General features: G+C 68.3%; 49 protein-coding genes, 1 pseudogene and 1 riboswitch (1 of these 51 running past the window's edge). Of the genes and pseudogenes, 21 read left to right on the plus strand and 29 right to left on the minus strand.

Annotated features, from left to right (window positions below):
• Nucleotides 1–231 precede the first annotated feature (231 nt).
• The 5 genes from QMG61_RS12870 to QMG61_RS12890 form a co-directional block, all read right to left on the minus strand.
• Nucleotides 232–357: a hypothetical protein gene (locus QMG61_RS12870; RefSeq protein WP_283494729.1), complete on the minus strand. Its 126-nt coding sequence runs from the start codon at nt 355–357 to the stop codon at nt 232–234.
• A 147-nt stretch (nt 358–504) separates the two neighbouring features.
• The gene (locus tag QMG61_RS12875) at nt 505–1566 is read right to left on the minus strand and encodes a DUF8320 family protein (RefSeq protein WP_283494730.1); all 1062 of its coding nucleotides are present in this window, start codon (nt 1564–1566) and stop codon (nt 505–507) included.
• A complete protein-coding gene (locus QMG61_RS12880; protein WP_283494731.1) occupies nt 1563–2912 on the minus strand; it encodes a sensor histidine kinase in 1350 nt (449 codons plus the stop codon). The genes QMG61_RS12875 and QMG61_RS12880 overlap by 4 nt, the downstream gene beginning before the upstream one ends.
• Nucleotides 2899–3555, minus strand: a complete 657-nt coding sequence (locus QMG61_RS12885) for a response regulator transcription factor (RefSeq protein ID WP_502847040.1) — start codon at nt 3553–3555, stop codon at nt 2899–2901. Before QMG61_RS12885 ends, QMG61_RS12880 begins: the two co-directional genes overlap by 14 nt.
• 115 nt (nt 3556–3670) lie before the next feature.
• Nucleotides 3671–4984, minus strand: coding sequence for a class I SAM-dependent RNA methyltransferase (locus QMG61_RS12890; RefSeq protein WP_283494732.1), 1314 nt, complete (start codon nt 4982–4984; stop codon nt 3671–3673).
• 45 nt (nt 4985–5029) lie between these two features.
• Here QMG61_RS12890 and QMG61_RS12895 point away from each other — a divergent pair, with 45 nt between their 5' ends.
• Nucleotides 5030–5686, plus strand: coding sequence for a Maf family protein (locus tag QMG61_RS12895; RefSeq protein ID WP_283494733.1), 657 nt, complete (start codon nt 5030–5032; stop codon nt 5684–5686).
• Nucleotides 5687–5795: 109 nt separating this feature from the next.
• Nucleotides 5796–7571: an acetyl/propionyl/methylcrotonyl-CoA carboxylase subunit alpha gene (locus tag QMG61_RS12900; protein WP_283494734.1), complete on the plus strand. Its 1776-nt coding sequence runs from the start codon at nt 5796–5798 to the stop codon at nt 7569–7571.
• Between the two features lie 73 nt (nt 7572–7644).
• Here QMG61_RS12900 and QMG61_RS12905 read toward each other — a convergent pair whose 3' ends face one another.
• Complete coding sequence (locus QMG61_RS12905; RefSeq protein ID WP_283494735.1) at nt 7645–9081, minus strand: NAD(P)H-quinone dehydrogenase; 1437 nt, start codon at nt 9079–9081, stop codon at nt 7645–7647.
• A 160-nt stretch (nt 9082–9241) separates the two neighbouring features.
• Between QMG61_RS12905 and QMG61_RS12910 the strand changes: the two genes are divergently transcribed.
• Both QMG61_RS12910 and QMG61_RS12915 read left to right on the plus strand, forming a co-directional pair.
• Nucleotides 9242–10075, plus strand: coding sequence for a purine-nucleoside phosphorylase (locus QMG61_RS12910; protein WP_283494736.1), 834 nt, complete (start codon nt 9242–9244; stop codon nt 10073–10075).
• 71 nt (nt 10076–10146) lie between these two features.
• Complete coding sequence (locus QMG61_RS12915) at nt 10147–11865, plus strand: phospho-sugar mutase (RefSeq protein ID WP_283494772.1); 1719 nt, start codon at nt 10147–10149, stop codon at nt 11863–11865.
• A 52-nt stretch (nt 11866–11917) separates the two neighbouring features.
• Here the strand turns inward: QMG61_RS12915 and QMG61_RS12920 are convergent, their stop codons facing one another.
• From QMG61_RS12920 to QMG61_RS12965, 10 genes are all read right to left on the minus strand, one after another.
• The gene (locus tag QMG61_RS12920; protein ID WP_283494737.1) at nt 11918–12190 is read right to left on the minus strand and encodes a PTS sugar transporter subunit IIB; all 273 of its coding nucleotides are present in this window, start codon (nt 12188–12190) and stop codon (nt 11918–11920) included.
• Complete coding sequence (locus tag QMG61_RS12925) at nt 12190–12651, minus strand: PTS sugar transporter subunit IIA (RefSeq protein ID WP_283494738.1); 462 nt, start codon at nt 12649–12651, stop codon at nt 12190–12192. The genes QMG61_RS12920 and QMG61_RS12925 overlap by 1 nt, the downstream gene beginning before the upstream one ends.
• A gap of 37 nt (nt 12652–12688) precedes the next feature.
• Complete coding sequence (locus QMG61_RS12930) at nt 12689–13804, minus strand: adenosine deaminase (RefSeq protein WP_283494773.1); 1116 nt, start codon at nt 13802–13804, stop codon at nt 12689–12691.
• A 133-nt stretch (nt 13805–13937) separates the two neighbouring features.
• On the minus strand, nt 13938–15251 hold the full coding sequence (locus QMG61_RS12935) for a thymidine phosphorylase (RefSeq protein WP_283494739.1): 1314 nt from the start codon (nt 15249–15251) through the stop codon (nt 13938–13940).
• Nucleotides 15252–15253: 2 nt separating this feature from the next.
• A complete protein-coding gene (locus tag QMG61_RS12940) occupies nt 15254–15691 on the minus strand; it encodes a cytidine deaminase (protein ID WP_283494740.1) in 438 nt (145 codons plus the stop codon).
• A complete protein-coding gene (locus tag QMG61_RS12945) occupies nt 15688–16983 on the minus strand; it encodes an ABC transporter permease (RefSeq protein WP_283494741.1) in 1296 nt (431 codons plus the stop codon). Before QMG61_RS12945 ends, QMG61_RS12940 begins: the two co-directional genes overlap by 4 nt.
• On the minus strand, nt 16980–18245 hold the full coding sequence (locus QMG61_RS12950; protein ID WP_283494742.1) for an ABC transporter permease: 1266 nt from the start codon (nt 18243–18245) through the stop codon (nt 16980–16982). The genes QMG61_RS12945 and QMG61_RS12950 overlap by 4 nt, the downstream gene beginning before the upstream one ends.
• Complete coding sequence (locus QMG61_RS12955) at nt 18242–19762, minus strand: ABC transporter ATP-binding protein (RefSeq protein ID WP_283494743.1); 1521 nt, start codon at nt 19760–19762, stop codon at nt 18242–18244. Before QMG61_RS12955 ends, QMG61_RS12950 begins: the two co-directional genes overlap by 4 nt.
• Before the next feature lie 227 nt (nt 19763–19989).
• A complete protein-coding gene (locus tag QMG61_RS12960; protein ID WP_283494744.1) occupies nt 19990–21039 on the minus strand; it encodes a BMP family lipoprotein in 1050 nt (349 codons plus the stop codon).
• A 231-nt stretch (nt 21040–21270) separates the two neighbouring features.
• Nucleotides 21271–22392: a mannose-1-phosphate guanylyltransferase gene (locus QMG61_RS12965; RefSeq protein WP_283494745.1), complete on the minus strand. Its 1122-nt coding sequence runs from the start codon at nt 22390–22392 to the stop codon at nt 21271–21273.
• Nucleotides 22393–22470: 78 nt separating this feature from the next.
• On the opposite strand from QMG61_RS12965, the gene QMG61_RS12970 reads away from it, so the two are divergent.
• From QMG61_RS12970 to QMG61_RS13015, 10 genes are all read left to right on the plus strand, one after another.
• Nucleotides 22471–23625, plus strand: coding sequence for a glycosyltransferase family 4 protein (locus QMG61_RS12970; RefSeq protein ID WP_283494746.1), 1155 nt, complete (start codon nt 22471–22473; stop codon nt 23623–23625).
• Between the two features lie 113 nt (nt 23626–23738).
• Nucleotides 23739–24155 (plus strand): succinate dehydrogenase, cytochrome b556 subunit, encoded by a 417-nt coding sequence (gene sdhC, locus QMG61_RS12975; RefSeq protein ID WP_283494747.1) that lies wholly within the window; start codon nt 23739–23741, stop codon nt 24153–24155.
• Nucleotides 24156–24166: 11 nt separating this feature from the next.
• Nucleotides 24167–24619, plus strand: coding sequence for a succinate dehydrogenase hydrophobic membrane anchor subunit (locus tag QMG61_RS12980; protein WP_283494748.1), 453 nt, complete (start codon nt 24167–24169; stop codon nt 24617–24619).
• Between the two features lie 18 nt (nt 24620–24637).
• Complete coding sequence (sdhA, locus tag QMG61_RS12985) at nt 24638–26452, plus strand: succinate dehydrogenase flavoprotein subunit (protein ID WP_283494749.1); 1815 nt, start codon at nt 24638–24640, stop codon at nt 26450–26452.
• Between the two features lies 1 nt (nt 26453).
• Nucleotides 26454–27200, plus strand: a complete 747-nt coding sequence (locus QMG61_RS12990) for a succinate dehydrogenase iron-sulfur subunit (protein WP_283494750.1) — start codon at nt 26454–26456, stop codon at nt 27198–27200.
• A 325-nt stretch (nt 27201–27525) separates the two neighbouring features.
• Complete coding sequence (locus QMG61_RS12995) at nt 27526–28641, plus strand: YhjD/YihY/BrkB family envelope integrity protein (RefSeq protein ID WP_283494751.1); 1116 nt, start codon at nt 27526–27528, stop codon at nt 28639–28641.
• Between the two features lie 9 nt (nt 28642–28650).
• Nucleotides 28651–29511, plus strand: a complete 861-nt coding sequence (locus QMG61_RS13000; protein WP_283494752.1) for an exodeoxyribonuclease III — start codon at nt 28651–28653, stop codon at nt 29509–29511.
• A gap of 56 nt (nt 29512–29567) precedes the next feature.
• On the plus strand, nt 29568–30572 hold the full coding sequence (trpS, locus tag QMG61_RS13005) for a tryptophan--tRNA ligase (RefSeq protein WP_283494753.1): 1005 nt from the start codon (nt 29568–29570) through the stop codon (nt 30570–30572).
• A 2-nt stretch (nt 30573–30574) separates the two neighbouring features.
• Entirely contained in the window at nt 30575–31144 is a 570-nt protein-coding gene (locus QMG61_RS13010) for a GNAT family N-acetyltransferase (protein ID WP_283494754.1), read from the plus strand.
• A gap of 3 nt (nt 31145–31147) precedes the next feature.
• Entirely contained in the window at nt 31148–31888 is a 741-nt protein-coding gene (locus QMG61_RS13015; RefSeq protein WP_283494755.1) for an HAD family hydrolase, read from the plus strand.
• 195 nt (nt 31889–32083) lie between these two features.
• Here QMG61_RS13015 and QMG61_RS13020 read toward each other — a convergent pair whose 3' ends face one another.
• The 4 genes from QMG61_RS13020 to QMG61_RS13035 form a co-directional block, all read right to left on the minus strand.
• Nucleotides 32084–32974, minus strand: coding sequence for a DUF559 domain-containing protein (locus QMG61_RS13020; RefSeq protein ID WP_283494756.1), 891 nt, complete (start codon nt 32972–32974; stop codon nt 32084–32086).
• 307 nt (nt 32975–33281) lie between these two features.
• Nucleotides 33282–34796 (minus strand): glycerol kinase GlpK, encoded by a 1515-nt coding sequence (gene glpK / locus QMG61_RS13025; RefSeq protein ID WP_283494462.1) that lies wholly within the window; start codon nt 34794–34796, stop codon nt 33282–33284.
• Nucleotides 34797–34898: 102 nt separating this feature from the next.
• Nucleotides 34899–35663, minus strand: coding sequence for an MIP/aquaporin family protein (locus tag QMG61_RS13030; RefSeq protein ID WP_502847039.1), 765 nt, complete (start codon nt 35661–35663; stop codon nt 34899–34901).
• A 347-nt stretch (nt 35664–36010) separates the two neighbouring features.
• Complete coding sequence (locus QMG61_RS13035; RefSeq protein WP_283494757.1) at nt 36011–37726, minus strand: glycerol-3-phosphate dehydrogenase/oxidase; 1716 nt, start codon at nt 37724–37726, stop codon at nt 36011–36013.
• A gap of 153 nt (nt 37727–37879) precedes the next feature.
• On the opposite strand from QMG61_RS13035, the gene QMG61_RS13040 reads away from it, so the two are divergent.
• Complete coding sequence (locus tag QMG61_RS13040) at nt 37880–38851, plus strand: sugar-binding transcriptional regulator (protein ID WP_134510335.1); 972 nt, start codon at nt 37880–37882, stop codon at nt 38849–38851.
• A 150-nt stretch (nt 38852–39001) separates the two neighbouring features.
• Here QMG61_RS13040 and QMG61_RS13045 read toward each other — a convergent pair whose 3' ends face one another.
• The 5 genes and pseudogenes from QMG61_RS13045 to dhaK all read right to left on the minus strand — a co-directional run bounded on the left by QMG61_RS13045 (nt 39002) and on the right by dhaK (nt 44699).
• Entirely contained in the window at nt 39002–40171 is a 1170-nt protein-coding gene (locus tag QMG61_RS13045) for a glycerol dehydrogenase (RefSeq protein WP_134510334.1), read from the minus strand.
• Nucleotides 40172–40603: 432 nt separating this feature from the next.
• A complete protein-coding gene (ptsP, locus tag QMG61_RS13050) occupies nt 40604–42241 on the minus strand; it encodes a phosphoenolpyruvate--protein phosphotransferase (RefSeq protein ID WP_283494775.1) in 1638 nt (545 codons plus the stop codon).
• A 117-nt stretch (nt 42242–42358) separates the two neighbouring features.
• Nucleotides 42359–43048: pseudogene (gene dhaM, locus QMG61_RS17535) on the minus strand (dihydroxyacetone kinase phosphoryl donor subunit DhaM); the annotation flags it as partial.
• 3 nt (nt 43049–43051) lie between these two features.
• Entirely contained in the window at nt 43052–43696 is a 645-nt protein-coding gene (dhaL, locus tag QMG61_RS13060) for a dihydroxyacetone kinase subunit DhaL (protein WP_134510332.1), read from the minus strand.
• Between the two features lie 4 nt (nt 43697–43700).
• Nucleotides 43701–44699 carry a dihydroxyacetone kinase subunit DhaK gene (gene dhaK / locus QMG61_RS13065; RefSeq protein ID WP_283494776.1) on the minus strand — a complete coding sequence of 333 codons (999 nt, stop codon included), beginning with the start codon at nt 44697–44699 and terminating at the stop codon, nt 43701–43703.
• 214 nt (nt 44700–44913) lie between these two features.
• Between dhaK and QMG61_RS13070 the strand changes: the two genes are divergently transcribed.
• The 5 genes from QMG61_RS13070 (at nt 44914) to ribH (ending at nt 49414) form a co-directional block, all read left to right on the plus strand.
• Nucleotides 44914–45687, plus strand: coding sequence for an IclR family transcriptional regulator (locus QMG61_RS13070; RefSeq protein WP_134510331.1), 774 nt, complete (start codon nt 44914–44916; stop codon nt 45685–45687).
• A gap of 91 nt (nt 45688–45778) precedes the next feature.
• Nucleotides 45779–45909: riboswitch (FMN riboswitch) on the plus strand.
• Nucleotides 45910–46019: 110 nt separating this feature from the next.
• Nucleotides 46020–47036 (plus strand): bifunctional diaminohydroxyphosphoribosylaminopyrimidine deaminase/5-amino-6-(5-phosphoribosylamino)uracil reductase RibD, encoded by a 1017-nt coding sequence (gene ribD, locus QMG61_RS13075; protein ID WP_283494758.1) that lies wholly within the window; start codon nt 46020–46022, stop codon nt 47034–47036.
• A 7-nt stretch (nt 47037–47043) separates the two neighbouring features.
• Nucleotides 47044–47676, plus strand: a complete 633-nt coding sequence (locus QMG61_RS13080) for a riboflavin synthase (protein ID WP_283494759.1) — start codon at nt 47044–47046, stop codon at nt 47674–47676.
• A complete protein-coding gene (gene ribA / locus QMG61_RS13085) occupies nt 47673–48935 on the plus strand; it encodes a GTP cyclohydrolase II (protein ID WP_283494760.1) in 1263 nt (420 codons plus the stop codon). The genes QMG61_RS13080 and ribA overlap by 4 nt, the downstream gene beginning before the upstream one ends.
• Entirely contained in the window at nt 48932–49414 is a 483-nt protein-coding gene (gene ribH, locus QMG61_RS13090; protein ID WP_283494761.1) for a 6,7-dimethyl-8-ribityllumazine synthase, read from the plus strand. Before ribA ends, ribH begins: the two co-directional genes overlap by 4 nt.
• Nucleotides 49415–49570: 156 nt before the next feature.
• On the opposite strand, the gene QMG61_RS13095 is transcribed toward ribH, so the two are convergent.
• The 3 genes from QMG61_RS13095 to QMG61_RS13105 are packed head-to-tail and all read right to left on the minus strand — an operon-like array spanning nt 49571 to nt 52220.
• Nucleotides 49571–50395 carry an ABC transporter permease gene (locus QMG61_RS13095; RefSeq protein WP_283494762.1) on the minus strand — a complete coding sequence of 275 codons (825 nt, stop codon included), beginning with the start codon at nt 50393–50395 and terminating at the stop codon, nt 49571–49573.
• Nucleotides 50392–51297 carry an ABC transporter permease gene (locus QMG61_RS13100; protein WP_283494763.1) on the minus strand — a complete coding sequence of 302 codons (906 nt, stop codon included), beginning with the start codon at nt 51295–51297 and terminating at the stop codon, nt 50392–50394. Before QMG61_RS13100 ends, QMG61_RS13095 begins: the two co-directional genes overlap by 4 nt.
• The gene (locus QMG61_RS13105; protein ID WP_283494764.1) at nt 51294–52220 is read right to left on the minus strand and encodes an ABC transporter ATP-binding protein; all 927 of its coding nucleotides are present in this window, start codon (nt 52218–52220) and stop codon (nt 51294–51296) included. Before QMG61_RS13105 ends, QMG61_RS13100 begins: the two co-directional genes overlap by 4 nt.
• 57 nt (nt 52221–52277) lie before the next feature.
• Here QMG61_RS13105 and QMG61_RS13110 point away from each other — a divergent pair, with 57 nt between their 5' ends.
• The gene (locus QMG61_RS13110) at nt 52278–54572 is read left to right on the plus strand and encodes an ABC transporter ATP-binding protein (protein WP_283494765.1); all 2295 of its coding nucleotides are present in this window, start codon (nt 52278–52280) and stop codon (nt 54570–54572) included.
• 89 nt (nt 54573–54661) lie between these two features.
• Here the strand turns inward: QMG61_RS13110 and QMG61_RS13115 are convergent, their stop codons facing one another.
• Nucleotides 54662–57671: the 3' portion of an alpha-mannosidase gene (locus tag QMG61_RS13115; protein ID WP_283494766.1), read on the minus strand. Its footprint extends 80 nt past the window's final position; 3010 of the gene's 3090 nt are visible here — the last part of the coding sequence; its start codon lies off the right edge, out of view; the stop codon is at nt 54662–54664.

The raw sequence follows: 57671 nt of genomic DNA on the forward strand, positions 1-57671 counted from the left end.
AATCCGGATGATCCGCGGCAAACCCCAGGTCGCCGCCCCCGCCTGGGCCGGCACCACCACCACCTGGATCCCCGGCGCCACCCACCGCGCCCAACACCCCACCCTCACCCCGGTCTCGACAGGCTCGACCACCGGGCCAGACTGAGCGTCCGCGAGGGTCTCGACGGGCTCGACCACCGGGCCAGGCTGACCGTCCGCGAGGGTCTCGACAGGCTCGACCACCGGGCCAGACTAAGCGTCCGCGAGGGTCTCGACGGGCTCGACCACCGGGCCAGGCTGACCGTCCACGAGGGTCTCGACAGGCTCGACCACCGGGCCGGGCTGACCGTCCGCGAGGGTCTCGACACGCTCGACCACCGGGCCAGGCTGAGCGTCCGCGGGGTCTCGACGGGCTCGACCACCGGGCCGGGCTGAGCGTCCGCGAGGGTCTCGACGGGCTCGACCACCGGGCCAGGCTGAGCGTCCGCGAGGGTCTCGACGGGCTCGACCACCGGCGGTCCCGGCCTAGACGGGCTCAACCACCGTACGGGTCGCGGTCGAATCGGCGGGCGCCGGGATACGAGGGATCTCGAGCCAGAGCTCGACCTCCGGCTCCGGTGATTCCTGGCCGAGCGCGGTCAGCCTGGCGTCGGCGCTGCTCAGGCCGACCACGGTGACCGCAGTGGCCGAGCCGTCCCCGGCAGTGCGTGCGATGATCGAATCGGCGCTGGTGCCCCCGATCGCGGCAGCAAGCAGGTCGAGGACCGCCTCCAGCTCGGGGCCTCGGAGGTCATCGACACCGCCCTCGTCCAGAAGGGTCACGATCGCGCCGCGCCGCCGGGCCGCCATGATCTGCTCGCGGACGGCTTCGTTGAGCAGCTTCCGGCCGCGAATTTCGTCCCGCACCGCCGCCTCGAGATAGCGGCATTCCTGACGCTCGTCCGCATTGAGCACACCATTCCTGGCGATGATCCGGCGCAGCATGGGCGCCGCCAGACGGATCGTCTGTGCGAGCCTCACCTGGCGCTCGTAAAGGTGAGCCTCCTGGGCCGCCTGCCAGTCGGTGGCCTCACGTTCGGCCAGTGCATACTGCCGGGCGTCGCGGCCGGCCTTCGCGAGGGCGCGGGCGAGGATGACCGCCACGGCGACCCACACGGCACTGCCGATCACGCCCATCGAACCGAGGGCGGCCGGGCCGGCCCAGAAAATGGTGTGCACGATCAGGGCAGCGGCCCCGATCCAGGCGAGTGCAGGGCGGCGACGCGTGGCCGTGATCGTCATCAGCGTGCCGACGGCGGCGACGTACCAGGTGGCGTAGCCGTTGTCGGCCGCGCCGTCGAGCTGGCTGCCGACGAGCAGCGGGATCGCCACACAGACCGCGACATTGAAGAAGGCCAGCCAGACCGGCATCCGCATCGGACTGGTGGGCCACAGGCTCAGTACCGTCGCGAGGATATAAGCCGCGATCGCCAGGATGGCCGGGCCGGGCGTTCTCGGCTGATTGAGCGAGTACACGCCGAGCACCACGTGGTACGCGGAGAAGAGGGCGGCGAGGGAGAGCACGAGACCGCGCGGCACGGTGATCATGTGCGTGCCTCCGCGGTGTTGTCCGGCAACACGTCAGCCGGCCACTCGATGGTGATGGTGGTCCCCCGGCCGACCTTGGCACAGATCTGCACCGACCCGCCGACACTGGCGATCCGTTCCAGGATCGAAATGCGCAATCCCAGACGCTCGCTCGGCACCAGGTCCGGGTCGAAGCCGACGCCGGCATCCGAGACCTCGATCGTGCAGCCGCCCTGCGAGTTCGCGCGCATGGTGAGAGTGCGGTTCGGATTGGTGCTGCTGCCGTCGCCGGCATGCTGGACGCTGTTGACCATGGCCTGCACACTCGCCGCGAAGAGGGCATCGCTCGCGTGAGCCGGGAGGCTGAGCCCGACGATCTCGCACTCGACGATCGTGAACGGCGCGGCGAGCTTCGCGGCGGCGTCGCGGATCTGCGCGGCCAGGGAGCTGAACGGCTCCATGCTGTCGTCCCCGGCCGGGACCATGGCTGCCTCGTTGAGCCGGGTGAGGGCGTCAGCGGCCATCCCGGAGGCCAGTTGAGCCGCCTTGGGGCTGCCGGCCGCCGCGGTGGCCAGGAACGTGGCCAGGACACTGTCGTGCACGATCGAGTCGACCTGCACCCGCTCGACCTCGGTGGCGTGCTGCCTGACAGCCGTCGCGTACTGGTGCAACGCATTCGTCTGGGCGGAATCGACCGCTGCCGCCGTCTGACGCAGCATGAAAATGATGATCACAATGGTCTGCCCGAGGATGATCGCGTAGACGGCGTCGAGGGAGGCCAGGAGCACGTCGGCGCCGCCGCCGGACGGCTGCGTGCGCACGACACCGTAGACGATCGGCGCGAGGAACGTGTAGATCACGGCCCAGACCAGCGGGAATGACACTGCCGCGCTGGCCGTGGCCACGGTGCACACGTACCAGAGCCACGGCTTGCCGTCGAGATCCGCGGCGGGGTCGAGCATCAGGGACGGCCACCCGACGAGTGCGAGCAGGTAGATCACGGCGACAGCGCCGCTGGTCACGCGCACGCCCCGTTTGGTGATCGCGGCGACAACCACGGCGCCGACGCCGAGCGCCAGGGCCAGCGGCGTGAGAAAGGTCATGATCGGTAGCCGCAGGTGCCCCTGGTCGAGCATGATCGGGAGCGCCTGGAGCGAGAAGATCACGCCGACACTGGCGACCGAGCGTGAGACGACCGTTTCGATCCGGGTGCGACTGATCGGGTTGCGGGGTTGTTTGGGCCCGGCGATGAGGTCGACGTCGAGTCCGTCCGGGAACCCCAGGGTGGTCGTCTCCGTGGCCCGGCCTGCGCGTTTCGCCCCGCCAGCCCGGAGTGGGAGTGCGGCCGCTGCCCTAGCCTCGGCCATCCCCGCCGTCCGGGTCAAGTCCGGGAAGGATGCCATCCTCGACCGCACGACGCAGCAGATCAACCTTCGTCGGGGCTGGCCGGCCCACCTCGACGTACTTCACCCGGATCCGGTCGAGGTACTCCCGTGCTGTGGAATGCGCGATGCCGAGCTGCATCGCGACCATCTTCAGCGGCAGCCCCGAGGCGTAGAGGTGGAGCACGTCACGCTCGCGACGGCCCAGCTGGGCCTTGGCGAAGTCGCGGTCCGCGTCGATCGCGGTCGCCCATTCGAGGTTGTTGAGCACGTCGCCGCGGGCGACGGATGCGACGGCCGCCATCACGGTCGTCGTCGGCGAGGACTTGGGGATCACCCCGGCAGCGCCGGCGGCCAGCGCCTCCCTGACCATGGCGACCCGGTCCGCGATGCTGTGCACGAGCACCGAGGCGCCGGTGCTCCGGGCGTTGCGGACATTGTCGGTGACGAGCGAGCCGTCACCGAGCGACAGGTCGAGCACGATCACGTCGACGGCCCGGCCGGCGATGCCGTCGATGAGGCCCTGCACCGTGGCCGCGGCGAAGAGGACGTCGTAGCCGGCGTTCTCGCAGGCCGTCTTGATCCCCAGCCGAACCGATTCGTGGTCATCGGCGATGCCGACCCGCACCGGATGATCGAGGGCCGTTCCGGTACCCGGCTCCTGGCCTGCCGGCGATTCCAGCGGTGCAATCGGTTCTGTCACGGGGTCTACGTCCTCACTTAGTCGCACAGGTCAACGATAGCTATCTGGTGAGCAGCGCGACGGCTTCGACATGGTGGGTATTCGGGAACAGGTCGAACGCCCGCAGCCGACGGAGCTCATAGCCGTGCCCGGCGAGCAGGGCGATGTCGCGGGCGAGCGCCACCGGGTCGCAGGCCACATAGACGATCTGGCGAGGACCGAGGGCACCGAGCTGGTCGATGACCTCCTTGCCGGCCCCGGCCCTGGGCGGGTCAAGCACGACCGTGGCTGCCTGCTGCCTCGCCCGGTCTGCCGCGGACGAGTCCCACACCAGGCCGGCCAGGAACCGGTCGACCCTGGCGGTCTGCACGCTCGCGCCAACCCATTCGGCAAGGTTCTCGGCGGCGAAGTCGGTGGCTTGCGCGTCGCTCTCGACCGAGGTGATCCGCACCGCGCTGCCGAACCGATCGCCGACGGCCGCCGCGAGAAGGCCGACCCCGCCGTAGAGGTCGAGGTTTGCGGCCTTCAGGTCGAACGTGTCGGCATCGATGGTGTCCTGCACCGTGCGGTACAGCGTCTCGGCTGCGCGTGCGTGCACCTGCCAAAAACCGGCGGCATCCAGTCGGAACTCGCGTTCGCCGACGACCTCGCGAATCAGGTTGCGCGGCGTCGGGCGGCGTCGGCCGTTCGCGTCCTGCTCGGCCACAAGCACCTGCACGGTGCCGAGGCTCGGCGCGACCACGTCGACGGATGCGGCCCCGCGAAAGAGCTGGTCGAGCGGCGCGGCCGCCTCGAGCAGCCGGTCCGCGAGCGGCAGGTCACCGACCGGGATGACCCGGTGGCTTCTGGCCGCGTAAGGCCCGACCGATCCGTCCTCGGCGACGTGGAGGCGCACCCTGGTGCGCCAGCCCGTGCCGTCGGCGGCATCGCCGGGTGACGCGTTGGGGCCCACCGGGACCGGCTCGACCGTGACATCCGTCTCGATCTTCGCCATCCGTTTGAGGGCGTCGGCGAGCACCTGGCGCTTCAGTTCGCGCTGGTGGCCCAGTTCGATGTGCCCGAACTCGGCGCCGCCGGCCCGGTCCTCCGGGTCGCGTTCGAGGGCGGCGGACGCCCAGATGTGCGGCTGGCGCTCGGGGGCGGCGTCGAGCACCTCGATCGTCTCCGCCCGCCAGAAGCTCTTGTGGCTGGCCGACGTCAGTCTCGCGCGCACCCGCTCGCCGGGCAGGGTGTCGCTGACGAAGACCACGCGCCCCTCGTGCCGGGCAACGAAGATGCCGCCGTGGGCTACGTTGGTGACGTCGAGTTCGAGTTCGGTGCCCACTTCGGCGGACTGCTCGCCCGGAATCGACTGGTTTTCGTTGCTGGTGCCCATCCCTTGAGCATCCCACATCGCTCCTACCGTCGCACCAAAGGAACCATGCGCCTCTACCTCGCCTCGACCTCTCCCGCCCGCCTGACGCTGCTGCGTTCTTCGGGGATCGAACCGGTCACGATGGCGCCGGACGTCGACGAGGATGCCGTGGCCACGGAGGCCGCCCGGCAAGCCGGTGCGCCGCTCACCCCGCATCGGGTGGTCGAGCTGCTCGCCAGGGCGAAGGCGGAGGCGGTGTCCACCGCGCTCTGCGACGCCGGATCAACCGTGGACGGTCTCATCCTCGGCGGGGACTCGGTGTTCGTGATCGACGAGGTCATCTACGGCAAGCCGCACACCGCTGAGAAGGCGAGGCAACGCTGGCAGTTGCAGCGCGGGCGCACCGGGCAGCTCTACTCCGGCCACTGGCTGATCGAGCACACGAACGGGGAGGCCGGGCGGGCGGTCGGCGCGGTGGCGGTCGCGGACGTCACCTTCGCCGACGACATCGACGACGACGAACTCGACGCGTACATCGCCACAGGCGAACCGCTGTTCGTCGCCGGTGCATTCACGATCGACAGCCTCGGCGCGCCGTTCATTACGCACATCGACGGCGACCCATCCACCGTGGTGGGCTTGTCACTGCCGACGCTGCGCCGGCTGGTCAACCGGCTGGGCCATTCCTGGCCGAGCCTGTGGAATCGCGGCCGGTCGGCCTGACCCACGACCCTCGCCCGGACCCGTTTGTAGGCATCAGCACCTTTCTCACACATCTTTTTGTGGGACAGAACCAAAACGTCGGGGTGCAGGCACCATAAGCTAAGGCACTGTGTCGCGAATAACGAAGGTCCTCATCGCCAACCGGGGCGAGATCGCCGTCCGGGTTATCCGAGCCGCGAAAGACAGCGGCATACTCTCGGTCGCCGTCTACGCCGATCAGGATCGTGACAACGTGCATGCGCACCTTGCCGACGAGGCCTACGGACTCGACGGAACGACCAGCGCCGAAACCTACCTCGTGATCGAGAAGATCCTCTCGGTGGCCAGGCGGTCCGGCGCCGACGCCGTGCACCCCGGCTACGGCTTCCTCGCCGAGAACGCCGACTTCGCCCGGGCCGTGATCAATGCCGGACTGATCTGGATCGGCCCGTCACCCGAGGCGATCGAGAAGCTCGGCGACAAGGTCTCCGCCCGCCACGTCGCGGAGAAGGTGCACGCGCCGATGGCGCCCGGCACCCTGAACCCCGTGATCGACGCGGCCGAGGTACTCGACTTCGTCGACCTGCACGGCCTGCCCGTTGCGATCAAGGCCGCCTTCGGTGGCGGAGGGCGCGGCCTCAAGGTCGTCCGCACCCGCGAAGAGGTGCCGGAGCTCTTCGATTCGGCCACCCGGGAGGCCGTCGCGGCCTTCGGGCGCGGCGAATGCTTCGTCGAGAAGTACCTGGACAAGCCCCGTCACGTGGAGACCCAGTGCCTCGCCGACGTCCACGGCAACGTGGTCGTCGTCTCCACCAGGGACTGCTCCCTGCAGCGCAGGCACCAGAAACTCGTCGAGGAAGCCCCGGCCCCGTTCCTGACCGACGCCCAGCAGGCGGAGATGTACCGGGCCTCCAAGGCCATCCTCAAGGAGGTCGGCTATGTCGGTGCCGGTACCTGCGAGTTCCTGATCGGACAGGACGGCACCGTCTCCTTCCTCGAGGTGAACACCCGACTGCAGGTCGAACACCCGGTGTCTGAGGAAGTGACCGGAATCGACCTCGTCCGCGAGCAGTTCCGTCTGGCGGAGGGCGAGAGCCTGGACTACCCGGACCCCGTTCCCACCGGCCATTCCTTCGAGTTCCGGATCAACGGCGAAGATGCCGGCCGGGGCTTCATGCCCTCCCCCGGGCCCGTGCACGTGTTCAAGCCGGCGAGCGGCCCCGGCGTTCGCGTCGACAGCGGCGTGCAGGCCGGCGACGTGATCTCCGGCTCGTTCGACTCCCTGCTCGCCAAGCTCATCGTCACCGGCGCCACCCGGCAGGAAGCCCTCGAGCGTTCCCGGCGCGCCCTCGACGAGTTCGAGATCGCCGGCCTCCCCACCGTGCTCCCGTTCCACCGCAAGATCGTGCGCGATCCCGCCTTCGCCCCGCTGGACGGCGAGCCTTTCTCGATCTACACGCGCTGGATCGAGACCGAGTTCGAGAACGACATCGACCCGTGGAGCGGCTCGCTCGAAGAGCCCACCGGGCCGGCCAAGCGACACAACGTCGTGGTCGAGGTCGATGGGCGTCGGGTCGAGGTCAGCCTTCCCGTGCGGCTGCTCCCCGGCGCGGCCTCCGAGAACACCGCGGGGCCGGCCCCCCGTCGCCGCAGCGGCGCCCACGCGGTGAACACCGCGACCGGCGACTCAGTGCACGCGCCGATGCAGGCGACCGTGGTCAAGCTGGCCGTGGCCGAGGGCGACATCGTCGTCAAGGGCGATCTGCTCCTGGTGCTCGAGGCGATGAAGATGGAACAGCCCCTCACCGCGCACAAGGACGGAATGGTCGGCAGCATCGAGGCGCTCGTCGGCACCACCGTCGCCTCCGGCTCCCTGCTGATGTCCGTGACGGACCAGCCCGCCTGAGACACGTAAAAAGCACCTTCGCCCCGCGGGCGAAGGTGCTTTTTGCGTAACTGAGCGCGTAACGCCCCGAGTGCTAGGCCACGATGTGCATGGCGCGCGCGGCATCCGTGATCGACCCGGTGAGCGACGGATAGACCGGGAACGCCCGGGCCACCTCGTCCACGGTCAGCCGGTGCTCGACCGCGAGAGCGAGCGGGAAGATGAGCTCGCTGGCCTTGGGCGCCACAATCACGCCGCCGATGACGGTGCCGGTGGTCGTGGTCGCGAACAGCTTCACGAAACCGTCCTTGATCCCCATCATCTTGGCGCGGGGGTTCGACGACAGCGCCAGCTTGTAGATGATGCCGCGGGTGAGGCCGTCCTCGATCTGCTTCTGGGTCCAACCGACCGTGGCGATCTCGGGCTGGGTGAAGATGTTCGCCGCGACGTTGCGAATCTCGATCGGGTTGACCGCGTCGCCCATCGCGTGGAACACCGCGGTGCGGCCCATCATCGAGGCAACGGATGCCAGCGGCAGCTCGGTCGTGCAGTCGCCGGCCGCGTAGATGTTCGGGATCGACGTGCGCGCCACCCGGTTCACCCGGATGTGGCCGGACTCGGAGACCTGCACCCCGGCCTCCTCGAGGCCGATGCCTGAGGTGTTCGGCACGGAGCCGACGGCGATCAGGCAGTGACTGCCCGCGACGGTGCGGCCGTCCGCCAGAGTCGCCAGCACGCCCGTGTCCGTGCGTACGACGGAGGACGCGCGCGACTTGTTCAGCACGACCATGCCATTGCGTTTGAACACGTTCTCGATCACGGCGGCCGCGTCGGCGTCCTCGCCGGGAAGCACCTGGTCGCGGCTGGAAATCAGGGTGACCTTCGCACCGAGAGCCCGGTAGGCGGAGGCGAACTCGGCCCCGGTCACGCCGGACCCGACCACGATGAGGTGCTCCGGGACGGCGCGCAGGTTGTAGAGCTCGGTCCAGCTGAGGATGCGCTCACCATCGGGGATCGCCGTCGGCAGGATGCGCGGCGTGGCCCCGACCGACACGACGATCGTGTCCGCGTCGATCCGGTCGAAGTCGGTGCCTGAACCGTCTTCGGTGGTGGAGACGATGACGCCACTGGTGCCGTCGAGCCGGCCGTGGCCGCTGACGAGGTGCACCCCGGCCCGCATCAGCGTGGCCTTCATGTCCTCGGACTGCTGCCGGGCGAGGGCGAGAAGTCTCTTGTTGACGGCGGCCAGGTTGACGGCCACCTCGGGGCGGGCGGGGCGGCCGGTGTCGCCGCGCACGAACAGTTGCACGCCCAGGTCGGTGGCGTCACCGATGGAGTTGGTGGCCTCGGCCGTGGCGATGAGGGATTTGGAGGGGACGACATCCGTGATCACGGCGGAGCCGCCGACACCGACCCGCTCGACCAGGGTGACCTCGGCTCCCTGCTGGGCACCCGCCAGGGCGGCCTCGTAACCGCCGGGCCCTCCGCCGAGGATAGCGATGCGCTGCTTGCGTTCGAACTCGTAGGCCATGGTCGTATTCTCCCGTGCCCGGGGCTCCGCCGCCAAACCGCAGCTGCCGATTCCCCCTTCGGCGGGCGGATGCCGCCGCGGTCGTGCGCGAATGAGCGAAATCACCGCAAGTGGGGGGAGAGGATCGCCGGTGAAATGGTCGGGCAATTAGAGTGGGGGCATGCTGAAGACCGATAACAACCCGCTCGACGCGCCAGAAACCGATCCGTTCGACGTCGCGCGCATCGCGGCCGACGAGATCGCCGCGCGTACCGGCGTCGCCCGGCACGACATCGCACTCACCCTGGGCAGCGGCTGGGGCAAGGCCGCGGACCTGATCGGCGAGACCACGCACACGATCCCCGCCCAGGAGATCACGGGTTTCAGCGCCCCCGCCCTGGTCGGCCACGCCGGCATGCTGCGGTCGGTGTTGCTGCCCAGCGGAAAGCGCGCCCTCATCATTGGCGCCCGCACCCACTACTACGAGGGCCACGGCGTGCGCCGGGTCGTGCACAGTGTGCGCACGGCCGCGGCAACGGGCGTGTCGACCATGATCCTCACCAACGGTGCCGGAGGCATCCGCGAAACGTGGACGCCCGGAACCCCTGTGCTGATCAGCGACCACATCAACCTCACGGCCGACTCCCCGTTGGAGGGCGCGACCTTCGTCGACCTCACCGACCTGTACTCGGCACGCCTGCGCGCCCTGGCCCGCACCATCGACCCGACGCTCGACGAGGGCGTCTACTGCCAGTTCCGCGGCCCGCACTACGAGACCCCCGCCGAAGTGCAGATGGCGAAGGCGATCGGCGGCCACATCGTCGGCATGTCCACCGCACTGGAGGCCATCGCGGCCCGCCAGGCCGGGATGGAGATCCTCGGGCTCTCCTTGATCACCAACCTGGCCGCCGGCATCCAGAAGGAGCCGCTCAGCCACGGCGAGGTGCTCGAGGCCGGGAAACTGGCCGAGCCCGTCATCGGCGCGCTGCTCGCCCGGATCGTGGCCGCACTGTGAGCCTCGACGGCACGGCCGGCCAGGACGAGTCCCCGGCCGGCGACACCCCGGAACCGGTGCTTCCCGACACCATGGTGCTCGACATCATCGACACAACGGATGCCGCGACGGCACTGATCCGCAAGGCCAACGCCTGGCTGGATCAGGACCCGGACTCCGAAACCCAGGCCGAGCTGCGCCTGCTGGTGCGAGGCGCCGGCGACGGCGACCCCGCCGCCATCACCGAGCTGCACTCCCGCTTCGACGAACGACTCGCCTTCGGCACCGCGGGCCTCCGCGGTGCGATCGCGGCCGGCTCAAACCGGATGAACCGCGTGCTCGTCTCCCAGGCCGCCGCCGGTCTCGCCGCGTATCTCCGCGCCGCCGCCGCTCCGGGGCAGACGCCCTCGGTCGTGATCGGCTACGACGGACGCAAGAACTCGCACGTCTTCGCCACCGACACGGCGGCCATCATGTCCGGTGCCGGGGTGCACGCCATCCTGCTCCCCCGCCTGCTGCCCACCCCCGTGCTCGCCTTCGCGGTGCGACACCTCGACACGGCCGCCGGCGTGATGGTCACCGCGTCGCACAACCCGCCGCAGGACAACGGCTACAAGGTCTACCTCGGCGGCGCGAACAAGGGCTCGCAGATCGTCTCCCCCGACGACGCTCACATCGCCACCGAGATCCTCCGGGTGGCGACCGAGCAGCGCGTGCCCGACCTGCCCCGCGCCGCCTATGAGACGGCGCCCGAGTCCGTCGTGCAGGCCTACATCGACGCCACCGCCGGTATCGCCCATCCCCCGCGCGCGCAGGTGAACACCGTGTACACCGCCCTGCACGGGGTGGGCTGGGACACCACCCGGCGCGTGTTCGAGGCCGCGGGCTTCGACCTGCCGACCCTCGTCGACGCCCAAATCGCCCCTGACGGCCATTTCCCCACGGTGGCGTTCCCCAACCCTGAGGAGCCCGGCGCCCTCGACCTGTCGTACCAGACGGCCAGGGAAGCCGGTGCCGAACTGATCATCGCGAACGACCCGGACGCCGACCGGCTCGCGATTGCGATCCCCGACCCGGACTCCGGCACCGGCTACCGTCGACTGAGCGGCAATGAGGTCGGTGCCATCCTCGGCTGGCGGGCCGCCGAACTCGCGCAGGACGCGGCGGGCGACGGCGGGGCCGACGGCACTCTCGCCTGTTCGATCGTGTCCTCTCCCGCCCTGCAGGCGGTCGCCGCGGCCTACGGGCTGCGCTTCGCCGACACCCTGACCGGCTTCAAATGGGTGTCCAGGGCGCCCAACCTGATCTTCGGCTACGAGGAGGCCCTCGGCTACCTCGTGAACCCGGGCACCGTGCGCGACAAGGACGGTATCTCCGCCGCGGTGGCCCTGCTCTCCCTGGTCAGCGACCTCAAGGCCGACGGCCTCACGCTCTCCGACCACCTCGACCGGTTCAGCGCCAGGTTCGGCCACTTCGCCTCCGGCCAGATCTCGGTTCGGGTGACCGACCTCACCGAGATCGAACGCGTGATGACCCGGTTGCGTGAAAACCCGCCGGCGTCGATCGGCAGCATCCGGGTCGACCACATCGACGACCTCTCGGCCGGCTTCAACGGCCTCCCGCCCAGCGATGTGCTGCGGATCCGGCTCGTCGACGGTTCCCGCGTGATGGTGCGCCCGAGCGGCACGGAACCCAAACTCAAGGTGTACCTGGACACGAGCAGCACCGACGGCACCGTGACCGAGCGGAAGGCGGCGGCCGAGGCCGCCCTCGCCGAGCTCGACCGCGGCATGCGCGAGCTGATCAGCTAGTCGCGCGCGCCCGGCCGCAGGCGCAGTTCCCGCGCAACGTGGCGGGGCGCGGCTAGCCCAGTGCGGTTTCCAGTTTCGCGACGAGCTCGTCCACGTCGAAGTAGTTTTCGATCACGATGACGTCGGCGTTGGTCTTGCCGATCGCCTCCACCAGCTCGGACGAGGTGAGGATGACCTGAGCGTCAAAGCCGACCTTCTGCACCCCGGCAACGTCCGTCGCGGTCACATCCGCCTCGATCTCCAGGCGCGCCAGGGCGCGCTCGGCGTTGACCTTGAGAATCGCGGACGTGCCGATTCCGACACCACACAGGGCGACGATCTTCATTACAGCTCCTCGGCTGGTGCGGTGACACCGAGCAGGGCACGGATGCTGTCGACATCCGAAGCCGCCGCGAGCGCCGGTATCACGTGGGGGTCGTTGAACACATTGGCCAGCTCCGCGACGAGCAGCACGTGCTCGTCACCGCTGGTCACGGCCAGGCCGAGCACGACGCTGACCGGGTCGTTGTGCGGGTGCCCGAACGCGACCGGCTCAGCCAGGGTGACGACGCTCAAACCCTCGGTGTGCACGTCCGGACCCGGCCGGGCGTGCGCCAGGGCAAGCCCCGGCGCGATCACGACGTAGGCGCCGAACTCGTCGATCACGCCGATCATGCGCTTCGTGTACTCGTGCGAGGTCGATCCCGAGCGCTCCAGAGCATCACCGGCAGCGGAAACCGCGCCGCGCCAGTCAGCGACGTGAACGCCGATCGCGATTGCGTCGGTGGGGAGGGGAGGCAGTGGCATGGGAACTTTCACGGTGTCAATCGGTCGAACATCGGGGTCAGACCCCTTCGAAGCCGGCGACGATGGCGTCGGCCAGTTCCTCGCGCTCCTCGAGCGGGAGGAATGCCGCCTGCGCGGCGTTGAGCTGGAAGACCTCGAGGTCATCGACGTCGTAGCCGAACGCGTCGCTGAGCATGGCCAGCTCCTTGCTCAGGGTGGTCGCACTCATCAACCGGTTGTCGGTATTGACGGTGACTCGGAAGCCGAGCTGGTAGAGCAGGTCGAACGGGTGGTCGAGCAGGTCGTCGCCCCAGGCCGCGATCGCCCCGGTCTGCAGGTTGGACGACGGGCTCAGTTCCAGCGCGATCTCCCGGTCACGCACCCACTGGGCCACCGGGCCGAGGGTGACGTAGGTGTTGTCGTCGTCGTCCTGACGGCCGACGACGATGTCCTCGGCGATGCGCACTCCGTGGCCGAGGCGCAGCGCCCTGCCGTCGAACAGGGCGCCGCGGATGCTCTCCAGGCCGTCTGCCTCGCCGGCGTGCACGGTGACGGGCATGAAGGCGGTGGCGAGGAATTCGAACGCGTCGCGGTGGTTGTGTGCCGGGAAACCGAGTTCGGCGCCGGCGATGTCGAAGCCGACGACGCCGGCGGTGCGGTGCCGCACGGCCAGTTCGGCGATTTCGAGGCTTCGGTCGGCGTGCCGCATGGCCGTGATCAGCTGGCCGATCTTGATGCTGTGGCCCGCCGCGGCTGCGGTGGCGATGCCGGCCTCGATGCCGGCCTGCACGGCCTCGACGGTCTGATCGAGGGTAAGGCCGCGGGTCAGGTGCTGCTCGGGCGCCCAGCGCACCTCGCCGTAGATGACGCCGTCCGCGACGAGGTCCTCGACGAATTCACGGGCGACCCGGGTCAGGCCCTCCGCGGTCTGCATGACGGCGCAGGTGACGTCGAAGGTCTTGAGGTATTCGACCAGGGAGCCGGAGTTGGCCTGGTCGGCAAACCACTCGGCCAGGTCGGCAGGGACGGTGCTCGGCAGGGCGAAGTCGATCGCCTGGGCCAGCTCGATGATGGTGCCCGGGCGCAGCCCCCCGTCGAGGTGGTCGTGCAGGGAGATCTTCGGCAGTGCGTTGATGCTCACGCCGCCGGGCAGCAGGTATTCCTCAGGGCTCATGTTCACGTGTCCAATCTACCGGCCACGACGCTGGGAGTCTCCCTGATTCCCGAACCCGACGGCGTCAACCGGGTAGCCGAGATACGGCGGTCTCCGGGGTGCCTGGCCACGGCAACCCGGAGGTGCGGCGGGTTCAGCGGCCGATGCGCTCGGCGATCAGGGGGCCGCCGTCAAGGATGGGCTCGCCGGGGTCGCCGATCCGGTACGCGCCCTCGACGGCCTCGAGGGCGCGTGCGAAGCGTTCCGGCTCGTCGGCGCTGAGCGTGAACAGGGGCTGGCCCGCCCGCACGGTGTCGCCGGGCTTGGCGTGCAGGTCAATCCCTGCGGCGTGCTGAACCGGGTCCTGCTTGCGGGCACGGCCGGCTCCGAGGCGCCAGGCGCCGATGCCGAACGGCAGCGCCTGCTGCTCGACCAGGACACCATCGCGTTCGGCGGTGACGACGTGGGTCTCCCGGGCAACCGGCAGCGCCGCATCCGGGTCGCCGCCCTGCGCGCGGATGACTTCCCGCCACTTGTCCATCGCCCGGCCGTCCTTCAGCGCGGCCTCGACGTCGACGCCGGTGATGCCGACCAGGTCGAGCATCTCCCTGGCCAGGGCGACGGTGAGTTCGACGACATCCGACGGGCCGCCACCGGCCAGCACCTCCACGGACTCGCGCACCTCGTTGGCGTTGCCGATCGCGAGCCCGAGCGGCACATTCATGTTGGTGAGCAGGGCCGACATCGCCACGCCGGCGTCCTCGCCGAGCGCGACCATGGTGCGGGCCAGCTCACGGGAACGTTCGATGTCCTTGAGGAAGGCGCCGGATCCGAACTTCACGTCGAGAACCAGCGCGCTCGTGCCCTCGGCGATCTTCTTCGACATGATCGACGAGGCGATCAGCGGGATCGCCTCCACGGTGCCGGTGATGTCGCGGAGCGCGTACAGCTTGCCGTCGGCGGGAGCCAGCCCGCGGCCGGCAGCGCAGATGACGCCGCCGGTCTCGCGCAACTGGGCGAACATCTCCTCGTTGGTGAGACTGGCCCGCCAGCCCGGGATGGATTCGAGCTTGTCGAGGGTGCCCCCGGTGTGGCCGAGGCCACGGCCGGACAGCTGTGGCACGGCCGCGCCGAACACGGCGACCAGCGGCATCAGCGGCAGGGTGATCTTGTCGCCCACACCCCCGGTGGAGTGCTTGTCGGTGGTCGGCTTGCCGAGGCCGGCGAAGCTCATCCGCTCGCCGCTGTTGATCATCGCCATGGTGAGGTCTTTGATCTCGCGGCGGGTCATCCCGTTGAGGAAGATCGCCATGGTCATCGCGGCCATCTGCTCGTCACCGACGTAGCCGCGCGTGTACGCGTCGACCAGCCAGTCGATCTGAGCGGTGCTGAGCTCACCCAGGTCACGCTTGGTGTGGATCAGGTCGACGGCGTCGAAGGCCTCAATGGTGTTCTGGATGGTGCTCACGGTCACTCTTCCCGGTATTCGGCGAGCTGCCGGGGCCCGAAGGCGTCCGGCAACACTTCATCAATGGTTCGCACACCCGACACGGTTTCCAGCAGCATGCCGGGAGCCGAGTGTTCATAGAGCAGTTGGCGGCACCGGCCGCAGGGCATTAGCGTGCCGCCGGCACCGTCGACGCAGGTGAAGGCGACGAGGGTGCCCCCTCCGGTGAGGTGCAGCACGGAGACGAGCGCGCACTCGGCGCACAGGGTGAGTCCGTAGGACGCGTTCTCCACGTTGCATCCGGTGATCACCCGTCCGTCGCTGACCAGCGCGGCGGCGCCGACGGGGAAGTGCGAGTACGGCGCGTAGGCGTGGCTCATCGCCTCGACCGCGGCGTCCCGAAGAACGCCCCAATCGATGTCGGCCGAGGAGGGCACTGGCGCTGCTGTCGACCCGGTCACGACTTGATGTACGGCTTGCCGCTGGCGGCAGGTCCCCGGGACTGGCCGACCAGGCCGGCGACGGCGAAGATCGTGACGAGGTACGGGAGCATGAGCATGAACTCGCTCGGCACCGGGGAGCCGATGATGCTGAGCACGTTCTGCAGGTTACTCGCGAACCCGAAGAGCAGGGCGGCGAGGGTGGCCCGGATCGGGTCCCAGCGTCCGAAGATCACGGCGGCCAGCGCGATGAATCCGGCACCGGCCGTCATTTCCTTGCCGAACGCGCCGACCGAACCGAGGGTGAAGTACGCCCCGCCGAGGCCGACCACGGCGCCGGCGATCGAGACGTTCCAGAACCGGGTGGCGGCTACGTTGATTCCGACGGTGTCTGCGGCCTGCGGGTGCTCGCCGACGCTGCGGAGGCGCAGTCCCCACTTGGTGTGGAAGATACCGTAATAGACCACGGCTACGGCCACGTACATGATGTACACGATGAGGGTCTGCCGGAAGAACACCGGGCCGATGATCGGGATCTCGCTCAGGAGCGGAATATTGATCCGCTCGAACCGCGGCGGCTGGTTCAGGAGCACCGCGTTCGGCGCCATCACCTGCGAGTAGAGAAAACCGGTCATCCCGATCACGAGCACGTTGAGCACGACACCGACGATGACCTGGTCGACGAAGTACTTGATCGAGAAGGAGGCCAGGACCATCGAGACGAGCGTCCCGGCCAGCATCGCGGCCACGAGGCCGAGGAGCGGTTGGTTGGTCAGCGATGCGACCAGGGCCGAGGTGAACGCGCCGGCCAGCAGCTGACCCTCGATCGCGATGTTGACCACGCCCGCACGTTCGGAGATGACGCCGCCGAGCGCACCGAAGATGAGCGGCACGGCCAGGCTGAGCGACCCGAACAGCAGCCCGGGCACCGGGATGGACTTGTCGGCAGCGGCCCAGGCCAGGAAGCCGACCAGCAGCAGCACGGCGTAGACCGCGATCAGCCAGATCGGCGCCTTGGTCTTCGCCCGTACCAGCCAGGCGCTCACGCCGGTGATCAGGAGCAGCAGGACGCTGATCACGATGCCGGTGACCCTGGTGGGCAGTTCGAGGTCGGGAAGCTGGATCAGGTCCCTCGAGGTGGACAACCTCATGGTGCTGACACCGTCCCGGCCGAAGGCCACCAGGAGAATGAACCCGAGGACGGTGAAGATCGTCAGGGCGATCGTCACCTTCCAGCTCTTCACGAACTCGAAATCGCCGCCGTTCGGCGCGGGGGTTGTTGCGGGCTGGACGACCGGAGCGACGGTGCTCATTTCGCTGCCACCTCCTGGGAAACGTTGGGCTGGGTCGTGCGACGGGCTGCGCCCGGCACCGGAAGGCGGAAGATGGCCCGCACGAGTGGCGGTGCCGCGATGAACAGCACGATCAGGGACTGGACGACGAGCACGATATCGATCGGCACGCCCTCGGCGGCCTGCATCGAGAACCCGCCGGCCTTGAACGCGCCGAACAGGATGCCGGCCCAGAAGACCCCCCAGGGCTTGGAACGGCCGAGCAGCGCGACCGTGATGGCGTCGAAGCCGATGCTGGAGTCGAGCCCGGCTCCGAATCCGCTGGTGCTGGTGCCCAGGACCTGATTGATCCCGGCGAGGCCGACCAGTCCGCCGGACAGCATCATCGCGTAGACGTACATCCGCTGGACGCTGATCCCGGCCACCCTGGCCGCGTTGGGGTTGAACCCGACGGCGCGGAACTGGAAACCCAGGTTGGAACGCGAGAGCAGCCACCAGGTGAAGATCGTGGCGGCGATGGCCAGGATGAACCCGAAGTGCAGGGTATAGCTCGGGCCGAGGAGGTCGGGGAAGACCGCCGTCACTTTGGTGGCGGGGCTCTTGGGGTTGTTCGAGCCGGGGGTCTTCAGGAAGCCGTCACGGAGCAGGTAGCTGATCAGGTAGAACGCCACATAGTTGAGCATGATGGTGGTGATCACCTCGTGGGCGCCGGTGCGGGCCTTGAGCAGACCGACGATGCCGCCCCACAGGGCGCCACCGAGGATTCCGACGACGAGTGCGACCACCATGTGCAGCCCGTAGGGCAGGTCGACCGCGAATCCGACCCAGCCGCCCAGGGCCGCCGCGATCAGCATCTGGCCGCGGCCGCCGATGTTGAACATGCCGGCCCGGAAGCCGAGCGCCACCCCGAGGCCCGCCATGATCAGCGGGGTTGCGAAGGTGAGCGTTTGGGTGAGGGGCTTGATCCCGTCGGCAAAACTCGGCCGGCGGAAGTTGTAGATCGACCCCTGGAAGAGCGCCGAGTACGCCCCGGCCACCGAGTTCCAGATCTCGACCAGGGTGTCGCCCGGCCGGGAGAAGAAGTAGCCGGCCGATGCCTGGACGTCTTTGTTGGTGAAGGCAATCATCACGGCGCCGACGACGAGCGCCAGCACGACGGCGAGGACCGAGATGATGGCACTGCCCGTGGTGATCTCCCGGAACATCCGGTGCCAGCGGGTGGGCTCGCCGGCCGGCGAGGTCTCCGTGCCGGGCTGGGGCGCCTGGCCCTGTGTGGTGCTCACGCTGCGGCTCCTTCTCCGGCGGGGGCTTCGCCCGCCATCATCAATCCCAGAACGGCCCGCGGGGTATCGCCCGGCACGATTCCGACGATGCGACCGCGGTACATGACCATGACTCGGTCGGCGAGGGCCGCGACCTCGTCGAGTTCGGTCGAGATCACGATCACCGGGGTGCCGGCATCCCGAGTCGCCACGATCCGTTCGTGCACGAATTCGATCGAGCCGACGTCGAGGCCGCGAGTGGGCTGCGCCGCCACGAAGAGCCGCAGCTCCCGGCTGAGCTCGCGGGCGAGCACGACCTTCTGCTGGTTGCCGCCCGAGAGGCGGCCGACCGGGGTGTCGATTCCCTGCGAACGCACGTCGAATTCCTTGACCTTGTCCACCGCGAATTTCGCCAGCAATGCGCGCTGCACGTTCCACATTTTCACGAACGGCTTGTCGTTTGACCGGTCGAGCATGAGGTTCTCGGCGATGGTGAACTCGCCGACCAGTCCGTCCTCGTTGCGGTCCTCCGGCACGAAGCCGACCCCTGCCTCGAGCACCTGGCGCACAGAGTGCCCGCGCAGCGACTTGCCGTCGAGCGTGATCTCGCCGGAAACCCGCGGCTGCAGGCCCATCAGCGCCTCGGTGAGTTCGGTCTGGCCGTTGCCCTGGACCCCCGCGATCGCGAGGATCTCACCGTTGTGCACATCGAAACTGACGTTGTTGACCAGAACCTGGCCGCGCGCGTTGAGTACGCTGAGATTTCGCACCGACAGGGCGGCGTCGCCTGGCACGGCGGGGTCCTTGTCCACCGTGAGATCGACCGCGCGGCCGACCATCATGGTGGCCAGTTCCACGTTCGACGCGGTTGGCGAGGCCTCGCCGACGACGGCGCCGAGGCGGATGACGGTGATCCGGTCGGCGACCGCGCGCACCTCACGCAGTTTGTGCGTGATGAAGACGATGGAGGTGCCGGCCTCCTTGAGCTGCCTCATGATGACCATGAGCTCGTCGGTCTCCTGCGGGGTGAGCACCGCGGTCGGCTCGTCGAAGACGAGCACCTTCGCGTCGCGGGAGACGGCCTTGATGATTTCGACCCGCTGCTGCACGCCGACGGGGAGGTCTTCGACGAGGGCGTCGGGGTCGACATCGAAGCCGAACCGCTCGGAGATTTCGCGGACTCGTTTGCGGGCCGCCACCAGGTCGAGTCGCCCACCGGACCTGGTGTCTTCGTGACCGAGCATGACGTTCTCGGCAACGGTGAACACCGGGATGAGCATGAAGTGCTGGTGCACCATGCCGATCCCCGCCGCCATCGCATCGCCGGGTCCGGCAAAATGCTGGACGACGTCGTCAAGCAGGATCTCGCCCTCTTCGGCCCGATACAGGCCGTAGAGCACGTTCATGAGGGTTGACTTTCCAGCGCCGTTCTCTCCCAACAGCGCATGGATTTCGCCAGCCTCGACGGTGAGGTTGATGTGGTCGTTCGCGACCAGGGCACCGAATTTCTTCGTAATGCCGCGAAGTTCGAGCTTCATAGTCCCGATTCTATTGAGTGGACGAGCAGATGATGTGGCGCCTGCTCGAATGATGGTCGTTGCAAACCGTTTTGCTCATATGTTGGTGGCATCCGCTCTTCTGCGCGGCCGCCGGCCCTTAAACGAAACGGGGAGGCCAGCGTGTCGCTGGCCTCCCCGCATTGTGGTGCTTCGGTGCTGTGGTGCTTCGGTGCTGTGGTGCTGGTGCTGCTGCGGTGCGCTCTGGACTACTTCGGGGCGGAAGGAGACTCGACCTTGAGCTTGCCACTGATGATGTCGGCCTTGAGGGCCTCCACCTCCTTGACGAGCGCCGGGTCGACCTTGGATTCCCAGTCGTGCAGCGGGGCGATGTCGACGCCCTTGTTCTCGAGCGTGCCCACGTACGGGGCGGACGAGAAGTCACCCTTCGAATCGTCGACGATGATCTGCTTGGTCGCGGCGGCCATCTGCTTGAGCACCGAGGTGAGGTACATGGACTTGAACTCGGGCGTGGTCTCGAACAGGTCACTGTCGACACCGATGATGGCGACGTCCTTGCCGGAGTCCTGGATGGCCTGCGCGGTGCCCTGGAAGAGCGGTCCGGCAACCGGGAGGATGACGTCTGCGCGCTGGTCGATCAGACCGGTGCTGAGCGCCTTGCCCTGGTTGATGTCGTCGAAGCTGCCGGCGAAGAGACCGGTCTGAGCGGCCTTGTCCCAGCCGAGGACCTTGACGTCCGCGCCCTTCGCGGTGTTGTAGTACGTCACGCCGTCGGCGAAGCCGTCCATGAAGATGGTGACGGACGGGAACTGCAGTCCGCCGTAGGTTCCGACGACTCCGGTCTTGCTGGTTCCGGCGGCGAGGTAGCCGGCCAGGAACGCGGCCTGGGCGGTGTCGTAGAGGACCGGCTTCACGTTGTCGAGCGTCAGCGGGCTGAAGTCATCGTTGGAGATGGCCGAGTCGATGAGCGCGAAGTGAGTGTCGGGGCTGGCCTGGGCCGCGTCGCGCGTCGCGTTGGCGAGGGCGAAGCCGACGGTGAGTACGAAGTTGCAGCCCTGGTCGACCATGCTGCTGGTGTTGCTCGCGTACTGGTCTTCCGACTTGGATTCGGCCTGCTTGAACTCGATCCCGAGCTCGTCGGCGGCCTGGGTGATTCCATCGAAGCTGGACTGGTTGAACGACTTGTCATCGAAGCCGCCGAAGTCGGAGACGATGCAGGGCAGGTAGTCGGACGCCGCGGCAGATCCGGACGATCCGCCGTCGGTCGGTGCCGGCGCGCAGGCTGATAACAGGGCCACAACGCCGAGCGTTGCAAGACCGCTGAAAACGGTCCTACGTTTCGTGATTGTCAAAATGACCTCCTATGGTCGCCCGGCGTGGGTCCGCAGGGGCTGTGTTGGACTACACGTTACCGTTTGTTTCACTGCTCAGATGAGCAAACTCGGGCTGCAGGCGAATGGTTACAAATCCGCGACATTCGAGCGGGGCCCGTGGCGCGAATGCGTGTCGCACCGGGGTATTGTCCGGGGTCAGAGGACGTCGGTACTGCCGGAAAGCTTGAGGGCGTCCACGACGGCCTTGACCTTCTGCGCGTTCGCGCTGGTGGTGACGAGCAGTGCGTCGGGCGTATCGACGACGACGATATCTTCCACGCCGATCAGCGCGATCATCCGTCCGGTGTGGCTGACCACGATGCCGCTCGAGGAATCGGCGAGAACACGGGCTCCCTCGCCGAGGATGGCGAGGTCTCGCTTGCGCCCGTTCGCGTGGATCTTCGCGATCGAGGCGAAATCGCCGACGTCGTCCCAGTCGAATTGCCCGGGGATCACGGCCAGCTTTCCCCTGGCCGCGACGGGTTCGGCGACGGAGTAGTCAATCGCGATCTTCTTCAGGCGCGGCCAGACCCGGTCGACGACCGCGCCGCGCCGCGGCGTGTCCCAGACCTCGGCGAGTTCGAGCAGACCGGCGAGCAGTTCCGGCTCCGCGGCGCCGATCTCCTCGAGCAGCCGGTCGGCGCGGGCGATGAACATGCCGGCGTTCCAGAGGTAGCGGCCGTCGTGCAGGTAGTCCTTGGCTGTGGCCAGGTCAGGCTTCTCGACGAAGGAGTCCACCGACAGTGCGCTCTCCGCCCCATCGATGTCGAGCGCGCCGGAGGTCTTGATGTACCCGAACCCGATGGCCGGTTCGGTGGGACGGATGCCGATGGTCACGATGTAGCCGTCGTCGGCGGCGGCGACCGCCTCCGACACCGCCTGGCGGAACAGGATCGGCCCCTTGATCACGTGGTCAGCGGCAAAGGAGCCGATGATCACCCCGGGTTCGCGTTTCTCGAGGATGGCGGCGGCCAGGCCGATCGCCGCGGTCGACTCCCGCGGCTCACTCTCCAGGACGACATTGTGGTCGGCCAGTTCGGGAAGCTGCGCCTCGACGGCGGCACGGTGCGCGCGCCCGGTCACGACCATGATCCGCTGGTCGCCGGACAGAGGCGCCAGCCGGTCCCAGGTGTCGCGCAGCAGGGTCTGGCCGGAACCGGTCAGGTCGTGCAGAAACTTGGGGGCGTCCGCGCGCGACAGCGGCCAGAGGCGCGATCCGATCCCGCCTGCCGGGATCACGCTGTAGAAGCGAGCGAGGGCATCCGAAGTAGCTGGCATCCGGCCAGACTACCGCCCGTTCGCCGCCGTTCACCGTGCATTCACCGGCCGGACGCGGCCGCCGGTTAGTTTCGCGGCATGAGGGTTGCGCTCATCACCGAAAGTTTCCTGCCCACCGTCAGCGGAGTCACCACCAGCGTCTGCAAGGTGCTCGAGCACCTTGCACGCACCGGGCACCAGGCCATCCTGATCGCCCCGGCCGGCGCCCCGGCCGAGTACGCCGGCTTCCCCGTGCACAGCGTTCCGGCGCTGTCCTACCGGCAGTTCCCCGTGGGGATGCCCAGCCCGCACGTGCACCGGCTGCTGACCGAGTTCCGCCCTGACCTGCTGCACGCCGCGTCCCCGTTCCTGCTCGGCGCGCAGGGAATCGCCGCGGCGAACCGCCTGGACATTCCCAGCGTCGCCGTGTTCCAAACGGATGTGGCCGGATACGCCCGCCGTAACGGGCTCGGCCAGGCCCAGGCCGCGGCCTGGCGTTTCGTCAAGTGGGTTCATGAGGGCGCCGACCTCACCCTGGTGCCGTCGACCGCGTCGATGCGGGATCTGCGCCGGATCGGGCTGCGACGGCTGGCCCACTGGACCCGCGGGGTGGACCTGGACGGATACCACCCGAACCATCGCGGGAACACGGCGGTCACCGCCCTGCGCCGGCGGCTGGCCCCGAACGGCGAGGTGGTCATCGGCTACGTCGGCCGGATGGCCCCGGAGAAGCAGGTCGAACGGTTCCGCGCCCTGCGCGGCGTGCCGGGCATCCGTCTCGCCCTGGTCGGGGCCGGTCCGTCCGAGGCCTCGATCGGGCGGGAACTGGCCGGGATGCCCGTGACCTGGCTCGGCCGGCTGGCCGGGGCCGAACTGGCCGCGGCGTACGCGAGCTTCGACGTCTTCCTGCACGCCGGTACCGAGGAGACCTTCGGCCAGACCATCCAGGAGGCACACGCCGCCGGCCTGCCCGTGGTCGCCCCGCGGGCCGGCGGGCCGATCGATCTGGTCGCCCACGGCGAGAACGGTCTGCTGTTCACCCCGGACGACGAGCGGGACCTGCGCCGCTGCGTTTCCCTCCTCGCCGGCGACGCGGCGCTCCGTCACCGGATGGGCGAGTCGGGCCGCCGCAGCGTGCTCGGCCGATCATGGGAAACGGTGTGCGGCACCCTGCTCGACTACTACGAGCAGGTCGTCGACGAACGCTCCGCCGTGCGGGCCACGGTATCGGTTCCGCTCTCAATGCAGCGCTAGAGGGCCCCGGGGATAATATCTCGGCGCAGAGACACTTAGGATGGTCTCACGTGCGTTCTGCGCACTGTCGGCCTGACATCGTCGTGGCCGTTATCAGCCAGGGAGGGTTGGTCATGCCACAGCAAGCGGCGGAGACACATACATCCCAGCAGAAGACCGCATCACGTCGCCCCGCAGGCACCCTGTACCGGGGCCGCGAGGGCATGTGGTCATGGGTCCTGCACCGCATCACCGGTGTGGCGATCTTCTTCTTCTTGCTGGTCCACATTCTGGATACCGCGCTCGTGCGCGTGAGCCCCGAGGCTTACAACGCGGTCATTTCGAGCTACCAGACGCCGATCATGGGTCTCGGTGAGACCGCGCTCGTCGCGGCCATCGTGTTCCACGCCTTCAACGGCATCCGGATCATCCTGATCGACTTCTGGAATGCGAAGTATCAGAGGCTCATGTTCTACGTCGTGATCGGACTCTGGGTCGTCACCATGCTCGGCTTCGTTCCCCGCCACCTCATCAACGTGTTCAGCCACTAGGAGGGGACGACATGTCAACCACTATCGAAGCCCCCCGCAGCCCGTACTCCCGGTCGCCGAAGAAACGCGGCATCAACTGGGAGAAGTGGGGCTGGATCTACATGCGCGTCTCCGGCGTCGTGCTGGTCGTGCTCATTTTCGGCCACCTCTTCGTGAACCTGATGGTCGGTGAGGGAGTCAGCGCCCTCAACTTCGCCTTCGTCGCCGGCAAGCTGACCACCCCGTTCTGGATGGTCTGGGACGTGCTCATGCTCTGGCTCGCGCTGATCCACGGCGGCAACGGCATGCGCACCCTGGTCAACGACTACGCCACTCAGCGCCTGACCCGCGGCATCCTCAAGTCCGCAATCCTGGCGGCGGTCGTGATCCTGATCGTGCTCGGCACGCTCGTCGTCTTCACCTTCGACCCCTGCCCGGCCGGCGCGCCCGCCGACCTTCTCCCCTCGTTCTGCTCGGCCAGCTAGGAGCTGCACACACACACCATGACGGATGCACCCACAACAGCACCCACGGAGTCCACCATCGTTGATGGCGTTCACTACCACCAGTTCGACATTGTGATCGTGGGAGCAGGTGGGGCAGGCATGCGTGCCGCCATCGAGGCCGGTCCCGGCGCAAGCACGGCCGTGATCTCCAAGCTCTACCCGACGCGCTCGCACACCGGTGCGGCCCAGGGCGGGATGGCCGCGGCCCTCGCCAACGTCGAAGAAGACAACTGGGAATGGCACACGTTCGACACCGTCAAGGGCGGCGACTACCTCGTCGACCAGGACGCGGCCGAGATCCTGGCCAAGGAAGCCATCGACGCGGTCATCGACCTCGAGAACATGGGCCTGCCCTTCAACCGCACCCCTGAGGGCAAGATCGACCAGCGTCGCTTCGGCGGGCACACCAGCGACCACGGCAAGGCGCCGGTTCGCCGGGCCTGCTACGCCGCGGACCGCACCGGTCACATGATCCTCCAGACGCTTTACCAGAACTGCGTCAAGCGCGGCATCAACTTCTTCAACGAGTACTACGTGCTCGACCTGATCATGACATCGGTCGACGGGGTGGACCAGCCGTCCGGCGTCGTCGCCTACGACCTGTCCAGCGGCGAGCTGCACGTCTTCCAGGCGAAGGCGTTCATCTTCGCCACCGGCGGGTTCGGCAAGATCTACAAGACCACCTCGAACGCGCACACGCTGACCGGCGACGGCGTCGGCATCATCTGGCGCAAGGGCCTCCCCCTCGAGGACATGGAGTTCTTCCAGTTCCACCCGACCGGCCTTGCCGGGCTCGGCATCCTGCTCACCGAGGGCGCGCGCGGCGAGGGAGCAATCCTGCGCAACGCGGCAGGCGAACGGTTCATGGAACGGTACGCCCCGACGATCAAGGACCTCGCCCCGCGCGACATCATCGCGCGCTGCATGGTCAAGGAGGTCGCGGAGGGCCGCGGCGCCGGACCGAACAAGGACTACCTGTACCTCGACTGCACCCACCTCGGCGCGGAGGTGCTCGAGACCAAGCTGCCCGACATCACCGAGTTCGCCCGCACCTACCTCGGCGTCGACCCGGTCACCGAGCCGGTGCCGGTGATGCCGACCGCGCACTACGCGATGGGCGGCATCCCGACCAACGTCAACGCGGAGGTGCTGCGCAACAACACCACCGTCGTGCCTGGCCTATACGCGGCCGGCGAGTGCGCCTGCGTGTCCGTGCACGGCTCCAACCGGCTCGGCACCAACTCACTGCTCGACATCAACGTCTTCGGCAAGCGCGCCGGGAACAACGCCGTCGAGTACGTCAAAACGGCCGAGTTCGTGCCGCTGCCCGCCGACCCGGCGAAGGCCGTGCGCGGTCTGCTCGAGGGCATCCGCTCCTCGACCGGAACCGAGCGCATCGCGGTGCTCCGCAAGGAACTGCAGGAGACCATGGACGCGAAGGCGCAGGTCTTCCGCACCGACGAGTCGCTCTCCGACGTCACCAATGTGATCCACGGTCTGCGCGAGCGCTACAAGAACATCGGGGTTCAGGACAAGGGCCGCCGGTTCAACACCGACCTGCTCGAGGCCGTCGAGCTCGGCTTCCTGCTCGACCTCGCCGAGGTCGTCGTCTACTCGGCCCGCAACCGCAAGGAGAGCCGCGGCGGCCACATGCGCGACGACTTCCCCCTGCGCGACGACGAGAACTACCTCGTGCACACCATGGCGTACCTCACCGGTGATCCCCTCTCGGCCGACGCGGCCGACCACATCGCGCTCGACTGGAAGCCCGTCACCATCACGCGCTACCAGCCGATGGAAAGGAAGTACTGACGTGGCCGCCGAGACCCTCATTCCGGAGGAAATCCAGTCCTTCACCGTCACGCTGATCATCCGCCGGTTCAACCCGGAGGTCGACGACGAGCCGCACTGGGAAGACTTCGACGTGCAGTTGTACCCGACCGACCGGGTGCTCGATGCGCTGCACAAGATCAAGTGGGAGCAGGACGGCAGCCTGAGCTTCCGCCGCTCCTGCGCGCACGGCATCTGCGGTTCGGATGCGATGCGCATCAACGGTCGCAACCGTCTCGCCTGCAAGACCCTGATCAAGGACCTCGACATCACCAAGCCGGTGTACGTGGAGGCGATCAAGGGCCTGCCGCTCGAGAAGGACCTGATCGTCGACATGGAGCCGTTCTTCGAGTCGTTCAAGGCCGTGCAGCCGTTCCTGGTCGCCAACAACGCACCCACGGACGGCAAGGAGCGCATCCAGACTGTCGCCCAGCGCGAACGCTTCGATGACACCACCAAGTGCATCCTCTGCGCCGCGTGCACGTCGAGCTGCCCGGTCTTCTGGACCGACGGTCAGTACTTCGGGCCGGCCGCGATCGTCAACGCGCACCGGTTCATCTTCGACTCGCGCGACGACAACGCCGCGGTGCGCCTCGACATCCTCAACGACAAGGAGGGAGTGTGGCGCTGCCGCACCACCTTCAACTGCACCGAAGCCTGCCCGCGCGGAATCCAGGTCACCCAGGCCATCGCGGAGGTCAAGCAGGCCATGGTGCGCGGTCTGAAGTAACCACGACCGACGGTAGCCGGTGGCGTCGACTCGGGTTTCGCCGCCACCGGCTGGTCGAGGTGTGTCCGGTCGATTCGACCGGCGTCGGAGAGAAGTCTCGACCGTCGCACGCTGCCCGACCGTCTGCGTCCGAGTCCGTCCGCTTCGCGGGCGGGGACGCCGGCCATCCAGCCTCGGGTGGTGGGTGGCCGGTGGGCGGTTCAACACTGAGATACTGCCGGACCGCCGCCGAGGCCGCAAGAGCTGAGACGCGCTCATCTTGCAGTACACCCCCGAACTGGGGGTGCCTGGCCGTTCTCGGTCGCCCTCTGGCTAGGCTGGAGCCGTGACGCCAGCCGCATCCACCCCCGTGAAGCCGCTCGCCCGCCTGGTCAAGCGGGTCAAGGCCTGGCGCCCGGTGCGCGCGGTCACCCATTTCTCGGACGCCCGTGGCGCCCTCCTCGCCGGCGGCATGACCTACCAGGCGGTCTTCGCGATCTTCGCGGCCATCTGGGTGGGCTTCTCCATCGCGGGGCTCGTGCTCGGGTCGAACGACCAACTCATGTCCGCGCTGATCGGCATCATCAACCAGTCGATTCCCGGGCTGATCGCCACGGGCGGGGTGATCGACCCGGAGAAGCTCACCAACACCGGGGAGCTGACCTGGATCGGCGCGGTCGCCCTCGTCGGTCTGCTGTGGACCACCCTCGGCTGGCTCTCGACGACGACGCAGGCCGTGCGCACCATCTTCGGGATGCCCAGGGACTCCACCTTCTTCGTGCTCGCCAAGCTGCGCGAACTCGGTCTCGGCATCCTCTTCGGCCTCGCCCTGATCGTGTCCGCGGTGATCTCCCTGGCCAGCACGGAGTTGCTCGGCTTCATCCTTGGCCTGCTCGGCGTCTCCCGGGAGTCCTTCTGGTTCAATGCGGGCGCGCGCACGATCGGGCTCCTCGTGGTGCTGGCCATCGACACGGCCACGCTGGCGGCGCTGTTCCGGGTGCTCTCCCGGGTCCACATCCCGCTCCCGCAACTGGTCCGTGGTTCACTGGTAGGCGGAGTGGCGCTGGGCGCCCTGAAGGTGCTCGGCGGCAATCTGCTCGGCCGCACCGGAGCGAACCCGCTGCTGGCCGCCTTCGCGGTGATCATCGGTCTTCTGATCTGGTTCAACCTGATGAACACCGTGATCCTGATCACCGCCTCCTGGGTCGCGGTGGGCATGGAGGCGGCAGGCATCCCGGCGACGCCCATCGACAAGGAGCAGGCGGCGCGCGACCAGGCGGAGCGGGAGGCGGATGCCCGCCGAATCGCCGCCCTGGCCGAGCTCCGGGACGCCACGGAAGCCCGTGAACGCGCCGACTGGCGACACCGGTGGGCGGCCACCCGGCGGCTTCACCGGGCGCAAGAACGGGCGGAAGAATACGCAGACCCGGCGCCAGCGGGAGAAACCGTCCACCCAACCTAGACTTGGACCATGCCGTCCACGCCTGCTTCCCCCTCGCCTGCCCAGCCGCTCCGCATCGCCAGCATCAACACCAACGGGGTGCGTGCCGCCTACCGCAAGGGCATGGGCGACTGGCTCGCCCGGCGTGACGTGGACATCCTTGCCATCCAGGAGGTGCGCGCGTCTACCGAAGACCTCGAGGGGCTGCTCGGCCCGGAGTGGAGCATCCTGCACGACCCCGCGAGCGCGAAGGGGCGGGCGGGGGTGGCCCTCGCCAGCCGCTCCACGGCGGCGATCCACCGGGTCGAGCTCGGCGCGGCCGACTTCGACAGCGCCGGCCGCTGGCTCGAGGCCGACTACGAGGTCAACGGCAAGATCGTCACCGTCGTGAGCACCTACGTGCACTCCGGCGAGGTCGACACCCCCAAGCAGGTCGAGAAGTACCGTTTCCTCGACGCGATGCTCACCCGGCTCCCCGAGTTGGCCGCCCACAGCGACCGGGCAGTCGTGCTCGGCGACCTGAACGTCGGCCACCGCAAGTTCGACATCAAGAACTGGCGCGGAAACGTGAAGCGCGCCGGGTTCCTCCCCGAGGAACGTGCCTACTTCGACCGGATCCTCGGCGCCGAGGACGAACCCGGCTACAACGACGGAGCAGGCCTGGGCTGGGTCGACGTCGGCCGCAAGTGGGCCGGAGAGGTCGACGGGCCGTTCACCTGGTGGTCCTGGCGCGGGCAGGCCTTCGACAACGACACGGGCTGGCGCATCGACTACCAGCTGGCAACGCCGACCCTGGCGGCATCCGTCACCAACTACGCGGTGGACCGCGCCGCCGCCTACGACCAGCGCTGGTCGGACCACACGCCGGTCGTCGTCGACTACCTCGTCTAACCCACCGTTCCCCCACGCCGCCGGCAATCCCTGCGGCCCACGCCACGAAAGATTCCATGACCAAGCCCCGCCTCTACTCGGGCATGCAGCCCTCCGCCGACTCCCTGCAGATCGGTAACTACATCGGCGCCCTGCTGAATTGGAAGGCGCTGCAGCAGACGCACGACGCCTACTTCTCGATCGTCGACCTGCACGCGCTCACCGTGGCGCAGGACCCGGTCAAGCTGCGGGAGAACACCCGGCGAACCGCCGCACAGTACATCGCGAGCGGAATCGACCCGTCTGCGTCGACGCTCTACGTGCAGTCGCACGTCGCCGCGCACGCCCAGCTGGCCTGGCTGCTCAACACCATCACCGGGTTCGGCGAGGCCAGCCGGATGACCCAGTTCAAGGACAAGTCCGCCAGGCAGGGCGCGGACTCGACCACAGTCGGACTGTTCGCGTACCCGATGCTGATGGCCGCCGACATCCTGCTCTACGACACCGAGATCGTGCCGGTCGGCGAGGACCAGCGCCAGCATGTCGAGCTCACCCGCGACCTTGCGGCACGGTTCAACGCCCGGTTCGGGCAGACCTTCGTCGTTCCGGAGGTCGACATCGTCAAGGAGACCGCGAAGATCTACGACCTGCAGAACCCCACCTCGAAGATGTCGAAGTCGGCCGAATCCCACGCCGGGGTGATCTGGTTGCTCGACGAGCCGGCCGTCACCGCGAAGAAGATCATGCGCGCGGTCACGGATGCCGATGGCGGCATCGTCTTCGACCGGGAGAACAAGCCGGGCGTGGCCAACCTGCTCACCATCTACTCCGTGCTCGCCGAACGCACCGTGCAGTCGATCGAGGACGAGTACGCCGGGCGCGGCTACGGTGACCTGAAAAAGGGACTCGCCGAGGTCGTCACCGGCACGTTCGGACCGATCCGGGCGCGCGTGCTCGAGCTTCTGGCCGACCCGGCGGAACTCGATCGACTGCTCGCCCACAACGCCGACCGGGCCGCGGGCGTCGCCAACGCCACCCTGGCCCGCGCCTTCGACCGCGTCGGACTGCTCCCCCGGGCCTGACCATGAGGCCCGTCGAACTCTCGTCGCCGCTGGTCCGGCTGGACCAGCCGACCTCGGGCGATGCCGAGGCCATATTCGAGTACTGTCAGGATCCCCTGTTCGAGCGGGTCCTCACCGTGCCATGGCCCTATGGCCGCGAGGATGCCGCTTCATTCATTTCCGGGTATGTCCCCGCCGGGTGGGCATCGGACCGGGAATACACCTGGGCCGTGCGTGCGCCGGGCTCCCCCGAGTTGATCGGCGTGATCGGGCTGCGCGTCCCCAGCGGCTCGATCGGCTACTGGGTGGGAGCGCCCCACCGAGGCCACGGCTACATCCCGGAGGCCCAGCGGCTCGTCGCCGACTGGGCATTCTCGACCGGCGTCGTCGACGCCATCACCTGGCAGTGCGTGCCCGGGAACATCGCCTCGGCCCGCACCGCCCGGAAAATCGGCTTCAGCTTCGTGGGCGAGATGCCCGCCGACCACCCTCACCGCGACGGGTCGTTCCCGCCGGCCTGGACCGGACGTCTTCTCGCCACCGATGACCGCGCGCCGAAGGCGGGTTGGCCGGCCGACGTGGTCGCCGACTAAGCCATGTGCGCGCTCGTTCCCTCCGTCGTCCTCTTCGATCTGGATGACACCCTGTTCGCGCACGTCGGCGCGGTCGCTGACGGCATTGTTCGGCACCTCGCGGCCATCGGCGGACCGTTCGCCGACATTGACCCGGTCGGGGCGGTGGCGCTCTGGCAGGAGCTGGAGGAGCGGCACTATCACTCCTACCTCGCCGGCCGGCTGGACTTCCCCGGTCAGCGTCGCGAGCGCGCCCGCGGCTTCGCCGCCGCACACGGGGTGCCCCTGTCCGATCAGGAGTCGGTGGACTGGTTCGCCGCCTATTTCGAGCACTACCGGGCGAGCTGGCGGCTGCATGACGACGCCCTGCCGTGTCTGGAGGCCCTCGGCGCGGCGATTCCGGGCATCCGTTTCGGCCTGATCACCAATGGTGAGCTCTCGCACCAGCAGCCGAAACTTGTGCGCACGGGCCTCGACGGCCGGCTGGAACGGGTGATCACCTCGGCCGCGTTCGGCGTCGCCAAACCCGACCGCCGGATCTTCGAGCACGCCTGCTCGGTCTTCGGGGTGACCCCTGGCGACGCAGCCTACGTCGGGGACCGGCTCCGGACCGACGCGATCGGAGCGGCCGCCGCCGGGCTCACCGCGGTCTGGCTCGACCGGCGGAACGCAACGGTTGACCCGGCGGACGCCGCCGACGCCGCCCACCTGGGCGTGCTCCGGATCACCGGCCTGGCCGACCTGCCGGCCGCCCTCGCCCGCTGACCCGCCGGCCCCGGGCGCCCTCGCCCGCTGACACTCGGCGTGGTCGCCAACGCTCCTGGTGTGGCTAACTCAGGAGAACCGAGCGACTCTCGCAAATTCGGCCCGAAGACACGGGGTCCCGCACTCGCCGGGGCTGAGTTCTCCTGAGTTAGCCCCCGACCGGAGGCCGGTTCCGAACGCCTCGACGGTGATCGGTCAGTGGATCACGGTGAGATAGTGGCGACTCGCAGCCAGCAGGCCGCTGATGGCCGCCGTGACACGTTCCGGGTGATGGATGATGTCGCGATACAGCAGACGAAGGCTCAGGTAGCCCCTCATCGCCAACTCACAATCGCGTGCTCGGTCGCGTGCCTGGGCGTCCCATCCCTCATGGAATTTTCGGCTGTCGGCCTCGACGACAAGGCATCCCTCGATGAGCATGTCGACTCGGCCTACCCCGTCGATCGTCACCTGGATCTCGAAGTCGAAGCCGGCGTTCTTGACGATGAACCGGAGCACGGTCTCCTGTCCCGACTCGCTGCGTGAGTCGATGAGCGGGCGCAGGTACTGGACACCTTCGGGGAGCGCGGCGAAGATCGCCGGAATGGCCTTCGGTTTGATGAGGCGTTGATGCAAGGCGTTGTCGAGGGAGGCGAGGGCGAATCGCGGTTCCTGACACCGGACGATCTGCACCAGCGCGTCGGCCAAACCGATGCTGTATTCCGACCCGGATTCCGGCTCGATCAACTCTCCCCAATGTAATTCCACGCCGTCGCGATTGTGGGCACTGAGCAACTGGTGACGGTCGTGAGGCGCGCGCAACCGGGACGCTGTCGGAACAAGAAGAACGTGGGTGAATGTGCTGTCGAGTACGAAGACACCGGCGTGCGCTGCCGCGGAAACGCACGCAAGCCGTCCCCCCAGTCGCACGGCCGCGAGAATATGCGGGTCAACCCCGGGCAGGGCGTAATGCCCTCGCCTGACCCTGATCAATGAACCGCCCTCCGTCGCTGCCTGCAGCGCGCGCCAGCTGGCCCCGCCGGCGACGAGTGCCTTCGTCTCGGCGATACGCACGTCATTCTCGCGGAAGTAGTCAGTCCAGGTCATGCCGGGAAGTGTCGTGGAACTCCCGCACTGCCCCCCGGGAGGCTCGACATCTGTGGACAGGACGGGACCGCGCCGGTTGTGGACAACAGCAAGCGGGCGACGTGCCGTGGCTAACTCAGGAAATGTGCGGCACGGGCGTCATTGGGCCGCACTGATCCGGGACCGCGCGTCGTCGGCGGGGAGGATTTCATGAGTTAGCCACAGCGCCACCGTCGGAGGGGAGGTGGGACGGCGGAAACCCGGCGGCCTGGGTGGACGCCGGGTTTCCGGGGGTGCGGTGGTGCGGGGTGGGCGGTGGGCGGTGGGGCTAGAGGACGTCCTCGTCGACCCAGTCGAGGGACTTGGTGACGGCCTTCTTCCAGTTGCGCAGCAGGCGGTCACGCTCGGCGACATCCATCTGCGGCTCCCAGCGGGCGTCTTCCTGCCAGTTGGCGCGGAGCTCGTCGAGGCTGCTCCAGAAACCCACGGCGAGGCCGGCCGCGTAGGCGGCGCCCAGCGCGGTCGTCTCGGCCACGACCGGACGCACGACGGATACGCCGAGGATGTCGGCCTGGAACTGCATCAGCAGGTCGTTGGCCGAGGCCCCGCCGTCGACCTTGAGCTCGGTCAGCGGAACGCCGGAGTCCGCGTTGACCGCGTCCAGCACCTCCCGGGACTGGTACGCGATCGCCTCGAGCGCGGCCCGGGCGATGTGACCCTTGTTCACGAACCGGGTCAAACCGACCAGGGCGCCGCGGGCATCGGCGCGCCAGTACGGCGCGAACAGGCCGGAGAAGGCCGGCACGAAGTAGGCTCCGCCGTTGTCCTTGACCGAGAGGGCCAGCGCCTCGATCTCGGCGGCAGAGCCGACGATTCCGAGGTTGTCGCGAAGCCACTGCACGAGTGACCCGGTGACGGCGATCGCACCCTCGAGCGCGTAGTGCGGCGCCTCGTCGCCGAGCTTGTAGCCGACCGTGGTGAGCAGACCGTTCTTGGATTGCACGATCTCGGTGCCGGTGTTGAAGATGAGGAAGTTACCGGTGCCATACGTGTTCTTGGCCTCACCCTGGTCGAACGCGGCCTGGCCGAATGTTGCCGCCTGCTGGTCGCCGAGGATGCCCGCGATCGGTGTCTCGCGCAGCAGGCTGTGCTCGCTGGCGTGGCCGTAGACCTCGGAGGAGGAGCGAATCTCGGGCAGCATCGACTTGGGCACGTCGAACGCGGCGAGGATGTCGTCGTCCCAGGCCAGGGTCTCCAGATCCATGAACATGGTGCGGCTGGCGTTGGTGACGTCGGTCGCGTGCACGCCGCCCTCGAGCCCGCCGGTCAGGTTCCAGAGCACCCACGAGTCGGTCGTGCCGAACATCAGCTGGCCGGCGTCGGCCTTCTCCCGGGCACCCTCGACGTTCTCGAGGATCCAGACGATCTTGGTGCCGGAGAAGTAGGTCGCCAGGGGCAGGCCGACCTGCTTCTTGAACCGCTCGACGCCGCCGTCGGCGGCGAGCCGGTCGACGATCGGCTGGGTGCGGGTGTCCTGCCAGACGATGGCGTTGTAGACGGGAAGACCGGTGGTGCGATCCCAGACCACGGCGGTCTCGCGCTGGTTGGTGATGCCGACGGCGTCGATGTCGTGGCGGGTGAGGTTGGCCTTGGAGAGGGCCTGGCCGATCACCTCACGGGTGTTGTTCCAGATCTCCATCGGGTCGTGCTCGACCCACCCGGCCTGGGGGAAAATCTGCTCATGCTCGAGCTGGCCGGTCGAGACGATCGACCCGGCCTTGTCGAAGATGATCGCGCGGGAACTCGTCGTCCCCTGGTCGATGGCGATGATGTACTGGGCCATTGATAACTCCTTTGTTGATCGTGTGGTTCAGGTTATAGGTGTGGCAATTGAGTGTCTGGCGGGCGCGGCGTCCGTCGACGGATGCCGCGGAGCCGGTGCGGCCTAGGCCAGGAGTGGCAGGAGAAGTACCGAGGACCAGCCGGCGAGCAGCCCGCCGATGACCGGGCCGACGACGGGAACCCACGAGTAGGCCCAGTCGGAGGAACCCTTGCCCTTGATCGGCAGCAGGAAGTGTGCGATCCGGGGCCCGAGGTCACGGGCCGGGTTGATCGCGTACCCGGTCGGCCCACCGAGCGAGGTACCGATCACGATGACCAGCAGCGCAACCGGCAGGGCGCCGAGGGCCGCCAAACCGCCGTTTTCACCCTGGCGTCCGCCACCGAAGGCGAGCACCACGAACACCAGCACGAAGGTGCCGATGATCTCGGTGACGAGGTTCCAGCCGTAGGATCGGATCGCCGGACCGGTCGAGAACACGCCCAGCTTGTTGGCCGCGTTCGGCTCCTGGTCGAAGTGCTGCTTGTAGGCCAGCCACACGAAGACCGCGCCGATTAGAGCGCCGATCATCTGTGCACCGATGTAGCTCAGGACGGAGACGGCGTTCACGGGAACGCCCGAGCCGAACTCGGTGGCACCGGAGGCCACGAGGCCGAGGGTGACCGCGGGGTTGAGGTGCGCGCCGGAATTGTAGGCGACGACGACACCGGAGAAGACGGCGAGGCCCCAACCGATGGTCACCATGAGGAAGCCACCGCCGACGCCCTTGTTCTTGGCGAGGGCTACGTTGGCGACCACTCCGCAGCCGAGGAGAACCAGCAGGGCAGTGCCCACCACTTCCGAGAGAAAAACGATACCGAGATTGTCCACTATGACGCCTTTGTTTTGATGGAAACGGATGGTCCGGCAGAAGCCGAATTCTGAAAACCTATCGATTCAAGCGGACGAGAGGGGCGATTCCGGGTGCACATCCGTGCAGATCCGGGTCCAGCCACAGTCGCGGGTTCGATCGACAGGTCACCGCTCCTCCTCGCCCGGGCGGCGAGAAGGTCGGTCAGCCAGGCAGCCCGGCGGGGCAGCCCGGACGGGCCAGGCCCGGCGGGGCAGGCTAAGCAGGGCAGGTCAGATCAGGTCAGATCAGATCAGATCAGATCAGATCAGATCAGGTCAGGCCAGATCAGATCAGATCAGATCAGATCAGGTCAGGTCAGGTCAGGTCAGGCGATCGTCTCGGCCGGCACGGACGCCAGCCGAACCCCGTGCGCGTCCCGAAGCATGGTCACGGTGAGCTCGACCTCTCGGGCGCGAGCTGCGGCATCCCAGCCGAGGACCGGGGCGATCACGGCCGCCAGCTCATCGAGCAGCGGCGGGGTGAGCTCGCCCCGGAAGGCCAGGCTGGTGCGGCGGAGCACGAGGTCGAGCAGGTGCATCACCGATTCCGTGGCCGCGAGGTATTCGATCTCCCGTCGGCTGTAGCCGTCGTGGTGGACAAGCGGGGCATCGGCTTCCTCGGTGAGCCAATCGATGACGTCGGAGGCGCGGGTACCGTAGCGGGTGAGCAGGGTGGCAGCGCGCGGGGCCCCCACCTCGTCGCCGTGCGCCGTGATCCAGACCTGGTGGGCGGCATCCGTCATCGGGAAGTCACGCCCGCCGCCAATGAAGAGCCCGACGGTGGACACCACCCGTGGCAGGCCGAGCAGGCGGAGGATGTCGCCGCTCAGGTGTTCGGCGAGGGCGCGGAACGTGGTCCACTTGCCCCCGACCAGGCTGAGCAGCGTGCCGGGGCGGTCGCCGAGTGGGCGGGACTCGATCCGGTAGTCGCGGGAGACGAAACCGGGCTGTTCGTCGTCGTGCCTCGGCAGCGGGCGCACCCCGGCGAATCGGAAGACGATCTGCGACCGGTCGACGGCGACATCTGGGAATACGTGCGTGACCAGCTCGAAGAAGTAGTCGACCTCGTCTTCGGTGCAGCGGGCAGGCTGCGTCATGTCGTGCTCGAGGTCTGTCGTGCCGACCAGCACCCGGCCGGCGAGCGGGTAGATCAGCACGATGCGGCCGTCCTTGTGCTCGAAGAAGATCTCGCGCCCGCCGGTCGCGGCGAGCAGTTCGGGGTTGTCGAGCACGATGTGCGAGCCCTTGGTGCCGCCCATGTAGGCGCTGGCCTGGCCGAGCGCCGCGTTGGTGAGGTCCGTCCACGGCCCGGAGGTGTTGACGACGACGTCAGCCTGGAAGGCGAACTCCTCGCCGGTGACCGTGTTGCGCAGGCGCACGCCGTCGGCATCCATCCCGATGGCCTCGACGTAGTTCGCGCTGCGGGCGTGCGGGCCGGCGGCGAGGCCGTCTCCGAGCACGTCGAGGGCGAGGCGCTCCGGGTCGTGCATCGACGCGTCGTAGTAGGTGGCCGTGTACTTGAGCGAAGGGTTCAGCCGGGGCAGCTGGCGCAGCGATTCCTTCGCCCCGCGGAACTCGTGCCGGGGCACGGTGCCGCCGTCGCGCGAGAAGGAGTCGTACAGGGTGAGGCCGACCTTGATCAGCAGGGCGCCGCGTTCCTGCGCCGCCCCCTGCCGGTGGGTGAGGAAGCGCAGCGGAGCGCTCAGCACCCCGGAGAAGGTGGAGAAGATCGGCACCGTGGTCTTCAACGGCTTGACGTAGTGCGGAGCGATCTTGAGCAGGCTGTTGCGCTCCTCGACGGACTCCTTCACGAGCCGGAACTCGCCGTTCTCGAGGTAGCGCACCCCGCCGTGGATCATGTGCGAGGAGGCGGCCGATGCCCCCGAGACGTAGTCGCCCTTGTCCACGATGACCACATCCACGCCCTGCAGCGCGAGGTCACGGAAGGTGGCGATGCCGTTGATGCCTGCCCCGATGATGAGGACTTTCGCTCGGGGGTTCGCCTGCACGGCGGCCTGGGCCGCGATCGCTGTGTTCTGCACTGTTCGCTCACTTCTGTGTGGGTTCGCAGCCGTGAAGCACTCACAGCCGGCTCAACGTCGATTTGCACTCCGGGCAAACCTCGTGGGTCAATACAGCTTGACTACGTCCACACAAACGGTCAAGCTGACTGAACATATGTGCAAGGAGCGGGAATGACTCTGCCGAACGAACTAACGCTTTCGAACCGGACCAGCGACGCGCTGACCGCAGCGCACCTCTATTACATGCAGGACCTGACGATGGATGCCATCGCCCATGAGCTCCACACCTCGCGATCCTCGATTTCCCGCCTGCTCAGCCAGGCCAGGGCCAGCGGTCTCGTCGACATTCAGATCCGCTCCCCCCTCGACGCGACGAGCAGCCTGGAGAAGGTCATCCTCGACCGATACCATGTCGCCGCGCACGTCGTCCCCGTTCCCGATCACGCCAGCGACGTCGACCGGCTGGAACGGGTGGCCCTCTCGGTTGCACGGATTCTCGGTCAGTTCTTCGATTCGAACATGACCATGGGCATCGCCTGGGGTTCGACCATGAACGCGATCAGCCGCCACGTGACCCCGAAACGCACCCACAACTCTCAAATCGTGCAGCTCAACGGCGCCGGCAACATGCGCACGACCGGCCTCGACTACGCCAGTGAGATCCTGCGCCGGTTCGGCGACGCGTTCGGCGCCCACGTCGAGCAGTTCCCGGTGCCTACCTTCTTCGACGACCCCGCAACCCGGCAGGCGCTCTGGCGGGAACGCGGCGTCATTCGGCTCCTCGAGCTCCAGGGTCGGATGGACGTGGCCCTCTTCGGTCTGGGCTCCCCGTTCTCGGATGTCCCCAGCCACGTCTACGCCGGCGGTTACCTCGAAGACGCAGACTTTGACGCTCTCGGCCAGAGCGGTGTCGTGGGCGACGTGGCGACGATCTTCTTCCGCGCCGACGGCTCCACCGACGGCATCCCGCTGAACCAGCGCAGCACCGGCCCCGACTTCGCCGTGCTGCGCCGCACGCCGCGCCGAATCTGCGTCGTGTCCGGCAGCTCGAAGCTGGCCAGTCTGCGCGGGGCCCTGGCCGCCCGGGTGATCACCGACCTGTACATCGACGAGGGAACGGCGCGGGCCCTGGCCGATTCCTGAGCGAGTCGGTCGGGGCGGCTGCCCGCGAGCGCTGACAGGGTGAAGCGGCGCCCGGAATTCACCATCCTGGCGCCGCCTCTATCAGCCACTCAACGTGACTTCACCACCGTCTCCCACCGGCCGCCACGGACTCGGCGGCGGGAGCGAGTGTCAGTGCGCTCCGACCAGGTCTGGTGCGTGCTTCTGCACGTACTTCACGGGGGCCGGCAAACCGCGCGCCTTGCGAACGGACCGGGAGAGCCGCTCGATCGACTTGAGAGCGTCCACGACGTCGTTGGCGGTGACCACGAACGGCATGTTGTGGATCGTCTCACCGGGCAGAGTGGCAGCCTTGCCGATGGCCTGCAACTCCTTCTCGTCGTCGATCGAGAGGCCGATCTCCGTGAGCGTCGTCGGCAAGCCGACCAGCGTGGTGAACTCGATGAAGTCCTCCACCTCGGCCCGGGGCGCACCCTCGAGCACAAGCTGAGCCATCGAACCGATGTTCACCTTCTGGCCGTGGGTGAGACCGTGGGTCTGCGGGGCGGCGGTCAGCCCGTTGTGAATGGCGTGAGCCGCTGCAAGGCCGCCCGATTCGAAGCCGAGCCCTGACAAGAGCGTGTTCGCTTCGACCAGCTTCTCAAGCGCCGGGGTGACCAGGTTGTCCCGAACGGCGTCGAGAGCCGGCAGCGCGTTCTCCCAGATGACATCCCACGAGAGCTTGGCGAGTGCCGTGCCCGTCTGAGTCGGCAGGCCGCCGGCCATTGTGGTCGCGTTGGCCGTCGCCGTGGCTCGCGCCTCAAGCCACGTTGCGAGGGCGTCGCCGACTCCCGCGATCAGGAATTCGACCGGTGCATTGGCGACGATCTGGGTGTCGATGAGCACGAGGTCGGGGTTGCGGGGGAAGAACCGGTATTCGACGAACTCACCCTCGTCGTTGTAGATCACCGCGAGAGCGGAGGTGGGCGCATCGGTCGACGCCACCGTGGGCACGCTGGCCCAACGGATGCCGGCGAGGTACCCGGCGGCCTTGGCCGCGTCGACGGTGCTTCCGCCACCGACGCCGACAATCACATCGGCGTTGGTTTCACGGATCTTCTCGACCAGCGCATCGACAACGGCCGCCGTGGCGAACTTGCCGAATGCGGCCCGCTCTACGCGGAGATCGGCGGCAGCGAAACTCGCGGCCACCTGTGCGCCTGCGAAACCCCAGACGACGTCGTCAGCGACGATCAGGGGCGAGGTGCCGATCTGGGCAACGAACTCGCCGAGGCGCTCAATCGCTCCCTTGCCTTGGACGTAACGTCCGGGACTCATTACTGTGCGGATTGGAGTGGTCATCGTAGACCTTCTTCCTAGTCGAACTGCGTCTACATCTTCGTGGGACGGTAACGGCGAACCTTTCTGGCTCACAGATTTCACACTATGCCCGCCGTCGCGGCTGAATTCCGGGGGCCCGGTCGGAAGGGCAGCGGGCGGGAGGTCCCGGTCCCGGTCCGGCACGTATGCCCACTACGGGGGCCAGACGCTCTCCGCCTCGTTCACGGCGTAGTCCCGCGGCAGTCGACATTTTTTATGAATGGCATTCAGGAATCGAAGGTGGTCCGAAACTAGTCCGCAAGGGACCGATGCACGTTTGTGCACATTGTGGCGCGTGGCGTGCCGCGGGACAGGGAAATGCCCGCCGATCCGCCCGGAGGACGCTCGACAGGAGCGTCCATCCGGCGATTCGGCGGGCATGGCGGTACAGCCGCCGGGGGCTCTCGCGGGGAGCTACGCCCGAACGAGGAGTGCGGCAGCGGTGGTCCGAGCCACGGTCGCACTCGAAGCGGCAACCACCGTGGCCGCGGCATCCCGACACTGCTCGACGGTGACGCTCTTCAGCAGCTCCGCCACGCCGCCCAGGGCACGCGGCGACATCGACAGACTGGTCACCCCGAGTCCCACCAGAATCGCGGCGAGAAGGGGATCAGCCGCGGCCTCACCACAGACTCCGACCGGTTTGCCCGTCGCGACCCCTGCCCGACACGCCTCCCGGATCATCCGGAGCACGGCAGGCTGCCACGGGTCGTTGAGTAGCGCGAGTTCTCCCGCCAGTCGATCGGCCGCCATCGTGTACTGGGCCAGGTCGTTCGTCCCGAGACTCGCAAAGTCCACAACCTGGAGAATGTCCAGCGCGGTGATGGCCGCGGCCGGAGTCTCGATCATCACCCCAACCGTGCGCAGGCCGTGGTCGGCGCACCGGGAGACGAACTCGATCGATTCGTCGACGGTCGCGATCATCGGTGCCATGACGCCGACGTCTGCGGCCTCGGCCGCCGCAGCGATCGCGATGGCCTGCAGTTGGCTGTCAAGCAGCTTCGGACTCCGCCACGCGGTGCGGTAGCCTCGGATGCCGAGGGCAGGGTTCGCTTCGTCTTCCGCCGTCACGAAGGCCAGGGGCTTGTCTGCCCCGGCGTCCAGGGTTCGAATGATGACCTTCTGACCCGGAAAGGCGGCAAACACCCGGCGATACGCCGCCACCTGCTCCTCGACATCGGGGGCCTCCTCATGGTCGAGGAAGCAGAACTCGGTGCGAAAGAGTCCGACTCCCTCGGCGTTCGCCTCGAGTGCCGCGGCCACACTGTCGGGCGATGCGACGTTCGCGAGGAGTTGCACCCGGTGTCCGTCCAGCGTTCGTCCTGTGCCGTCGAAGGCGACCACGCGGCCGCTCTCCTGCTCGGCGGTAGCGACTTGTTCATCGGTGGGGTCGACGACGATCATCCCCGTCGTGCCGTCAACGATCACTACGCTGCCCTCGCGGATCTCCAGCGCGTGGCGTGCGGCCACCACGGCCGGCACCCCGAGGGCACGCGCGAGGATGGCCGTGTGGGAGGTCGGGCCACCCTCAACGGTCACGATGGCCCGGCACAGCGCGGGGTCGATCAGCGCGGTGTCGGCGGGTGCCAGGTCGCGGGCCACGAGCACGTATGGCTCCGCCCGGTCGGGCAGGCCGGGCGCCGGGCGACCGAGCAGCTCGGCCACTATGCGGTTGCGCACATCGTGCAGGTCGGGGATGCGCTCGGCCAGGAGCCCTCCCTGCTCCCTGAAGATCGACGTGATGTCGCCGACCGCCGCCCACACGGCCCGTTCCGGAGTGTGGCCGTCGTCGGTCACCCGTGCCCTGGCGTCGCCGATCAACCCCGGATCGGTCGCCATCATCGACGTCACTTCCAGGATCTCCCGCGCCGCTCCCGAGACGCGATTCGCCTTGTCCATCAGCGCCCGGGCAACGGATGCCGCGGCCGCCTCGATCCGTTCCACAGCTTCGGCCCGCTCGTTCAGGGTCAGCTCGGGTGCCGGTGCCGGCTCGGCCAGGGGTTCCGGCATCCGGACGATCGGACCGACCGCCAGGCCGGGGCTGACCCCGATCGGACCGCCGGACGACGCCTCGCTCGACCGCTCGCGGTCCGGGCGCGCTGCGCAATCCTCGGGTACCGCCGCAGCCCCTGGTGTCTCCAACTCCCCGAATCCCCGCTGCACAAGTGCGTTCACGGCGTCGAGCGCCTCCCGGGCCTGCCTCCCCGCTGCAGCTACCGAGATCGTGTCGCCCTGCCGAGCGCCAACACCGAGTAGCGCGGTCGGACTGTTCGCCGGCACCGGAAGACCGCCGGACCGGACGTTAGCGACCGTCACCGTGGCCTCGAAGGCGCTGACCGCCGTGACCAGCATCGCCACGGGCCTCGCGTGCAGGCCGTGCGGGTTACGGAGCGCCACTTCGATCGAGTGCTCCGCCGCCGGGCCGGCCTGCGGGCCGGGCAGCTCGTCGTCGTCGTCGTCGTCGAGATGAGTCTGCTTCGCCTGGAGGGCACCCCGCGCCTCCCTCTCCACATCATCAAGGCTGGCGCCACCGGCGGCGCGCACCACTGCCGCCATCAGGCCCTCCACGAACGGAGCGCTCGTCAGCTTGACGGGCACGTCGGCATCCGACAAGAATTCCAACGCCATTTCCGCGCTCATCACGGCCGAGCCCAGATCCATCATCACGAGCACGCCGTCGGGCGAGGAAACCTCCGTGATGGCCTCGGCGACCTTGATCGCATCCGTTCCCGTCACGCCGTCGCCGGCGCCGGCCGCGATCGCGATCGCAGGCCCCTCGGCGCCGACCATCTCGAGCGCGAGATCCACGGCCGACTGCGCGAGCCGCGGACTGTGGGACACCACTGCTATGCCGATCACGGGCTACTCCTCGCCGAGAGTCTCGACCAGGGCCTGGAAGAGCAGCGCCGTCGACGCCGCACCGGGATCGATGTGGCCGATGCTGCGTTCCCCCAGGTAGCTCGCCCTGCCCTTGCGGGCGAGGAGGGCCCGGGTCGCGTCGCGACCCGTCTGCGCAGCGAAATAGGCGGCGTGGGCAGCCGTGGAGAGATCGGAGGAGACATCCACGGCGGCATCGAACGCGGCGAGCGCGGGAGAGAGGACATCGAACATGGTCTTGTCCCCTGCCTCGGCCTTGCCGCGGGCGACGACTCCACCCAGCCCGGCTCGGAGCGCTGCCGCCAGGCCCGGCGCGTCCAGGGACGTGCGGGGGCCGGCCGTGGTGCCGATCCGCAGGAAGAAGGTGCCGTACAGCGGACCGCTGGCACCGCCTACCGAGGTCACCAGGGTCATGCCCGCGCCCTTGAAGAGTTCGTCGACGGTACCGGCGGGTGAGGCGTGGATCTTCTCGACGACCGCGCCCATGCCGCGGGTCATGTTGGAGCCGTGATCCGCGTCGCCGATGGCCGAATCCAGCTCGGTGAGATAGGAAACCTGCTCCGTCACCAGATCGCGAAACCGGGTGAGCCAGTCGGTGAGTTGATCAACGGTGATCGTGTCATTCGACATGACCCTAGATCCCCCAGCGCATTCCGGTGGTACTGACGGGCGCATCCCACAGCCGGATCAGGTCCTCGTCGGCGCGCAGGACGGTGACGGAGCAGCCGGCCATGTCCAGTGCCGTGATGTAGTTGCCCACGAGCGAGCGAGCGACAGTAATGCCGGCGGCGTCGAGGAGCTTCGCGACTTCGGCATACATGACGTAGAGCTCGATCAGCGGGGTGCCGCCCAGCCCGTTCAACATCACAATTGTCGGGGCGCCGGTGAAGTCCATATCGGCGAGGATCGGCTCGACGAGCTGACGGGCCACCTCGGCGGCGCCGGCCAGCGGCACGCGACGGCGGCCGGGCTCGCCGTGAATGCCCACGCCGATTTCCATTTCGTCTTCGGGTAATTCGAAGGTCGGTTTTCCGGCCGAAGGCACGGTACAGCTGGTGAGGGCGACTCCCATGGAGCGGCCCGACTCATTGACCTGGCGAGCCACCGCCGCAACGGCCTCCAGGTCGCGGCCTTCCTCAGCAGCAGCCCCCACGATCTTTTCGAGCAGCACCGTGGTGCCGACGCCCCGGCGACCCGCGGTGAAACTCGAGTCCTCGACGGCGACGTCGTCGTTGACGACGACGACGGCCACCGTGATTCCGGTTTCTGCCGCCGCGAGTTCCGCGCCGATCTCGAAGTTCATCACATCGCCCGTGTAGTTCTTGACGATGTGGAGCACGCCCGCTCCGCGATCAACGACCTTCGTTGCCTCCAGCATCTGGTCGGGGGTAGGCGAAGTGAAGATCGCCCCCGCGCAGGCGGCATCGAGCATTCCCTCACCAACGAAGCCGCCGTGCAGGGGCTCATGGCCCGTGCCGCCGCCCGAGAGCAGTGCGACCTTGCCGGCAGCCTTCGGGGTGGCCCGGTAGATAATCCGATTCGCGTGATCGACCCGAAGTCCGGGGTGTGCCGCCGCCACACCGGCGAGGGAATCTGCGAGAACCGTCTCCGGGAAATTGATCAGTTTTTTCATGTCTGGGACCTCCTGATTGACCTTCATGGTTGCTCTCCGTTGAACTTTCGAGGTGTAATCAGCAGGTCGTTTCGCCTGCAACTCACGTGAATCCACAGAATGCAATTCGATAATGTCGAATATCCCTCGAATGGGTGCACGATGTCAAGGCGGTGCACGAACGTGCGTCGATTACGCGGCATACTGGAGAAAACCAGTTGGAGGAGGTGCACGCGTGATTCAGGCAATCGATCGAGCAGCCAAGGTGCTGGCGGCGCTCCAGGGCGCACGCCACCTCGGCATCACGGCGCTTTCCGCCGATTTGGGACTCCCCGCCTCGACTGTGCACGGCATTGTGAAGTCGCTGCAGGGCCACGGTCTCGTCGCAAAGGAGCCCGGCGGAAATCGGTACATGCTCGGGCCCGCGCTGCTCAAACTCTCGAATGTCTATCTCGACACCCTCGACGTGCGCGCGCGTTCAATGCGGTGGACGCTCGAACTCGCCCGCAGAACCGGCCTGTCCACGCGCCTGGGTGTAGCGCTTTTCGACGAGGTCATCATCATCCACCACAACCAGCGCCCGGACGGCAGTCAGCAGATGCCGGAAACGGGCCTGTCCATCCCGGCTCACGCCTCGGCCATGGGAAAGGTGCTCCTCGCCTACACCCCCGAACACGAGCGCGAACTGCTGGGGCGACCGCTTCGAAGCCTGACCGGGTCCACCGTTATCGATCCGGAGGTTCTGGCCGTCCAACTCGCGGAGATCGCGAGCTACGGCATTGCCACCGAGGAGGACGAAGCCGTACTGGGCGAATCTTCGGTTGCGGCACCTGTCGTCGACTCTCGCGGAAACGTCATTGCGGCGGTGGCCGTCGTTATTCCCTCGAGCGAGTGGCCTCCTGACTCCAGCATTCTCAACGGGCTACGAGAAACCGCTCGCAACATCTCTCGCGAACTCGGGGCGGCCACCTGGCCGCCGCGGGCCCCCGCCCCCACCGCCGAGGCTTGACGATCACCGCACTCGTTCGCCTGCACGGCGCCGCAGCGTCGGGCGGGAATTATCCGGCGGCCGGGGCGTTGAGCTATAACTAGAAGTAAGAAACGTGCTCCGGGGTCGGTGTAAGTCCGAACCGGCGGTGAAAGTCCGCGACCCGTTCCGTCCTCGGGCGAAACGGTTGAGCTGGTGAAATTCCAGCACCGACGGTTAAAGTCCGGATGAGAGGCGCACGAGTCGAGAAATCCCGCCAGGGATCGATCGGCGGGTTTCGCCCTGCGCGCGACCCACACGGTGTTCGCGCACCAGTCCCCCGGAGTTCGTTGCAGAAACGGACGAGGACGGGCATGGACCAGGACGCGGCACTCGAACGCTCGATGCGGCGCGCCCTCGAACTGGCCGCCAACGGGCCGGCCACCGGGCCGAATCCCCGCGTCGGCTGCGTCATCCTCGCGGCCGACGGCGAGGTGCTCGCCGAGGGCTGGCACCGCGGCGCCGGAACGGCCCACGCCGAGGTCGACGCGCTCAGCCGGCTGCCCCGCAGCGGCGCCCGCGGGGCGACCGCGGTGGTCACCCTCGAACCCTGCAACCACACCGGCCGCACCGGCCCCTGCGCGCTCGCCCTGATCGAAGCCGGCATCGCCCGGGTGGTCTACGCCGTCTCCGACCCCGGCCACGAGTCCTCCGGCGGCGCCGACCGGCTGCGCGCGCACGGGATCGACGTGCTCGGCGGGGTCCTCGAGCCCGAGGTCTCCGCCTTCCTGGACGACTGGCTCACCGCGGCCCGGCTCGGCCGGCCGTTCGTCACGCTGAAGTGGGCGTCCAGCCTCGACGGCCGCGCCGCGGCCGACGACGGCACCAGCCGGTGGATCACCGGCCCGGAGGCCCGCCAGGACGTGCACCGGCGCCGGGCCGCGGCCGACGCGATCATCGTCGGCACCGGGACCGCCCTGTCCGACGATCCCGCGCTCACCGCCCGCGACGCCGCCGGGACGCTGCTGCCCGGCCAGCCGCTGCCCGTCGTGATCGGCGGCCGCGGCATCCCGGCGGATGCCCTGCTTCGCTCCCACCCCCGCGCGCCGCTGTTCTTCGCCACCCACGACCTCACGGCCGTGCTGGCCGACCTGCACGGGCGCGGCATCCGTCACGCCTTCATCGAGGGCGGGCCCACGCTCGCCAGCGCGTTCGTCGCGGCCGGGCTCGTGGACGAGTACCTCGTCTATCTGGCGCCCACCCTGCTCGGCGGCGGGCGGCTGGCCCTCGGCGAGATCGGCGTTGCGGGCATCGACGGACAACGCCGCCTGACCATCGAACACTGCGACCGGCTCGGCGAGGACCTCCTCATCGTGGCCCGGCCGAGATAGGGGAAGCATGTTCACCGGAATCATCGAGGAGCTCGGCAGCGTCGAGCGGGTCGAAGCGTCGAAGGATGCCGTGCGGCTCACCGTGCGCGGCCCGCTCGTCGTCGCCGACGCCGGCCACGGCGACTCGATCTCGGTCAGCGGCGTCTGCCTCACCGTCGTCGACCGCACCGCGGACACGTTCACCGCGGACGTGATGGCCCAGACCCTGGCCATGTCGACGCTCTCCGGCGTCACGGCCGGAACTCCGGTGAACCTGGAACGGGCCGCACTGGTCGGCGGACGCCTCGGCGGCCACATCGTGCAGGGGCACATCGACGGCACCAGCACGCTGCTGGCGATCACCCCCGGCGACGCCTGGCGCGTGCTCCGGTTCAGCCTTTCCCCCGAACTCGCCCCCCTCGTCACGAGCAAGGGGTCCATCGCCGTCGACGGCGTGTCGCTGACTGTCAGCGGCATCAGCCCCGCGGACGCCGCCGAGCAGTGGTTCGACGTCTCGCTCATCCCCGAAACCCTCACCGCAACGACGCTCGGAGAGCGTTCGGTCGGCGACCGCGTCAACATCGAAACCGATATCCTGGCCCGTCACGTCGAGCGCATGCTCGATCTGGCGGCCGCAGGATCGAAAAGGAGTCACTCATGAGCCTCGCCGACATTCCCACCGCCCTGGACGCCCTGCGTCTGGGTAAACCGGTCATCGTCGCCGACGACGAGGGCCGGGAGAACGAGGGCGACGTGATCATCTCCGCCCAGATGGCCACGCAGGAGTGGCTGGCCTGGACCGTGCGGTACTCCTCCGGTTTCATCTGCGCCCCGATGACGAACGACCTCGCCGACAAGCTGGACCTGCCGGTGATGGTGCTGAACAACGAGGACCCGCGCGGCACCAACTACACCGTGTCCGTCGACGCGGCTGACCGCCTCAGCACGGGGATCAGTGCCGCCGACCGCGCCCACACCCTGCGCGTGCTCGCCGACCCGGCATCCACGCCGTCGAGCCTGCACCGCCCCGGCCACATCATGCCGCTGCGTGCGATGGATGGCGGCGTGCGCGAACGCGACGGCCACACCGAGGCCGCCGTCGACCTGATGAAGCTCGCGGGCCTCGTTCCCGTCGCCGGGATCTGCGAGATCGTCGCCGAGGACGGCGAGATGATGCGCCTGCCCGGCCTGCTGGAACTCGGCGAGCGCGAGGGTGTGCTCGTGATCACGATCAAGGATCTGATCGCCTACCTCCAGGAATTCCACTGTGACACGGACCTGCCGACGGTCAGCCCGATCCTCGAATCCCCGCGGGTCGACTTCGAGGTGGAGACCACCGTGCCCACCCGCCATGGCCCCTTCGAGATTCGCGCCTACCGGGACCGGATGACCGGCGCCGACCACGTCGCCATCGTCTCGGGCACCCCGGTCGACGGCGCTCTGGTGCGGGTGCACTCGGAGTGCCTGACCGGAGAGGCGTTCGGCTCGCTCAAATGCGAGTGCGGGCCCCAACTGGATGCCGCACTCGAGACGATCCAGATGGAGGGTGGCATCGTCGTCTACCTGCGCGGACAGGAGGGGCGCGGCATCGGCCTGATCAACAAGCTGCGCGCCTACAAGCTGCAGGAGGACGGGCTGGACACGTTCGACGCGAACATCGCTCTCGGCCTGCCCGCCGACGCCCGCGACTACGGCGCGGCCACCGCCATCCTGCATCAGATGGGCATCTCCTCGGTGCGACTGCTGACCAACAACCCGGAGAAGCTGCGCCAGCTCGAGGCTCACGGCGTGACCGTGACCGAACGCGTGCCGCTGATCGTCGGCGTCGGCAGTGACAACCAGAACTACCTGGCCGTGAAACGCGACCGGATGGGCCACCACATCGCCGACACCGAAATCCTGAAGGGCATCGCACTATGAGCGGAGCAGGTTCACCCCAGATCACCGTCGACGGCACCGGGCTGAGGGTCGTGATCGTGGCCGGGCGCTGGCACGACGTGATCACCGACGGGCTGATCGCGGGCGCCACCCGGGTGCTCGAGGCCTCCGGCGCGAGCTTCAGCCTGGTGCGTGTGCCCGGCAGTTTCGAACTGCCGGTCGCCTGCAAGGTGGCACTGGAGAACGGGGCGGATGCCGTGGTCGCCCTCGGCGTCATCATCCGCGGCGGCACCCCGCACTTCGAATACGTCTCCGCGGCGGCCACCGACGGGCTCACCCGGGTCGCCCTGGACACCGGCAAGCCCGTCGGCTTCGGCGTGCTCACCCTCGACGACGAGCAGCAGGGTCTCGACCGGGCCGGACTGCCCGGGTCGAAGGAAGACAAGGGCGAGGAAGCCGCGTCGGCCGCGATCGCGACCGCCCAGGTGCTGCGCACGCTCCGATCCGCCGCGGCCGGCTAGGAGCCTCGCGGCGCACCTTTGGGAATTCGGCGCACCGTAGAGCGCGCGCCACGATCGCCAAGCTGCGCCGCGAGAATCGGCCCGCGCCGACCCCGCCGGTGGTCGAGCGTGCCGCTGGTCGAGCTGGTCGAGCTGGTCGAGCTGGTCGAGACCAGGTCAGTCGAGGAACAGGGTGCGCAGGCGGCGGGTCGTGAAGACCAGGCCGAGGAGAATCATCACCAGGTAATAGAGCACATGCCAGAGCATGCCCAGGTTGACCTGCCCGGTGGTCAGGCCGCGCACGAGCTCGACCCCGTGCCAGAGCGGGAGCGTCTGGATGACGAACTGGACGGGCTGCGGGTAGACGCTCAGCGGGTAGAACGTGGCCGAGAACAAGAACATCGGCAGCAAAAGGAACGTGATCCAGTCCATCTGCTGGAACGTCTTCATGAAGCTCGTCACGGCCATCCCCACGCTCGCGAAGCCGAACGCGATCAGCAGCACGGCCGGCAGGGCCAGCAGCGCCCACCAGGACAGGTTCAGCCCGAGCGACTGCATCACGACCAGGAAGCCGGTGGCGTAGAGCGCCCCGCGCAGCAGGGCCAGCGAGATTTCGCCGAGCGCGACATCGAGCGGGCCGAGCGACGTGGACAACATGCCCTCGTAGAGCTTCGCGAACTGCATTTTGAAGAACACGTTCCAGGTGGAGTCGTAGATGGCGCCGTTCATGGCGGCCACCGCCAACAGTGCCGGCGCGATGAACGCGGCGTAAGCCACCTCCTGGCCTGACTCGGTCGTGATCGTACCGACCAGGGAGCCCAGGCCGAGGCCCATCGAGAGCAGGTAGAAGATCGGCTCGAAGAAGCCGCTGACCACGACCAGCCAGTTGGTACTCCTCGTCGCCTGCCAGCCCCGGAGCATGACGCTGCGCGCGTTGCCGGCGTAGAGCGCGCCGAGCGGGCGGGGTGCTGCGGCATCCGTTCGTAAATCCGGGCCGGTCATTTGTTCAGCCGCCTGGCCGTGATGCTCCGCGCAGCAGCCCAGCCGAAGGCGAGCAGGACCGCCAGGTAGAGCACGTGCAGCACGCTCAGCCAGAGCGGTTCGCTCCCGCCGTAGGCGAACACCCGGGCAAGCTCGGTGCCGTGCCAGAGCGGGGAGATCCAGCCGATCCACTGCAGCCAGATCGGCAGCACGCCGAGCGGGAAGAAGGTTCCGGAGAACAGCGTCATCGGCAGGATGATGAGGCGCATCACCATGGCCAGCTGACCGGTGTCCTCGGTGAGGGTGGCCGCGTATGCCATCAACAGGGTGCCGAAGCCGAGGCCGGTGAGCAAGGCGACGCCAACGGCGATGAACCCGGCCCCCGACGGGACGGCGCCGAACAGCACCATGAATGCGTAGAAGATTCCGCAGGCGACGAACATGCGCACGGCCACCGCGATGACGATGCCGTTGATGATCTGGCCCGGCTGGATCGGGGCGGCGTTCATGGCGAAGAACACCGGGTTCCATTTGAAGCCGAGCATGATCGGGTAGGTGAACTCTTCAGTCGCCACGGCGATCGCCGCGCTGCAGAGGAGGGCGGGTGCGACGAAGGCCAGGTAGCTGACCCCGCCCACGGCATCCGTGCCCAGGTTGGCGTCGACGAGGGTGGCCAGGCCAACCCCCATCGCGTAGAGGTAGATGATCGGGTTGCCGAACGCGGTCACGACTACCGTCTGCGCGTAGGCACGCAGCGACAGGAAACGGTGCTCGGCCACATACCAGGAGCCCCAGCGTCGGATGCGCCGGGTGGAGCGGATGGCCCGGTCCCCGACGGAGCCCGGCGCCGGGGTGATCTCGCCCTGGCCCGGGTCACCCCGACGGGCACTTGTGGGCACGGTGCCTTGCGGATCGGCGCTCATTCGATCAGGGTCCGTCCGGTCAGCCGCAGGAACACGTCTTCCAGGCTGGAGCGCCGCACCAGACTGGTGATCGGGGTGAGACCGGCCTCCACGATGCGCACCAGCTCGGACTCGCCGTTCTCGCTGTAGATCAGGATGCGGTCGGGCAGCACCTCGATCCGGTCGCCCATTCCGGCGATCCGCCCGGCGACCTCGGCGTTGAGATCGGAACCGAAGCGCAGCTCCAGCACTTCCCGGGACGAGTACCGACGGATCAGCTCCACGGGTGCGCCCTCGGCCATGATGACACCCTTGTCGACGACGACCAGGCGGTCGCAGAGCTGCTCGGCCTCGTCCATGTAGTGGGTGGTGAGCAGCAGGGTCGTGCCCTGTTCCTTGAGCCGGAACAGCCTGTCCCAAAGGATGTGCCTGGCCTGCGGGTCGAGTCCGGTGGTCGGCTCGTCGAGCAGCAGAATACTCGGATCGTTGATCAACGCCCGCGCGATGGTGAGACGCCGTTTCATGCCCCCGGACAGCGCGTCCACCTTGGACTTCGCCTTGTCGGTCAGTTGCGCGAACTCGAGAAGCTCGTCTGCCCGGCGTGCCACCTGGGCGCGGGGAAGACCGAAGTACCGGCCGTAGACGAGCAGGTTCTCCCGAACTCGCAACTCGGTGTCGAGGTTGTCGGCCTGCGGCACCACGCCGAGGCGCGACCGGATCTCCGGTCCGTGCCGGTCGGGGTCCATCCCCAGGATGCTGAGGCTGCCGGCCGTGCGCGTGGACACCGCGCCGACCATACGCATGGTCGTCGATTTGCCCGCACCGTTGGGACCGAGCAGGCCGAACGACTCGCCGGCGGCAACCTCGAACGAGACGCCGTCGACTGCGGCGAATTCCTTGTATTTCTTGACGAGGTTCTCGGCGACAATCACAGGCTCCGGCACAGTTCCCCACTGTAGACGGAACGACCCACACCCGTTCGTTGCGGTTAAGCTCAGTTGGTGAGTACCCCGACCAGCAGCACCAGCAGCACGAGCAGCACCAGCAGAGCCGGCACCCCCGGACGCGCCACCCCGACCAGGCCGAGGGCCAGGTTCGGCCGGACGGGGCGTCGCGGCGACGCATCCGGACCCCGCGCGAAGTTCAGCCAGCTCCTTCCCTACTTTCTCGAGCACAAGCGCGTGCTCGGCTTCGTCATCGTGCTGAGCATCCTCGGCGCGCTGGCCAGCCTCGCCCAGCCGCTTCTCGTCAGCCAGGTGATCACGGTCGTGCAGAAGAACGAGCCGCTCGGCACGCTCGTCTGGGGACTGATCGCGCTCGTCGTCGTCTCCGGGCTGATCAGCGGCTACCAGCACTACCTGCTGCAGCGCACGGGCGAGGGCGTGGTGCTCTCCAGCCGCCGCAAACTGATCGGCCGGATGCTCCGCCTCCCGATCAGCGAATTCGACACCCGCCGCACCGGTGACCTCGTCTCCCGGGTCGGCTCGGACACCACGCTGCTGCGCGCGGTGCTCACTCAGGGCCTCGTCGAGGCGATCGGCGGGTCGCTCACCTTCGTCGGCGCGCTGATCGCGATGCTCATCATCGACCCCGTGCTGCTCGGACTGACCGTGCTGGTGATCGCGGCATCCGTCGTCACCGTGACCCTGTTGTCCCAGCGGATCCGGGTGGCCAGCCTCGCGGCCCAGGTCAAGGTCGGCGACCTGGCCGCCAGTGTCGAACGCGCCATCAGCGCTGTGCGCACGGTACGCGCCTCGAACGCGACCGACCGGGAGATCGCCGCCGTGGAGGAGGACGCCGTCGGCGCGTGGAAGATGGGCATCCAGGTCGCGAAGATTTCCGCCCTGGTCGTGCCGATCGCCGGAATCGCCATGCAGGTGTCCTTCCTCGTCGTGCTCGGCGTCGGGGGATTCCGGGTGGCGAGCGGCAGCATCACGGTCGCGAACCTGATCGCGTTCATCCTGTTCCTGTTCCTGATGATCGTGCCGCTCGGCCAGGCCTTCGGGGCGATCACCTCCGTGAATTCCGCGCTCGGCGCCCTCGGCCGGATCCAGGAGATCATCGACCTGCCCGCCGAGGACCAGTTCGACCGCGACATCGCGCCGCTGGCGATCACGGTCGGCGCCGCCAATGAGTCCGTGCGACCGGATGCGCCCGCGATCTCCTTCGAGGACGTGCACTTCGGTTACGCCGTTCCGCCGGAGGTCGAGCCCGATGCCGCCCCGGTCAAGACCGCGGTCGATATTCCGTCGGTGCTCGAGACCATCGTGGTCGCCCCCGCCGTGATCGAATCCGTGCTCGCCGAACCTGACCTGCTCGAGGCCGACCTTGCGGCAACGGACGCGGCCGACGCGGCAGTCGTCGCCGCGGCGCTGGCTGCCCTGGACGCAGCGGCCGGCCCGGATTCCGGCACGCACCGGCTGCCGACCGCCGCTGACCTGTTCGCGACGGTGCCGCCCGATTCCGATTCCGACGCCGCGGCCCCGCCGGCCGCCGCGACCCCGCCGGCCGCCGCGACCCCGCCGGCCGCCGCGACCCCGCCGGCCGCCGCGGCCGAGCAGGCCACCGCGACCGCGACCGCGACCGCGACCGGTTCGGCGACGGCAGCCGCACCGCGGCCGGTGCTCAGCGGGGTCTCGTTCAGCGCCCCACGCGGGCTCCGCACCGCCCTGGTCGGACCATCCGGCGCCGGCAAGAGCACGATTCTCGCCCTGATCGAACGGTTCTACGACCCGAACGCCGGCGTCGTGCGCCTGGGCGGGCTGGACATCCGTACCCTCGACCGCACGGCCCTGCGCTCCCAAATCGGCTACGTCGAGCAGGATGCGCCCGTGCTCGCCGGGTCGCTGCGCGACAACCTCACCCTGGCGACGCCGAACGCCACGGATGAGGAGTGCATCGCCGTGCTGCAGGCCGTCAACCTCGGCGAGGTGCTCGACCGTGACCCCGCCGGGCTCGGCGCGGCGGTCGGCGAGTCGGGGGTCATGCTCTCCGGTGGGGAGCGCCAGCGCCTCGCGATCGCCAGGGCGCTGCTCGCGGCACCGCCTATCCTGCTACTGGACGAATCCACGTCGAGCCTCGACGGGGTCAACGAGCAGATGATGCGCGCCGCGATCGACGCCGTCGCCGTGAACCGCACCCTGATCGTCATCGCACACCGCCTCTCGACCGTCGTCGACTCCGACCAGATCGTGGTGCTCGACCACGGCCGGGTCATCGGTACCGGCACGCACTCCGAGCTCGTCGCATCCACCCCCCTCTACCGCGAACTGGCCAAACACCAACTCCTCGTCTAACCCCCTCCCCCATTCGCGAGAGTGCACTTTTCGCCCCTTCACGAGGTCCATGGGGGCGAAAAGTGCACTCTCGCGCAACCGATGCGGGGTCAGCGGGCGAAGCGGAGGGTGACGAGCTGGAAGGGGCGCAGCTCGAGGAGCAACGTGTCGCCCTCGGCCATCAGGGTGGCGCGCGGCTCTGCGAGCGGGCGTTCCAGCAGGTCGGTCTCGATGACGCCCGTCGCGTCGAACCGACGGATGACCCGCGCCGTCGACCGGCTGCCGTGCGCCTCGTAGAGCCGCACCACGACATCCCCGCTGCGGTCCTCCGCGAGTTTGACGGCCTCGATCACGACCGCGGGATTGTCGACCTCGAACAAGGGGCCGATCCGGTCGGCGGCAACCCCGTGCACGGTCCGCAACGGCAGGTTGAGCCGGTACCCCTCGGCGACCGCGTCGGCGATATCGGCACCCAGCCGCACCGACACCCGCAGCTCGTGCGAACCCTGGTCGGCCGTCGGGTCGGGGAACACCGCCGCGCGCAGCAGAGAGAGGCGCACGGTCGTCGTGGGGCGGCCGGCGGCATCCGTGGTCCTGGTGATGTCGTGGCCGTAGGTGGAGTCGTTGGCCACCGCCACGCCGTAGCCCGGCTCTCCGACGTGCACCCAGCGGTGCGCGCAGGTCTCGAACCGGGCCGCGTCCCAGGACGTGTTGGTGTGAGTGGCCCGGTAGACGTGGCCGAACTGGATCTCGGAGGCCGCGCGTTCGGCGAGCAGGTCGAGCGGGAACGCCAGTTTGAGCAGCTTCTGCCGCTCGTGCCAGTCGATGTCGAAGGCGAGATCGACCGATGGGGACCCGGCGGCCAGAGTGATCTCCTGGACCAGGCGCGATGCGCCGAACGACCGCACCACGCGCACTCCTACCAGAGCCGGAGTGTCGACGAAGACCTCGACCGACTCCGTGCCGGTGAGCTCGGTGACGTTTCGCAGGTAGTGGTCGTCGAGGTCCCAGGCGTCCCACTGGGTGGGAGTGTCCCGGTGCAATTGGAGCAGGTTGCCGCGTCGGCCCTCCGGGACCAGCTCGCGGTCGGCGGCCAGGTCGCGCACCGAGGGGAACAGCCCGTCGGCGTCAACGGTGACGGCGACGAGGCCGTTGGCCAACACGATGCCCGCGGGCCTGCGCTCGATCGACGCTCCGGTGCCCGCCGAACGGGCACGACGGCCCAACCCTGTACTGGCCGTGGCACCGTTGCCGGCGCCGTCGCCCGGCGTTGAAACCGCGCCGAGGGCCGGGACGCCACCCAGCTCGTAGGGGCCGGCGTTCAGCGTGAGCGACTGCTCGCCGGGGCTGGCGAGCGCCGTCACCGAGGTCCCGATCAGGCCGTTCAGCGTTCGGGCCACCTCCGCGTAGTTGCGTTCGGCCTCGCGGTGCACCCAGGCAATGGACGTGCCGGGCAGGATATCGTGGAACTGCTGCAGCAGCACCGTGCGCCAAGTCTCCTCCAGCGTGTCATACGGGTACTCGGCGGCCCCCCTCACTGCGGCGGCGGTCGCCCAGAGTTCGGCCTCCCGCAGCAGGTGCTCGCTGCGGCGGTTGCCCCGCTTGGTGCGCGCCTGCGATGTGTAGGTGCCGCGATGGAACTCGAGGTAGAGTTCCCCGGACCACACGGGCGGGTCCGGATACTCGGCCTCGGCGGTTTCGAAGAAGCGTCGCGGGGTGGACAGTTCCACCCGCGGCGAGCCCTCCAGCGAGCGGGTGCGATGGGCGGCGGCGATCATTTCCCCCGTTGGACCGCCGCCACCGTCCCCCCACCCGAATGGCACCAGCGACGTGTTGGCCGTCCCCTTTTCGGCATACTGACGCTCCGCTAATGCCAGCTCCTCCCCGGACAACTCCGCGTTATACGTGTCGACCGGGGGGAAGTGTGTGAAAATCCGGGTGCCGTCGATCCCTTCCCAACGGAAGGTGTGGTGCGGCATCCGGTTTGTTTCGTTCCAGGAGATCTTTTGGGTCAGAAACCAGCGGGAACCGGCGGCCGCCACGATCTGCGGCAGCGCCGCCGAATAGCCGAACGAGTCGGGCAACCAGACCTCGAGCGGCTCGACGCCGAATTCTTCCATGAAGAACCGTTTGCCGGCCACGAACTGGCGGGCGAGCGCCTCCCCGCCGGGCATGTTCGTGTCGGACTCCACCCACATCCCGCCGACCGGAACGAAGCTGCCAGCGGTGATGGCCGCCCTAACCCGTTCGAATAGCTCCGGGTAGGACTCCTTGAGCCAGGCGTACTGCTGGGCGGATGAGGCCGCGAACGCGAAGTCCTCGTTCTGCTCGATCAGGTGCAGCACGTTGGAGAAGGTGCGCGCCACCTTGCGGACAGTCTCTCTGACCGGCCAGAGCCAAGCGCTGTCGATGTGCGCATGACCGACCGCGTGCAGGCGGTGGGAGCTCGCGTTGGCAGGGCTGGCGAGCACCCCCGTGAGGGCCTTGCGGCCGGCGGATGCCGTGCCGGCTACGTCGTGCGGGTCCATGGTGTCGATGCAGCACTCGAGCGCTCGCAGGATCTCCGCGCGCCTGGGCTGGGACGTCGGCAGTTCACGCAGCAACCCCTCGAGGGTCCAGAAGTCCGCCACGAGTTCCCACACGGTCTGGTCTCGCAAGGCCAGGTCGACGCGGCGCAGCCGGTAGATCGGATCGGTCCCGGCGGTGGCCAGGTCGCCGCGCTCGGTCGGAACGAAGGTCCAGTTCGCCGTGACATCCGGGTTCGACGCGGCCTCGATGTAGAAGTCGACCCTCTCCCCCGGCCCGGCCTTCACGGGCACGGCCTGGTTTCGGGGTTCGATCGCCTTGAGGACGACCCCATCGGGCGACCAGGCCAGTCCCTCGGCCTGGAAACCGGGCGCCGTCGAACTGAACCCCAGGTCGACGACGGCCTCCGGCCGTAGCAGCGCACCCGTGGGCCAGTCGACCGGGACGGTCCCGGATACGTGGAGCCAGGTGGTGCCCCACGGGCACCCCCAGGCCCGACCGGTCTCGAACGGTTCAAACGGCTCGAGGATGGCATCGGCGAAGGGAACGGGTTCGCCGGGGGCCTCCCAGATCTCGATCGTCAGTGGGACGGAC

It is taken from the genome of Cryobacterium sp. PH31-AA6 (assembly GCF_030063195.1).
Lineage (GTDB): Bacteria > Actinomycetota > Actinomycetes > Actinomycetales > Microbacteriaceae > Cryobacterium.

What these genes read in the sequence shown, in the direction of transcription:
- ribD (WP_283494758.1), top strand. Translation starts at nt 46,020, where the DNA reads ATGGACCAGGACGCGGCACTCGAACGCTCGATGCGGCGCGCCCTCGAA.
- dhaK (WP_283494776.1), bottom strand. Translation starts at nt 44,699, where the DNA reads ATGAAAAAACTGATCAATTTCCCGGAGACGGTTCTCGCAGATTCCCTC.
- glpK (WP_283494462.1), bottom strand. Translation starts at nt 34,796, where the DNA reads ATGGCCCAGTACATCATCGCCATCGACCAGGGGACGACGAGTTCCCGC.
- trpS (WP_283494753.1), top strand. Translation starts at nt 29,568, where the DNA reads ATGACCAAGCCCCGCCTCTACTCGGGCATGCAGCCCTCCGCCGACTCC.
- QMG61_RS13010 (WP_283494754.1), top strand. Translation starts at nt 30,575, where the DNA reads ATGAGGCCCGTCGAACTCTCGTCGCCGCTGGTCCGGCTGGACCAGCCG.
- dhaL (WP_134510332.1), bottom strand. Translation starts at nt 43,696, where the DNA reads ATGTCGAATGACACGATCACCGTTGATCAACTCACCGACTGGCTCACC.
- QMG61_RS12970 (WP_283494746.1), top strand. Translation starts at nt 22,471, where the DNA reads ATGAGGGTTGCGCTCATCACCGAAAGTTTCCTGCCCACCGTCAGCGGA.
- QMG61_RS12890 (WP_283494732.1), bottom strand. Translation starts at nt 4,984, where the DNA reads ATGGGCACCAGCAACGAAAACCAGTCGATTCCGGGCGAGCAGTCCGCC.
- sdhA (WP_283494749.1), top strand. Translation starts at nt 24,638, where the DNA reads ATGACGGATGCACCCACAACAGCACCCACGGAGTCCACCATCGTTGAT.
- QMG61_RS12905 (WP_283494735.1), bottom strand. Translation starts at nt 9,081, where the DNA reads ATGGCCTACGAGTTCGAACGCAAGCAGCGCATCGCTATCCTCGGCGGA.
- QMG61_RS12980 (WP_283494748.1), top strand. Translation starts at nt 24,167, where the DNA reads ATGTCAACCACTATCGAAGCCCCCCGCAGCCCGTACTCCCGGTCGCCG.
- QMG61_RS12875 (WP_283494730.1), bottom strand. Translation starts at nt 1,566, where the DNA reads ATGATCACCGTGCCGCGCGGTCTCGTGCTCTCCCTCGCCGCCCTCTTC.
- QMG61_RS12915 (WP_283494772.1), top strand. Translation starts at nt 10,147, where the DNA reads ATGGTGCTCGACATCATCGACACAACGGATGCCGCGACGGCACTGATC.
- QMG61_RS13045 (WP_134510334.1), bottom strand. Translation starts at nt 40,171, where the DNA reads ATGACCACTCCAATCCGCACAGTAATGAGTCCCGGACGTTACGTCCAA.
- ribA (WP_283494760.1), top strand. Translation starts at nt 47,673, where the DNA reads ATGAGCCTCGCCGACATTCCCACCGCCCTGGACGCCCTGCGTCTGGGT.
- QMG61_RS12895 (WP_283494733.1), top strand. Translation starts at nt 5,030, where the DNA reads ATGCGCCTCTACCTCGCCTCGACCTCTCCCGCCCGCCTGACGCTGCTG.
- QMG61_RS13095 (WP_283494762.1), bottom strand. Translation starts at nt 50,395, where the DNA reads ATGACCGGCCCGGATTTACGAACGGATGCCGCAGCACCCCGCCCGCTC.
- QMG61_RS13080 (WP_283494759.1), top strand. Translation starts at nt 47,044, where the DNA reads ATGTTCACCGGAATCATCGAGGAGCTCGGCAGCGTCGAGCGGGTCGAA.
- QMG61_RS12910 (WP_283494736.1), top strand. Translation starts at nt 9,242, where the DNA reads ATGCTGAAGACCGATAACAACCCGCTCGACGCGCCAGAAACCGATCCG.
- QMG61_RS12965 (WP_283494745.1), bottom strand. Translation starts at nt 22,392, where the DNA reads ATGCCAGCTACTTCGGATGCCCTCGCTCGCTTCTACAGCGTGATCCCG.
- QMG61_RS13020 (WP_283494756.1), bottom strand. Translation starts at nt 32,974, where the DNA reads ATGACCTGGACTGACTACTTCCGCGAGAATGACGTGCGTATCGCCGAG.
- QMG61_RS12930 (WP_283494773.1), bottom strand. Translation starts at nt 13,804, where the DNA reads ATGAGCCCTGAGGAATACCTGCTGCCCGGCGGCGTGAGCATCAACGCA.
- sdhC (WP_283494747.1), top strand. Translation starts at nt 23,739, where the DNA reads ATGCCACAGCAAGCGGCGGAGACACATACATCCCAGCAGAAGACCGCA.
- QMG61_RS12945 (WP_283494741.1), bottom strand. Translation starts at nt 16,983, where the DNA reads ATGAGCACCGTCGCTCCGGTCGTCCAGCCCGCAACAACCCCCGCGCCG.
- QMG61_RS13000 (WP_283494752.1), top strand. Translation starts at nt 28,651, where the DNA reads ATGCCGTCCACGCCTGCTTCCCCCTCGCCTGCCCAGCCGCTCCGCATC.
- QMG61_RS13040 (WP_134510335.1), top strand. Translation starts at nt 37,880, where the DNA reads ATGACTCTGCCGAACGAACTAACGCTTTCGAACCGGACCAGCGACGCG.
- QMG61_RS13015 (WP_283494755.1), top strand. Translation starts at nt 31,148, where the DNA reads ATGTGCGCGCTCGTTCCCTCCGTCGTCCTCTTCGATCTGGATGACACC.
- QMG61_RS12920 (WP_283494737.1), bottom strand. Translation starts at nt 12,190, where the DNA reads ATGAAGATCGTCGCCCTGTGTGGTGTCGGAATCGGCACGTCCGCGATT.
- QMG61_RS13100 (WP_283494763.1), bottom strand. Translation starts at nt 51,297, where the DNA reads ATGAGCGCCGATCCGCAAGGCACCGTGCCCACAAGTGCCCGTCGGGGT.
- QMG61_RS12925 (WP_283494738.1), bottom strand. Translation starts at nt 12,651, where the DNA reads ATGCCACTGCCTCCCCTCCCCACCGACGCAATCGCGATCGGCGTTCAC.
- QMG61_RS12955 (WP_283494743.1), bottom strand. Translation starts at nt 19,762, where the DNA reads ATGAAGCTCGAACTTCGCGGCATTACGAAGAAATTCGGTGCCCTGGTC.
- QMG61_RS12880 (WP_283494731.1), bottom strand. Translation starts at nt 2,912, where the DNA reads ATGGCCGAGGCTAGGGCAGCGGCCGCACTCCCACTCCGGGCTGGCGGG.
- ribH (WP_283494761.1), top strand. Translation starts at nt 48,932, where the DNA reads ATGAGCGGAGCAGGTTCACCCCAGATCACCGTCGACGGCACCGGGCTG.